A 57,671-nucleotide genomic window follows, 5' to 3' on the forward strand; every position below is an offset into this window, starting at 1 on the left:
GTTTGCGGTTTAATCTGATTGCTGCTCTCTACAATTACGAGCTTTTTCTCCCCAAAATCAAATCTTCCTGAGTGACTTTTGCAAGAGGTCTAATGAAAACTGACCAAAACTTGAATATGTTCTTTCTTTCGGCTCTTTTTGCTGTAGAGCGTTGGCGAAGCCCGCCGTAGGCATGGCCTCCAACGACGTTCTACATAAGGTCACTGCTGTAATTTTACAGCGCGATCGCCTCCGGTAGGCACTTTGTGCCAACGCCTCATAAACCGACAGACCCACCAAACAAACAATTACAGGATTAATCATCATGTCCGACGGAAAAATTAGACAAATTGCTTTCTACGGTAAAGGTGGTATCGGTAAATCTACTACCTCCCAAAATACCCTCGCTTCTATGGCGGAAAAGGGTCAACGCATCTTGATTGTGGGTTGCGACCCCAAGGCTGACTCTACCCGATTGATTCTGCACTGTAAAGCCCAAACCACCGTGTTGCACTTAGCTGCTGAACGGGGCGCTGTGGAAGATATCGAACTCGAAGAAGTGGTAATCACTGGCTTCCGGGATATCAGATGCGTAGAATCTGGTGGGCCAGAACCTGGTGTAGGTTGCGCCGGTCGCGGTATCATCACCGCCATCAACTTCCTCGAAGAAAACGGCGCTTACGCAGACGTAGATTTCGTATCCTACGACGTATTGGGCGACGTTGTGTGCGGTGGTTTCGCCATGCCTATTCGTGAAGGTAAAGCCCAAGAAATCTACATCGTTACCTCCGGTGAAATGATGGCGATGTTTGCAGCTAACAACATTGCTCGTGGTGTTCTCAAGTACGCTCACACTGGTGGCGTGCGCTTGGGTGGGCTGATTTGTAACAGCCGTCAAACTGACCGGGAAGACGAACTGATTAGCACCTTAGCAGCCAGATTGAATACCCACATGATTCACTTCGTCCCGCGTGACAATATCGTGCAACACGCCGAGTTGCGCCGGATGACGGTGAACGAGTATGCGCCTGACAGCAAGCAAGCTAATGAATACCGCACATTAGCAGACAAGATTATCAACAATACAAATCTGACAGTTCCCACACCCATCGAGATGGATGAGCTAGAAGATTTGTTGATTGAGTTCGGCATCCTTGAAAGTGAAGAAAATGCTGCGAAAATGATTAGCCAAGCAGACGCTGCTAAAAAGCAAGAAGATGCTCAAGGCGAAGCACTAGAAGCACTGAAAAAAGGAAACGTCGAAATAGTTTCTGGTAGCTAAAAGAAGTAAGATTCTTGTTCCGACTCAGGTGCTAAATATAGAGTAAATATAAGGTGGGTGAGAATCGCCCACCTCTCACCGAAACAGTGCTGAGTAACGAGTGCTGAGTAAAAAGTAAAATTAACTAGGCTTAGGCATCAAATCAGTTCAGAGTAGCGAGTGCCTCGGCTGAGAGTGGGAAGATTCATAAGTACTACTTCTGACTCATTACTTCTTACTCAGGACTCAGCACTCATCACTCCTGAACAATCCTTGAAAATGGAGGTAATCAAATAGCTGATATTAACTTCTGTGTGTTTGCTCCTCACCGTGCTAACACTAATCAGCCAACGTGTACACGGCAACATTAATACTTTAATAGTCTAGTTCGTGTTTTTGTTTTCTCCTTCTCCAACCTAGTTGATGTTTATGTTTTAGGGGATGGAAAATTCTCTTTTTCATTCCCTTTTATTCCATGCTTTAGATATATTAATAAATGAAAGTCCGAAAAAAGCCTTTGGGAATTCAGTTAACACCTAACAACTTCTACCTATTGTCACCAAACAAATGAATCCCACCCCAGGAAAAATCAACGATTCATTCAGTGAGTCAAATTCCGAAGATGCTCCCCAGCAGCAAATACCAAAGAAAAAAAAGTCCTCCACACAATTACCCCAACCTGGAACTACTCAAGGGAGTTGTGCTTTTGATAGTGCAATGATTACCCTAGTACCAATCACCGATGCTGCTCATGTAGTTCACGGCCCAAGCGGCTGTGCTGCCAGTATTTGGGGAAGTTACAGCAGTCTCTCCTCTGGTTCAATGCTGTACAAGATACGCTTTACTAGCGACATCGATGAGAACGATATCATCTTCGGTGGAGCCAAAAAGCTGTACAAAGGCATTTTAGAATTAGAAAGACGCTACAAACCTGCGGCAGTATTTGTTTACTCGACTTGCATCACCGCCCTGATTGGGGATGACATTGAGGGAGTTTGCAAAAATGCCACCGAGAAAACAGGAATACCCACTATCCCTGTACATTGCCCTGGATTCATTGGCAACCAAAATTTGGGCAACCGTGTCGCTGGTGAAGCAATGCTTGAACATGTTATTGGAACAGCTGAACCAGATACTACTACACCCTATGACATCAACCTAATTGGTGAATACAACATTGCAGGTGCAATATGGAATGTTCTATCGTTATTGGAGAAATTACGTATCAGAGTTTTGGCAAAAATTACAGGCGATGCTGTCTACAAAGAAGTTTGCTATGCCCATCGTGCCAAGCTTAACGTGATCCTCTCCTCTAAAGCACTAATCAATATGGCAAAAGGGATGGAAAAAGAATATGGCATTCCCTATATTGAAGAGTCTATTTATGGTGTAGAGCAAATCAATCAGTGTTTAAGGAATATTGCCGCAAAATTGGGTAATTCTGATTTGCAGGAATCGACAGAAAAACTAATTGCAGAAGAAACTGCTGCAATAGATGAAAAACTCGCTCTTTATATCACCCGATTGCAAGATAAGCGCGTTATCCTTTCTACTGGGAGTTTCAAGAGTTGGTTAATTATCTTTACGGCTAAGAAATTGGGAATGGAAGTTATTGCTATTCTTACCAAGAATAATAGTGAGGAAGATAGAATTAGAGTCAAAAGTTTGCTGGGTCAAGATGGCATAATTCTAGAACAAAATAGTCCTGAAGAAATCCTACAGATAATTAACGAAAATCAAGCTGATATGTTAATTGCTGATAAACGCCATCAAGACACTTCTCTCACAGCTAGGATTCCATTCCTAGACATTAATCAAGAACGGAACCATCCCTATGCAGGCTATATGGGAATTTTAGAGATAGCACGAGAACTGTATGCCGCTTTTTACAACCCTGTGTGGGAGCAATTATGCCAGCCAGCCCCGTGGGAAGGAGATGGGGAAGCAGGGGGAGATGAGGGAGCAGGGGGAGATGAGGGAGAAATTACTTCCTCATCTTCCTCATCCCCCTCATCCCCCTCATCCCCTTTACAGGAGGACATTTGATGGCGATTATTAGCGTTACGAGTACATCAGTTGCAGTTAATCCCCTGAAGCAAAGCCAAACTGTGGGTGCAGTTTTAGCCTTTTTGGGATTGAAGGGAATCATGCCTTTACTACACGGTTCTCAAGGTTGCACTGCTTTGACTAAGGCAGTATTAGTACAGCATTTCCGTCAGGCGATTCCCCTTTCCAGTACAGCAATGACCGAAGTTGCAACCATTTTGGGTGGCGAGGAAAGGGTTGAACAAGCAATCTTGACTTTGGTGCAGAGATCCAAACCAGAAATTATCGGACTTTGTAGCACTGGACTCGTGGAAACCAGAGGTGATGACATGGGGCGTTTTGTTAAAGAGATTCGCCACCGTCACCCAGAACTGGATTATTTACCAATTGTGCTTGTCTCTACACCGGATTTCAAAGGTACATTACAGGATGGCTTTGCTGGTGCAGTTGAGAGTGTACTCAGGGAAATCCCTCAAAAAAGCTCCAAGCAAGACATTTATCCCACACAAATCACTATTTTGGCGAGTTCTGCCTTCACACCTGGGGATGTACAGGAAATCAAAGAGATTGTCACCTCTTTTGGACTTGTACCTATTGTTGTACCTGACCTTTCTGGTTCACTAGATGGTCATATAGAAGATTCTTCTAGTGCCATTACAGCTAATGGCACAAATGCAGCACAGTTGCGCTCAATTGGCAGTTCTGTATTCACTTTGGCACTAGGTGATAGTATGCGGGCTGGGGCGCAAATTTTGGATCAAAAATTCAATATACCCTATGAGGTATTTGGTGAACTGACGGGACTAGCAGCAGTAGATAAATTCCTGCAAGCTTTGGCGGATATCAGTGGTGTCAGCGTATCAGAGAAATACCGCCGTCAACGCCGTCAGTTACAATTTATGATGTTGGAAAATCACTTTTACTTTGGTTGCAAGCGAGTTTCTTTGGCGCTGGAACCAGATTTACTTTGGTCAACAGTTTCTTTTTTGCGATCGCTTGGAGTTGAAATTCACTCAGCAGTGACAACAACACGCTTTCCTCTGCTAGAAAAACTTCCGATTAAGAGCGTCACTATCGGCGATTTGGAAGACTTTGAGCAATTGGCGGTTGGGTCTGATTTACTAATTACCAACTCTCATGGAGTGGCGATCGCTCAACGCTTAAAAATTCCTCTCTATCGTCAAGGGATTCCCATTTTTGATCGCTTAGATCATGGTCAGTCTACCAAAGTTGGCTATCGAGGTACTATGCAACTTTTATTTGATATTGGCAACCTGTTTTTAGAGCAGGAAACAAAAGTTAAGCATTAATACACAGCCAATTCCAACTGCGATCGCAATATTACCAATAATATTGGTAATATGTAGCACAGGATACAATATTGCCGATCAAGTTTAGCTTTGATAATTAGTATCAAGCCGTATACGGCATCTGTGAATATACTAACCAATGTCAGCAAGCTCGTGCCTAGCTCCTGCATTGACTCAAATTAAGTCTTCTTCATGAATCCAGCACAGCTTAAAAAAACAACTGCCAAAGCGAGTCGTATTACAAGAAAACTTCGCCGCCGTTTTGACCTGAGACAATCTGCGATGCCTGCCGGAGAGGTACCCCTACTCAAAAGCCAGCCACGCGTTGGCAAAGCCTCTCTAAGAGTTGCGATGCCTGCGGCGGGCAAAGCCATCGCACCATATGCGCTCACTTGGTTCGAGGTTATTGGCTACACAGTTTTATTAGAGCCAGATATTGCTTTGGGTAAGCATCAGATCGGGCGGAGTAGTTATGGTGATGTGGTTTTGTCTCAGCGCCTCCATGACGCTTTGCAGAAAATTAACCCGAAAAAACCTGATGAGGCGATCGCCGCAGCTATGTATCAGGTTACTTGCATAGAGAGTTCCGACTTGCTGGAAAATAACCGTCGCTTTCACAAATTCTTGACCGATGGTGTACAAGTTGAATACCTGTATAACGAAGAAATAGTTCATGAGAAAGTGTGGCTCATTGATACGTCTAATCTACTGAAAAATGATTGGCTAGCTATTCATCCCTTGACTATAGTTGAGGGGAGTTATACTCACTGTCCTGATGTAGTTGTGTTTATCAATGGTTTACCCTTGGCAGTTATTGTCTCGATTCAGCCAAGTGATGAACAGGCCACTTTCAAAGCAGGTTATCAGCGAATTCAGACCTACATTGAACAGATACCGAAGCTGTTTGACTACAATACATTCCTAGTTATTACTTTTGGAAATCGGGCACGAGTCGGCACATTAACCTCAGACTGGCAGGAGTTTTTACCCTGGCGCACGATTGATGGCGAGGACTTTCCTGCCAAGGGCGCAACTGAATTAGAGGTGCTGATTCAAGGCATTTTTGACAAACGGCGTTTCCTTGAGCAAGTATTGCACTTGATAGTGTTTGAGGAGAATGAAACCAGCATTAGTAAAAAATTGCTTCGCCGACCTTTTTGTACTACACAGTATCCCAAAAAATCTTCGCGCCAAGGCTGGTAAATGCTGAGTTATCAGTGATTAGTAAAAAAACTAATTCACAATTAAAAATTCCCAATTGCTACTTTCAACATGAAAGTTATAACTATGAACACAAGTTGGTATGAACAAGAGCTAGTCAAAGAATTCAAAACGGTTATTGCTCATTCTTTCCCACAAGTCGAGGAATTGCTAAAACACTGTCATGTTAAACTCATCAAGTCTTATTGGGGAAGACCTCGTGTTCACTTTCTGCCATACTTCACAATTTATTGCCCTGACAATCTGATTGCTGCTGTCAAAGCCCAGATACCTGTACTCAGAGAAGTAGCAGAATATGCGGGATTGGTTGAGGTTGTCTGCCTAAATGCTACACATCTGCTGCGAGATCCGATGTCGAAGGTAAAGCAGACAGATCCGCGTTTGTGGTTAGAACTGCAATGGCTTGCAACACAAGAACAAGAACACTTACTATGAAAACCCGACTTTGGGTGCAACTACGAAAATGCTCGTCGCGCCATCTTTGAGCAGATGGCGTGATGAAAACATGCAGAATAATTGTATTTTTTTGACTAATAATTCCCAATCCCTAGTTATTTACTATGAATAAATTCCCCCTTCCCGCAGATGATTTGCCTCCAACTGGAGCACCTATACTTAACGAGTTATTCTACAGGCAACTAGAAGAAGCTACTTGCAGGCGATTTTATCAAGCCTGTGGCCCAATTATGCGAGTTTTATTATCAAATTGTCACTGGTATTTCAAGATAAATACTAGTCCTCTGATGTTACTCATTATCTGCTATGACATAGAAAGTTATCTGCATATAGTCGATGCTATTCCCCAGTTCATCAAAAAGCTGAAGCAGTTTTCCAACAAAGCCAAAATTCACCTTTTTTCACCAGATTATAAAGGAGAACCTTGGGAAATCGAGATTGAAGAAACATCAGATGATGAAGCCTAGTCAAACAGGTAAATGACGAAAATTTGGTATTAATCAAGGCAAGCTCACTATTCCATCAAAATTAAGCGCAGAGGATCTAAACGCACATACCAAGGAAAAGGTTCGTCTTTTATGGTTGCCCATTTTTCCTTGAAGACTTCTGCTTGCAGATGGTAATCCTGATGACTATTACTAAGGGAGCAGCAAGACATTCGCGACGCCGAATAGCCCGTCGTATACATCGCTATATTTGCACATAGCTCCCTTAATAGTGCCTGGAGCAAATACCAACTTTACAGGTAAAAATCAGAAAAGTGTATAGACAACTACAATACTTGCTACCAACTAGGTGGTAAATTTTACGACTGATAAAGAAGTAAAAAGCGATGAACTTAACACCCAGTGAGTTAGAACGCTATCACCGCCAAATGATGCTTCCCAATTTTGGAGAGGCAGCACAGAAGCGCTTAAAATCCGCAACAGTTTTGGTTACAGGTGTAGGGGGATTAGGCGGTACATCAGCGCTTTATTTGGCAGTAGCGGGTGTTGGGCGGTTAATCCTAGTTCGGGGTGGTGACTTACGGCTAGATGATATGAATCGTCAGGTTCTGATGACAAATGATTGGGTAGGTAAGCCAAGAGTATTCAAAGCCAGAGAAACTCTGCAAGCTATTAATCCTGATATTCGGGTGGAAGCAGTTCATGATTACGTTACAAAAGAGAATGTAGACTCTTTAGTGCAATCTGCTGATATAGCTGTTGATTGCGCCCACAATTTCACAGAGCGAAACTTGCTCAATGAGGCTTGCGTGCGCTGGCAAAAACCAATGGTGGAAGCTGCAATGGACGGAATGGAAGCTTACCTGACGACGATTATTCCTGGTGTCACTCCTTGTCTATCATGCTTGTTCCCAGAAAAGCCAGATTGGAATCAGCGTGGGTTCTCGGTTATCGGTGCTGTTTCTGGGACACTAGCTTGTCTTAGTGCATTAGAGGTAATAAAGCTGATTACTAAGTTTAGTCAACCCCTATTGTCACAACTGCTGACAATTGACTTGATGCGAATGGTATTTGCCAAACGAAATTCTTATCATGATCCTTCATGTCTGGTGTGTGGTAGCAGTCCTTGCTCGGAAAATTCGTAAATAGTTGGATAATCGTAGCGATCGCTTTATAAGCGGATCGCCACAACTTATCTATTCATTTCGAGCTATTCTGTAGCAATTATGACATCTGACGCTTTAATCACAGCGATCGCTTGTTTTCCCTCTTGAAGTTGGAGATGCTCTACCGACTCCTTGGTAATAATTGCAGTTACTTCCACCCCAGGCACAATTTCTAATATGACCTCAGAGTTGACTGCTCCTGGGTGAATTTTCTTAATAGTTCCTTTTAAGGAATTACGAGCGCTAACTTCCATATTTTGATCCTCCCTAGTTATAAAATAATTCTGAACTGATTAATACTAACAACTATGAGATTGTTGGATTCTCCTCATTTAGTGAGATATCTTCAGCCTTACAGAAGAACTTAGATATCAGACTGGTATTAGAAGATGAACTCTCGGTTGTAGGCATCTTTAATCAGACGGGTTTTCAGAAATATTTTGGTTTCAAAGGAGAAGCAGGAGCAGATAATATGAGGATATTTCTGACATTACTAACGTAACGACCTCCAGCTTTGTCACCTGGAACTACTAAACGAGCAAATCCTTCATCTCTTAAAGGCACAACTGTACCATCACTACCTTTTTTTGCATATGCAACTAGCACTGTTTTCCCTTCAAAGTTAGGTTGAATTTCACCAATAGCTACGACTGCACCATAGCAATCTGTGGCTTCAACTAGAACATATTGCCTCAGAAAAGAGTTTTTAGGATTTAAACCAGAATTCCCGGGTTTGAGACCACCTCCGGCTTTCGGATTATTAATCAATTCCCATAGAGGGACTCCATAGTATGTTTCTGTTTGTGGACCTGAGCCGGTTTGAAAACTCACAGTGATTTCAGTAACTAATGCTGGATTTTGCTTTTTTAAAGTATCTCGCAAATTTCTCAGGTTTTGCAAATTATATGTGGTTGGATTATTGAGTTCTCCACCCAAGCGAAAACTTTGCGAAAAACCTCCAAGACACTTATTTTTATCCCAGACAGATGGTATTTTTTCTTCTTTTCTCAAGGGAAGACCACTTCTGGAGTCAGCTAAAGTAGGCTGCCATAAAACCAGTATCGATAGTATTAAAGACGCAATGGGTATCGTGCGGGTAAAACGCATAAAACATTTCTCCGTTTACTATTGAATATTGAAAAAATTAGATAGTTTTACTCAAAGCTGTTTGCTCACCAAAAATTAGTTACGCTTAAATGGTGATTGCGCTCAGGTTTAAATTTAATTTTATACATAATTAGTCAGTATTTATTACGTATAGTTTTAATACGCATTTTTATTTTCGATTGAAGCTATCATACCAACTTGGTTGGAAAAAATCAATTCAACTACGTAATTAAACGCTGACTTTATCAAAACTTTAAGTAAAAAGTTTTTTTATCTTGATGAAATTACGCATCTGGTAAGACTTCAGGAGTAACTACGACTGTGGTGCTTTTGCGATGCCTACGGCGAGGGAAGCGATCGCAACCCAAACTCGATTAAGTTGGCGATCGCCTCTATTCTGCTCTAAAATACTTACCTAAACTTAAGCTAAAGCTTAAGAATAGTGATTTCTTCCCCCTTCCACCTCCCCAGATATTGAAAACTGCTCTAAAACTATTCTTACGATCCCCATAAAGTCTTAAAATATTGTTGATTTCTGCCCAACCTCTCGACCTTCAACTTACAAGTATCACCCCAAAATCACTATGGCTATCGGCTACGTCGCGCTTGTACTCCACGCACATCTGCCCTTCGTTCGTCACCCGGAAAGCGACTACGTGCTGGAGGAAGAATGGCTCTATGAAGCCATCACAGAAACCTACATCCCCTTATTGAAAGTATTTGAAGGCTTAAAGCGAGACGGTATCGACTTTAAAATCACGATGAGTATGACACCACCTCTAGTGTCGATGCTTCGTGATCCTCTGCTTCAAGAACGCTATGAAGCACACTTAGCTCAACTAGAAGAACTTATACAACTGGAAGCAGAACATAATGTCAATAACGGGCATCTTCGTTATTTAGCCGAACATTACACTACTGAGTTTAGCGAAGCGCGTCAGCTATGGAAACGCTACAACGGTGACTTGGTGACAGCTTTTAAGAAGTTCCAAGACAGTAACAACCTGGAAATCATCACTTGCGGCGCTACTCACGGCTATTTGCCATTGATGAAAATGTATCCAGAAGCAGTGTGGGCGCAAATCCAGGTAGCCTGCGAACATTACGAGCAAACCTTTGGACAAGCACCCAGAGGCATTTGGTTGCCGGAATGCGCCTACTATGAAGGTTTAGACCGGATGCTAGCGGATGCTGGGTTACGCTACTTCCTCACTGATGGGCATGGCATCCTTTACGCCCGTCCCCGTCCGCGCTTTGGCACTTATGCCCCAATTTATACAGAAAGTGGTGTTGCTGTCTTTGGTCGAGATCATGAATCTTCCCAACAGGTATGGTCTTCTGAGGTGGGCTATCCTGGGGCGGCGGAATATCGAGAATTTTATAAAGATTTGGGCTGGGAAGCAGAATATGAGTACATCAAGCCCTACATCATGCCCAATGGTCAGCGAAAAAATACGGGGATTAAGTATCATAAAATTACTGGACGCGGTTTAGGACTTTCAGATAAGGCGCTTTACGATCCCTATTGGGCTAAAGAAAAGGCAGCAGAACACGCTGCTAACTTTATGTATAACCGAGAGCGGCAATCGGAGAATCTTTATGCTCTAATGGGGCGATCGCCAATTATCGTTTCGCCTTATGACGCAGAGTTATTTGGACATTGGTGGTATGAAGGCCCCTGGTTCATCGATTACCTATTCCGCAAGTCGTGGTATGACCAAGGAACATATCAAATGACCCATTTAGCAGATTATTTGCGAGATCAGCCAACTCAGCAAGTCTGTCGTCCTTCGCAGTCAAGTTGGGGTTTCAAGGGTTTTCACGAGTATTGGTTGAACGAAACGAACGCGTGGGTTTATCCGCATTTGCATAAAGCTGCTGAACGGATGATTGAAATCTCGCACCTGGAACCAGAGGATGAGTTGGGATGGAGAGCATTGAACCAAGCAGCGCGGGAATTATTATTAGCACAATCTTCTGACTGGGCATTTATTATGCGGACGGGAACTATGGTACCCTATGCAGTCAGACGGACGCGATCGCACCTGATGCGATTCAATAAGCTCTACGAAGACGTGAAAATCGGCAAAATTGACAGTGGTTGGCTAGAAAAAGTCGAGTTAATGGATAATATTTTCCCCGAAATCAACTATCGCGTCTACCGTCCGTTGTAGTAGTAGGGTGGGCAATGCCCACCTTCTAGGGGGTATCATTATTTGCCACGCCAAATCAAACCTTTTGAAGTCCCGAATGCAGCTTTTTACAAACATCCTGCCTCAATGCCCAATAGCCCCACAATTTTAAAACATCCTGTTAGGGACTACAACTAATGGATTGAATACCATTAGTTGAAACTAAAACATCTACTTTGTATTCTGCTGGGCATGTTTCAACTGAGTTACCTTTTATAAGTTTGATTTCCTGTGAAAGTCGGCAACTTTTAAACTGTGCTTTATCATCAAAAGATATAGATTTTTCGGCTTGGCACTCAAAATTAGATAACCCGGAACTGGGGCTGGAAACCTGTACATTTATATCTTGGCCAAGAATGCAACTTGCCAACGAACCATTTTCATAATTACTAATTGTCCCAGCTTCACATACAACTGACGCTTGAGCAGGTAGAGAAACAGCAAAATTGATTGAAAATAAACCTAAAGAAGAAGTTAAAACTGCCAAAACTTTAGACGATAATTTCATAAAAAATACTGATTAGTAGAATAAAAGCTGTTAGTTCATTTATATTTGATTGCTCTTAAACACTGATACAGCAAAGATACTGATCTTACTTTAAAGTTTCTGTGAACAGTTTAGCTATCCGCTTATTTCGATTTGACGGCAAAACCGGAGAAGTTTACATTCTATCTGCCGAAGAACTGCAAATTATTGTTTATCGCAATGGCGAATGGGATTTTGTCAATGAACCATAATTATGAGCAAATGAGTTTTACAGAGTTGAGAGCTTACGTCGTGGAAACCGCGAAGACATTGAAGCTCTACGTTTTTTGATGAGCAAACGTGACCCTAATTCTAAAGGCTATCCTATGCCTGTGACAGAAGCTGATATGCAAGCTCAGATGGAAATAATTCGGCGTAAGATTAATGGAGAACTTTGAGATTATTGTCTAATGCAGTAAGCATAATTAGGATGGGTAAATCATACTCACCCGATTATTTTATTAACACTGTCGGATTTAGCTAAAGGCTATCTGGATCAATATTTAATTCTCGAAGTTTAGCAGCTAATCTTTGCGCCTTTTCTTCCGTTTGCTGTCGAGCCTCCTCTGCGGCTTGTCGTGCTGCTGCTTCCTCTTCATGAGTTAGGAGTGTTTGATTCCTAGCTGGATTGTAAAAACGCAGTTTTCCTGCTTCCAGGCGCAACTCTAGCCCCAAAACTTCACTGAGTAGGGATACTGTACCATCTGGCAAGGTATTAGTTGCCACTGGGAAATAATTCCCATCGACCAAGTGTAAACCCTGGAGTTGAGGATTGAGATAATCGCCTGTGGGGTCATATTGGAAATATTCACGCACTCCCAAAAAGGCGTAAATTCCTTTCTTTGCCCCTTGGTCTTTGCTGCGAGTGCTTTTTGAGGTAATCTCTAGAACAAAATCTGGGGTTTGATTATTTTCTTCCCAGGTTTTGTAAGAGCGTCTGTCACGGTTTTCCACTCCAAAGACCACAAATACATCTGGTGCGACAACCGATTCTGGATAACCTTTTTCGTAGTAAATAAATAGATTACCAGCGACGTATATATCTGGGTGATTTTGGAAATAAATTTCCAGCACAGTGGTAGCGTATACGAGATACTTGCGCTGTAAATCACCTTCGGCTATCGGCTTACCGTCCTCATCTGGGTACTCAATCGTGGTAACAGGGATATACTCTACTGAGGCTGTCATGGTCGGATACCTCAACTCAACTATGGCTAGATTCAATAATATCGCTCAAAATCCGATCGCCATGACTGGGAGGCTGAGAAATCACCAAAAATTCTAAATCGCGTAGGCATAGCCCGTCGTAGACATCGCTGGTAATAAGTACTCATCTTTCTTCAAAGTTAAGCATCGTTGCCCATTATTTAATTTCATAGATAATTACCGTAAATTGCCAACCATTACAAGTAAATGCAGCCATTAATCTATAACTACATCAGCCAGCAAATCATCCGTTTCATCGCTCATTTCTTGAGTATAAGGAACAAGTTTAGAAGGGTTCTGCATAGCATCCTTGATCAGAAAGTCAAGAAAAAGGCTTATAATAATTCCTTCATCTTCATTAGCCTCATAAACATTCTCGGTTTCCATAAGTTAATATAAATATTTTTGACTAAGTACATATATTTATTGCCGAAGGGAATTTGGATATAAATTAGGACTTACGCACTTTACATATTGACCATAATATCGATGGTTAGCTTGTTAAGCTAAAAGTCTTACCCTGCCTCGTTCCCAGGCTCTGTCTGGGAATGCGACCATAAGGCTCTGCCTCCCGTCAACAGCCTAGGCAGAGCCTCCCACAAGAGCATCATCCACCGAGGTTCTACGGAATCAACCGATCTGCGCGTAGTTGCTCGAACAGGTCAAAAAACGACTCGTCCGTTTTCTGGTATATGGAGAAGCCGAGTTTGCGGCTCTTCGACATGTCGGTCATGACCTCAATCGGACGCCCAAGATCAAGATCAGTGTGCCATGCAGACGATAAACGGCTCAGATCCGGCTCGGCGAGGCCATGCTGCTTTGCGATCTCGCGCCAGACAGCACCTTCATTCGCCATTTCGGCTTCGAGCGAGTGGGTTGTGCCGTCGAAGCCGATGGGATCGATGCCGAACCAGTCAGCCAGCCGTCCCCACAACCATATCCAGCGGAAGATGTCGCCATTGACGACGTTAAACGCCTCGTTGTGGGCCGCTTCGGTCTTCGCCGCCCAGACTAGGTGCTTCGCCAGCACCCGCGCGTCGGTCATGTCGGAGATGCCCTTCCACTGCGCTTCAGAACCTGGCCAGCGGAACGGACGCCCGGTTTCCTTGCAGATCGCGGCATACACGGCCAGCGTCGTGCCGAGGTTCATCAAATTGCCGACCGCCTTTCCAATGACAGTGTGAGGGCGATGAATGCTCCAGGTGAAACCGTCACGGGCTGCGGCGGCATAGACCTCATCTTCCTGAGCATAATAGAAATTTTCGACATCGAGCCGGGGATGCTCCTCGCGCAATGGAGTTTCTGGCAGCGATCCGCTCCTGGCGTATGCATCGAATGGCCCGAGATAGTGCTTGAGGCCGGTGACAAGGGCCACGTGCTGCACTGAGTCCTTCGGTGACAGAACATCCAGCAGATTGCGAACCATCGTGCCGTTGACCCTGACGTTCTCGGCCTCGGTCGCATTACGCATCCACGTCGTGATGAAGATGTGCGTCGGGGCGATGTCTAACAGCGCAGTTTTCAGGCTAGCTAGATCGAGCAGATCGGCAGCAACAGGGCGTAACCCTTCCACCCCTTTTTTAAGATTTCGGGCCAAGCCATAGGTCGTCCATCCATTCGCGATCAGTTCTCTCGCAAGATTGCTGCCGATGATGCCGCTCGCGCCCACAACTAAGGCTGTCCCATCCATGTCGTGTCTCCAGTAGGGAAATTTTCTATAGCAATCCTAAGCCGCAAATTTCCAGGCTTCGTGTAACTAACGTTAAAAAAGACAGGCAAGATGCCTGTCCTACAAGTAATAATTTAGCAAAGAATTTAGAAATTCATCTCAGCAGCTTGAACTTTCTCAACCTGCTTCTTCTTCAGCACCAGCATAACTTGGGCTAACATCACAAGAGCGATGAACGCAATCATCCATTTGACTCTAGAGGGGTCTTGCAATACGATTTCTGCATCTTTTTGACCGAATCCACCGACAACGTTCGGGTTGTTGGTCAAAGCATCACCAGTTTTAACTGCTTGCCCTTCGGAAACAATTAGTTCTGGCCCTAAAGGAATCGGATCAACGACAACATCACCAGATTCGGGTTGAATGTTGACTAGATATTTGACGTTACCATCTGCATCTTCCTCTTTGGCAATCTTGGTAATTGTGCCAGTAGCGGAAGCGTTGTAAACAGTGTTGTTGCTCTTTTCGCCAGTGGGATAAACTTGTCCGCGTCCCCGATTACCACCTACGTGAACTGAATATTTACCGAAGTGGATATTCTTGTCGGTTGCGGGGTTGGGAGAAAGAACTGGGAAGACGATTTCCTGATACTGTTCACCGGGTAAAGGCCCGACGATGACGATGTTTTCTTTGTCTTCGCTGTAGGGTTGGAAGGAAGTGTCGCCAACTTCTTCTTTAAGTTCCTCGGAAAGACGGTCTTCAGGAGCAATCTTAAAGCCTTCAGGTAGCATCAGTACTGCACCGACGTTCAAGCCAACCTTGGAACCGTCAGCACCAACTTGCTGGGCGCCCAGATCGTAAGGGATTTTCACCACAGCTTTGAATACAGTGTCAGGTAGCACCGATTGGGGAACTTCCACTTCTGTAACCTTGGCTGCTAGGTGGCAGTTGGCACAAACAATCCGCCCGGTTGGTTCGCGGGGGCTTTCGGGATAGGTTTGCTGTGCCCAAAAGGGATAGGCGGCAGCAGATTGGGGAAGAGCTAGATCGCTGGTGAAGTAAAATGTCACAGTAGCGATCGCTATGAGCAATGTTTTGACGATCGCTCTAGCACTGCGAGTTAACCTCGCTGTTAAGAAAACATTTCTCATCTCTAATAAGGACAACGATTGAATTAGTCATTAGTCATTGGTCATTGGGCATTGGGCATTGGGCATTGGGCATTGGTTATTCTCCCAACTTCCTCACTCCCTCACTCCCAACTCTCTCACTCCCTCATCCCTTACTCAGCACTCAGCACTGATTAAGACCACCAAGGTGCATCACCGGTGCGGAAGTCGGTTTCAGTCCAACGGGTCAAAACGATTTTGTCGTCATTTACTTTGGTATGGGCTAAAGCCAGAGACAGAGGTGCTGGTCCCCGAACAACTTTACCAGTTTCGTCATACTGGGAACCGTGACAAGGACACTTAAATTTGTTCTCAGCAATGTTCCAGGGGACGACACAACCTAAGTGGGTACAGATGGCGTTAATGCCATAATCTTTGATCGCCTCTTTGCTCTCTACCACAATATAGGTAGGATCTCCCTTTAGTCCTTGGACTAGGTTGCGATCGCCTTCATTCCGGTTTTCGAGAAATTTACTGACGCTAACATCGTTACCTAGCTCGTCTTTTGCCGTTGCACCGCCACCGGCGCCAGCAGTTACGGGTGGAATAAAGTAGTTGACAACGGGATACAATGCACCCAGAGCCACTCCAGTCACAGTCCCAAAAGTGAGCAGATTCATGAACTGACGACGCCCCATATCAGGCACGTCTGCTGATTCAGAAAATTGAGCCATAATCTACGCGCTCTTTGTGTATTTTGTTAAGCATTTTGACAACAGTACTAGTACTTGAGCAACTCTTGTCTAAGTCGAAATGCTAGCGCTCACAACGATGCCATACTTCTCTGTTCCAAGATATATTTAGCATCTTTTCTGTTAGCATTACATTTCTTTATATCCTTATCATACTGGAGTCACGGAACTTAACATCATAACTAAATGTAAAATCTGATTGAGAAAAGCTATGACAGGACAGGAATTACGTCAGATGTTGCTTGATAAGTGGGGATATTCTTACGATGTCCAGTTGCGGCGGACACAAGGAAAGATATTTTTGCAAGTAATGTGGAAATATCGGGAGCAAGCTTCTTTTCCCTTGAGCGAGGCGGAGTACCAAGAGCATCTTGATAGCATTGCCAATTATCTTCATGGCTTGGGTGGGTCAACACAAGTACAAACTTTTATTGCCCAAACACGCGATCGCCCCCGGCTCGGCAAAGCTGTTAGCATTCCTCTAGATTTGGGCGATCGCGCTTCGGAATGGATATTATGACTGACTATAGCAGTCTGCTTTGATTTCTGTTCGCGCAGCGTGGCGTAGCCATAATTATTTGCGTAGACAGGGAGTAGGGAGTAGGGAGTGGGGAGTAGGGAAGAAGCCTTTTTGGGGTGTACTGATTTTTTTCAAAAATCAAATACGAGTCCTATATTACATTAACATCAATAAATTTCTGAGTAATTACAGTATTTTTTATCCAAAAATCTCATAACCTGCTCTAAAATTCCGTTGCCCATCGCTACATCTCTATCGGGCTGATATTAATACAACTTCTCCATCGTTTAAAACCACTCCCAAGACTAAAACTTCCGAGATGAAATCGGCTACTTGAGGGCGTAGAAGGTTAGTAACAGCTAAGATGAAACTGATTCAAGGCAATTCTCGTTGTCTGAATTTTCAACTTAGCTGGACTTTATCCGAAATTAAGAACTCGGTTTTCTTTATCCGGTAAAAACCCTGGCTTTTTAGCAAATACTTTTTGAACTTCATCGATAATCGATGAAGTTCAAAAAGTAAAACGACCGTCCCACGGAGGTTTTAGCGATCGCGTTTGTGCAACGACTCCGCAGGAGTATCGCTCTTTTGAAAAAAACTTTTCGATTTTTCGATTCACAACTTTTGATTTCCAAAACTGCTTACCTCAGCTATGCAATTACCAAATCCGATCTCACTTTCCTCACTCACCACTATACTGACGGCTTTAGAAGTGTGTAGTGATGAATCAGTATATGCTCCCGGTTATATTCAGCCGCATGGAATATTGCTGATGCTGCAAGAGCCACAGCTAACAATCTTGCAGATTAGTGAAAATGTGGAACAGTTTTTTGGGATTTCAGCAGAAGCATTGCTGGGTCAACCCTTACAACGGTTGTTTTCTCACGCTCAAGTGCAGCGACTTGCTGGCTATCTGGCTGAAGATAATCTGGAGTTTTGCAATCCGTTTGAGCTAAAAACGCGGCGGGTTGCTGAGACTGATTGGCAACGTGAAAGTCACACATTCACAGGTATGATGTACCGGATAGTAGATGGGTTGATTATGGAACTAGAACCTGTGCGATCGCTCAAAAGCATCTCTTCAATCCAGTTCTATCATCGCCTGCAAGCGGCGATCGCCAATTTCCGTAATGCCACTAGCCTGATAAATCTGGCTCAAAGCCTTGCCAGAGAGGTAAAAGCAATGATTGGGTTTGATCGGGTTATGATCTACCGCTTTCAGGCAGACGACAGTGGTGTGGTGATTGCGGAGGAGAAACAGAAGCATTTAGAAAGCTACTTGGGACTGCACTATTTGGCGACAGATATTCCCGCGCCAGCCCGCAAGTTGTTTTGCCGCAAGTGGGTGCGATTCATTCCCGATATCAATTACACCCCTATCCCCCTGATTCCCACCAACCATCCTCTGAGGGATACACCCCTTGATCTGAGTGATTCTCTGTTACGAGGAGTGTCTCACTATCACATTGAATATTTACAGAATATGGGGGTTGCTGGGTCAATGTCGATTTCGTTGATCAACGACAAACGCCTCTGGGGATTAATTACCTGTCATCACTACAGCCCGAAACTAGTGGATTATGAAACTCGCAAAGCCTGTGAATTTTTAGGACAGTTTGCCTCAATTGAACTGGTGCATCAGCAAGAACGAGAATTGGATGTTTACCGAACGCAGGTGAAAGCGATTCAGGATGAACTGCAACAGACGTTATTGCAGGAGTCCAATTTCATTGAGCAAGTGTTGATCCGAAATACTTCTCAATTGCTGGATCTAGTTCATGCCCAAGGAGCCGCGATTTTACTTGACGGTCATCTGACATTAGTTGGTCAAACGCCATCGGCTACCCAGGTGCAGGAGCTTGTTACCTGGTTGGTGCAACGCAAGGGGGAACGAGTGTTTGCTAGCGATTTCCTCTCACATTTATATCCAGAAGCGGAGGCATTCAAAGATCAAGCTAGCGGCATCCTGGCAATTTCAATTTTATTCAACCACGCCAAACAAAAGTCGTACCACATTATCTGGTTTCGACCGGAGCAAATCCAGATGGTGAATTGGGCAGGCAACCCCCACGATACGTTAACAATCAACGAAATTGGAGAGATGCAATTGTCTCCCCGGAAGTCCTTTGCAATGTGGAAGGAAACCGTGCGGGAAACTTCCTTGCCTTGGGAGGTTGCGGAACTGGAAGCCGCTACTGAGATGCGAAATACGCTGATGTTGGCAGTGCTGGAGTTTTCCCAGATCGCCCTAGAACAAGCCGCAGAACAAGCCGCGATCGCCAACCGCGCCAAAAGCCAGTTCCTTGCTAAAATGAGCCACGAACTGCGGACTCCTCTGAATGCCATTTTGGGATTTACTCAGTTGATGAACCGCAGCGAGAAGATTCCATCTGAGTTTCAAGAAGATTTAGGCATCATCAGCCGCAGTGGAAAACACTTGCTAACTCTGATCAACGATGTGCTGGAAATGTCCAAAATTGAAGCGGGTCAGTTAAAGTTAACGGAAAACTCTTTCGATTTGCATCAGCTAATCCACTCGATCAGAGATATGGTTGCCCTCAAAGCTTTAGAGAAAGGAATTGATTTGATCACACAGCAAGATCCCAGCGTTCCTCGCTATGTGTATGGTGACGAATCAAAACTGCTACAAATTCTGCTCAATCTATTAAGCAATGCGATCAAATTTACGACAACAGGCAGTGTCACCCTGCGATTCCAAGCTTTGACCGAGAGAGTGGGCAGCATTAACTCAGTTGATTCAATTTCTAGCGATGATTCCAAACCAATCATCACCCTTCATCTAGAAGTTGAAGACACTGGATGTGGTATCGCTCAGTCCGATATCGAGACTGTGTTTGAAGCTTTCACGCAAACAGAACCAGGTCGCTATGTTCAAGGTACAGGCTTAGGCTTATCGATTAGCCGTCAGTTTGCTCGTTTAATGGGTGGTGATATTACAGCGCGAAGCATCCTGAATCAGAAGTCAACCTTCATTTGTGAGGTTTTACTGACTCTGGTAAGGTCAGGGGATATTATCGCGCCGGAAATGACTCGCACTGTTATCGGTCTGGAACCGGGACAGCCCACTTATCGGATTTTGGTGGTGGAAGACTTGAGAGAAAATCGTCTGTTGCTCGTTAGACTATTGGAATTAGTTGGGTTCGAGGTCTGTGCAGCCGAGAACGGAAACGAGGCGATCGCTCTCTGGTCAGAATGGTATCCCCACCTGATTTTAATGGACATTCAAATGCCTGTGATCGATGGCTACGAAACTACTCGCCAAATTCGAGGGAGGGAAGCAGGTAAAGACGTGGTGATTATTGCGGTGACAGCCTATGCCTTTGAGGAAGACTATACCACCAGCATTCAAGCCGGCTGCGACGACCACATCACCAAACCATTTATAGAAGCTATCCTATTTGATCGGATTGCACACTACTTGGGAGTCAGCTACCGCTACCGCGAAGAAGCTTTACCGGGTGTAGACCAGCAAACCTTAGTTCATAAATCCCTAACCGCCAAAGATTTACAGGTAATGTCACCAGAGTGGATTATTCAGGCAAATCAAGCAGCTCTGGATCTCAACGATGCCAAACTCTATAATCTCATTGCTCAAATCCCCAACCAGGAGCAAGTTCTTGCTAATGTTCTGAAATCTCTGGTGGATAACTTCCAACTCGAAGCGATCGCAACTCTCACCCAAACTCAGTAAAGGGGGAAAGGAGACAATACTGCTCGGTTAAGAATATTCGTAGCGACTGGCGCCTTTATTCTTTCTTGTTAATTTAACTAGTTCCGTGGGTTTAAGTCCCCCGGTTCTATAACCGGTAAGTTTTAGTTTTGTGTTGGGGTAAAATCCCCATTACAAAACTTAATTACGAATTATGAATTACGAATTACGAATTATTTTAAAATCATCCCAATCCTCAATTTCAGGATAGTCAAACTATGAATTCTCCATTTCCCGGAATGAATCCTTATTTAGAAAATCCTGTGTTTTGGTCAGAAGTACATCATCGATTGATTACAGCGATCGCAGATACTATTGAGCAAAATATTCCCCCACACTATCGAGTTGCAATTGAACAACGTACTTATTTAAGTGATGACTCAGATTCTGTATTAGTTGGTATACCTGATGTTTCTGTTTATTCTCAACAAACATCACCGCCGCAATATTCATCAACTGCTACCCAAACAGCGACATCAGAAGGCATCACGGTGATCATACCGTTACCTGAACATATTACAGAAAATTACTTAGAAATCCGAGAAGTTTCTACAGGTTTTGTGGTGACATCTATCGAAGTTTTATCTCCGAAAAATAAACGCCCAGGCGAAGGTAGAAAAGCATATCAACTGAAACGCAAACAAGTTTTAGCTAGTCTTTCTCACTTAATCGAAATTGATTTACTCAGAAGTGGAAAACCGATGTCACTTTTAGGAGAAGTTCCTGTAACAGATTATCAAATTATTGTTAGCAGAAGTGAAACACGCCCTCAAGCTAAATTATACGGCTTTAGCATCAGAGAAACGATTCCTGTATTTCCATTACCGTTACAGTCAGAAGATATAGAACCGATTGTAGATTTGCAAACCTTATTGCATGGTATATACAATCGTGCCAGATATTACTTAGCAATTGACTATAATAAAGAATCACTACCACCCCTAAAACGAGAAGATGCTGTATGGTCTGATACCCTTTTACGCGAACAAGGGTTAAGGAGTTAACAATTCAAAATTCAAAATTCAAAATTCAAAATTCAAAATTGAAGAGAGTTTCAGAGAGGGATTTAAAGCCCGACTGAAACTAAAGCTACGTGTAGACGAACGCGAGTGCGTCTCTAAGATTTGGGGTCTTAAACCCTTTGATTTAGGATAAAGTAGTGAGACAGGTAAGTTTTATAAAGTAGTAATTAGTAATTGATAATTGGTTAATAATTTTTCCCATTCCCCACCTTCCCTCTATGGCTAATTTACTTAAATCCGCTTCGGAAACCAATATCCTAATCGTGGACGATACCCCCGATAATCTACGACTGTTAACCAAAATATTAGAGTCGCAGGGTTATATCATCCGTAAATCCCTCAACGGGAGAATGGCATTACAAGCTGCTTCTCGACATCCGCCCGATCTGATTCTGCTTGACATCAATATGCCCGAAATGAATGGCTATGAGGTTTGTCAACAGTTGAAAGCATCAAAAATAACAGATCAAACTCCGATTATTTTTATTAGTGCCCTTGACCAAATCGATAATAAAGTGCAGGCATTTGAACTAGGTGGACAAGACTATATCACCAAGCCCTTTCAAGAACTTGAAGTGCTAATCCGGGTCAGAAACCAGCTACTTATCAAACAGCAACACCAACAACTTATTGAACAAAATCAACGCCTAGAGCATGAAGTTAACGAACGCCTGAAGGCTGAAGCAGAGGTAAGGGAGTTATCTGTAACTGATGAGTTGACAGGATTATATAATCGACGTGGTTTCTTTTGGCTGGCAAATCAGCAATTCAAAATTGTCCAACGCATACAAATGTTCTGTTGTCTTTTGTTTGTTGATATAGATGGTTTAAAGCAAGTTAATGACTCTCTAGGGCATGATGTAGGAGACAGAATGATCCTTGACACAGCCAAATTATTAAAGCAAACCTTCCGTGATTCTGATATTATTGCCCGTCTAGGAGGAGACGAGTTTCTAATATTAGTTCCTGTCGAGTCGGGGAATACAGACGAATTTTATCCTCGATTGCAAGCAAATATTGATCGCTTTAATCAAGAGCATAATCACTCCTATCAACTATCTATAAGTGTTGGGATCACGCAATGCGCCTTAAATGAAAATATTTCACTAGAACAATTGATAGAACAAGCTGACAAGCTAATGTATCAGGATAAACGCGCTAAACGCCTCGTAGATAAAACAAAGCAAGCAACGCAATTTACTGACATCAGTTGAAGAAGAATTCAGAAGTCAAACAATTTTGGATTTTGGTGAAGCAGTGCGGGAACAGGGGGTTTGCACGCCACTTGCTTTATGCAGGCGTTCCCGTCCACCGCAGTGGCTCCCCATGAGTGACTGCACCAAGCCGTTCGCGCAGCGTCTCCCCTTGGGAGAAGGGATTGCCGATTTTGGATTGAAAGAGACCACAAGGGTACGAGGCATTATGATTTTAAATTTTGGATTTTGGATTTGTTCCGCCCACGAGGGACGGGGCATGAACCGAAATAATTTTTAATTCTTCAATTCTTTAATCTAAAATCTAAAATCTAAAATTGGCACGGTCAATCTCTATGTTATTTACCTGTAAGCTTCACCAGTCCAACACCACCGAAATAAAGCCCTAAAACTGCTCCGGCTAAGAGACTTTGAGTTAGAGGATCAGTAGAAGGTGTCAGAACGGCTCCTAAAACCACTGCTCCCATAATCACGTAACGCCAACCAGAAATCATCCGTTCTGACGAGACAATGTTCAAATTACCGAGCAACAGTTGAATGATCGGAATTTGAAATGCTAAACCAGTGCTGAATAATAGTAGCAGCACAAATTCAAAATATTTATCAATTGACCAAAGTTGTTCGACTACATCTGCTCCGTAGCTGATGAAAAATTTCAACGCTGCGGGGATAAGGAGTAAATAGGCAAATACTAACCCTGCTGCAAATAACACACTCGAACCCAAAACCACAGGCCCTAGTAAACGGCGTTCGCGGCGAGTCAGTCCTGGAACGACAAACTGGATAATCTGGTAAAGAATAAAAGGACTAGAAAGTATGAACCCAGTGTAGGCTGCGACTTTGAGGGAGACAAAGAAATATTCTCCGGGTGCAAGTTGGAGAAATTTTACTCCTTGTGCTGGAACCTCAAGTAACTGGACAATGGGCTTAACGGCAAAGAAACAGCCAATAATGCCCACCACTACGGCAATCAGCGAATAGAAAATCCGTTGTCGCAACTCTTCTAGGTGGTCGAAAAGAGACATTTCGATTTCACCTGGTAACTCATCAAGAGGATCGGTGTCTGAGTTACCATATTCCTCTGGGTCGATGTTGGGAACGTTTACAGTATCTACGTCTTGTGAAGGCGTCACGTTGCTTCGCTCCGAATTCAAAATTCAAAATTCATACATTACAATCCCTTAAATTTATGATACTGTTGGTCAATTTACGAGGGGTTAAACTCTCCATTCCTAAAACTTTGGTTTTGCGTTGCTTTCCCGCCCTGCAATAAATTGCGGGCTAATAGCTAAAGTGCGTTGAAACGCACTAAAATTAAAGAAATTAAGATGGATTGGGGCTGATGGGTTCGACTTCCTATCAATTCGTCAACAGTATCATTTATTTATGGGCTTGTATCATGAGTCTTTGTCGGTCATCGATCATTTCGGTGACTCAGCACTTTTAACTCAGCACTCTTCATTATTTTATCTGGGGAATGCAGCTACCAAGATATGTTTTTGGGTGCTGTGGGTTTTTTATCCTGTTTTTTGGGGTTGCATTTGCATAAGTTAGTAGGAAGCGATCTTGTAAGCAATGCCTAACCTAAAAAAAAGGTGGAACCGATGAAGAAGAATTCAGGAGTCAGTAAATAGACCACGCGGTAGGGGCACAGCATTGCTGTGCCCCTACGACAGATATGGTTCAAATACATGATTTCTGCTGTAATGGGGGATTCACATCCGCCAGCGATCGCATAGCTCTTTCTCTAAGAGAGGCTCCGCCAAAGAGTCCGCGATCGCGCAGCGTTTTAAACCCGTTTATTCACCCACAACTTGTAGAAAATTCATTCTGAATTCTGACTCCTGAATCCTGAATTCTGTTTCGATAATTTAGAAATTACGTCTCTGCGGCTACTAGCGCTGAGTAAACCGACACAACATCAGCATATAATACTCAGTTTTAAAAATCCGGTTCATCAAGGTGGCATCTATCTATACATAGCGCAATCGGAAATTTTTAGCTGAGGTTGGGTATGTACCGGACAATTTTCATTGCCCTGATGTCATTGCCTGTTTATTTATACAATGTTGAGCTAGGCAATAGTTGTAGTAGTGACGTGCTGATTGTTAAAAACCAGTTTCCCATAATGGCTGCTCTAATTGCTTACAACACAAGTACTCAGTCAGACAATTTTCCCTGGCAAATATCGGCTAGAGATGACCAAACGGAAGATTGCCTTCGCGCTGGTACTTGCAAAGATTGATACTAATTCGTAATTACAGCAATCCCATCATCAAAAAATTTAATGGTTACAAAAAATCAACGTACAGTAGTGGTTACAGGAGCTTCAACAGGAATTGGTCAGGCATCTGCTTTGCTTTTAGACCAGTTGGGTTTCTCTGTTTTTGCTGGCGTGCGTCAAGATATTGATGCTCAAACACTTAGACAGAAAGGGTCACAAAGGCTCATTCCAATTTTTTTAGATGTTACTGACGCTGAATCGATCGCAGCTGCAGTTGATAAGGTAACAAATGCAGTCGGTGATGCAGGGATTTTAGGTTTAGTGAATAATGCCGGAATTGCTGTTCCTGGGCCGTTGGAATTATTAGCGATCGCAGAATTTCAACACCAGATGCAGGTTAATGTTACTGGACAATTAGCAGTCACACAAGCATTTCTTGGTCTATTACGCCAGAGTCGGGGTCGAATTATCAATATGGGTTCCATTGCTGGTAGAAGTCCGACGCCGTTCCTGGGAGCTTACAATGCTTCAAAGTTTGCCCTGGAAGCACTCACTGATGTCATGCGGATGGAGTTACGACCTTGGGGAATCTCGGTTTCTATTATTGAACCTGGTTCTATTGCTACTCCAATCTGGGAAAAGTCTCTAAGTCAATCTGAAATAGCACAGGAGGATTTACCAGAATCGGCACAAAATCTTTACGGTCAGGCGATGAATATTGTCCGTAAAAAAATGCAGATTCTCGCATCTAAGGGAATTTCTGCGGATCTTGTCGCTCAGGTTGTTGTCCATGCGCTGACTGCAAAACAACCTAAGACACGCTATCTTGTTGGACAAGATGCCAAACTTGGAGCTGTGCTGAAGCACATTTTACCCGATAAGCTGCATGACCAGATAATTTTATACTCAATGGGGTTGTAGATTACTTTACGCCGTCTGCAATTTTCTTTCAAACCTAACCCCCAACCCCTTCCCTACAAGGGAAGGGGAGCAAGAATCAAAGCCTCTCGGACTGTGGGGGAGAAGAATGGAAGCGGGGTTCTAAGAATAAGTTGCACATCGCGTTACTTCGTTAATCGGTTCACCAGTACAGCACGGCATAAATTTAGCTACCATCTCAAAGACAAGGATCTTAAGCCCCTTGATAAACAAAATCATCATTTTAAATCTTGCTCCCCTTCCCTCGTAGGGAAGGGGTTGGGGGTTAAGTTTGAGAGAAAGTTGCACACTACGTTCATTTTAAGAAAAAAGTCATCATTTTAAGAAAAAAATCATCATTTTAAGAAAAAAGTCATCTTTTTAAGGAAAAAGTCGTCTTTTTAAGAAAAAAGTCATCATTTTAAGAAAAAAATCGTCTTTTTAAGAAAAAAATCGTCATTTTAAGAAAAAAATCGTCTTTTTAAGGAGTAAAGTATGGCGTTAAGGCGTAACCCATCGCTTTCAGGAGTAAATCATCACTTTCAGGAACAAATTATCTCTTTCAGGGCTAAATCTAGCGCTTACGCCTTAACAGAAAATACCAAAGGGCAATCGGTTCCGATAAGGTTTTTTAATGACACGTCCGAGATCGCAAAGCAAAGACGCGATAAATCGCCGTCTCTACAAAGGACTGATTATTGTAAAGACGGCGATTTATCGCGTCTCTTCCCTATGAGTGGTCTATATTTTATGCAATTGAGAACCGCTATATATTCAAGAGCGCTATCAAACTGTACTTAACAGTACCTTTTTTTGTGCTGGATATTTTTAATATTGATAAGAGTAACTTATTTAGTAAAGGAGATTTTTGCTATTTGTACTTATAATAGTATTTTTACTTACTTAAAATCAAATATCAGCCTTCCCTTGTGCTAGATGAAACCTAGATATGAAAAATCATCCCGAATACTGCTAATTTAGTTAGTATTTTGAGTGAGATGTACTTAAATTAAGGAAGAAATTCCCTAAAACCAAATATATTTATTTAGCAGATTTTTTCATCCTTATTCCTGAGTGAACTCGATTAGTTATGCTCCTAGATTTAGAAAGATTTTATCAGGCTTGCAATCCCAGCAGACCTCTAATTATAGGAAATGCCAGCGATCGCAGATACTATATCGATTTTGCTGCGGTGCGGGGTGGCAAAATCATTGAGGCTTTACAGCGCACGATCGCTCGCATCTCACCAGATGCTCCAACTTGTCAGCTATTTACAGGACATCTCGGTTGTGGAAAATCAACGGAGTTATTGCGCCTGAAAGCTGAGTTAGAGGAGCAACAATTTCATGTAGTTTATTTTGAGTCTACCCATGTCTTAGAAATGGCCGACGTGGATGTGACTGATATTTTGTTAGCGATCGCTGGCCAGGTGAGCGAAAGCTTAGAAGCGATGAAAATTAGGCTCAAACCTACCTACTTTACCAAGTTGTTTGGTGAAATTGTCGATTTCTTGCAAACGCCAATTGACATTGGGGTAGAAGCAGAATTATCTGTGGGAATTGCCAAAATTACAGCTAAAACTAAAGAAAGCCCCCAATTGCGGCGGCGGTTAAGAGATTACTTGGAACCGCGAACAGCAAATATTTTACAGTCAATTAATCAAGAATTGCTAGAACGTGCCACCAAGGAACTGAAAGCCAGGGGTAAAAAAGGATTGGTGGTAATTGTTGATAACTTAGATAGAGTAGCAATTCGACCTTTACCATCGGGGCGATCGCTGCCAGAATATTTATTTATTCAGCGTGGTGAACAGTTACGCAAACTGAATTGTCATGTAGTCTACACTATTCCCTTAGCTCTGACTTTCTCCAACGATAGCGCCGAACTTCAACATCGTTTGGGGGGTGGAGTCGCGCCAAAAGTGTTGCCGATGATACCTGTACGTTTGCGCTCTGGAGAGATTTTCCCTCAAGGGCTAGCAATGTTGCGGCAAATGGTACTAGCTAGAGCTTTTCCCGACATTTTACCTAGCGATCGGTTAGGCTTAATTACAGAAGTGTTTGATAGTTTGGATACCTTAGATCGATTGTGCCTGATTAGTGGTGGTCATGTACGCGACTTGCTAGGGTTGCTATTTGACTGTCTGCGAGAACAAGATCCACCTTTTGAGCGGGAGTGTGTCGAGTTGGTAATCCGAAGACAACGGGATTACCGAACCAACGCTATCGACCCTCATGAGTGGGAATTAATCTTTCAGGTAGTGCAACAGCAGAGAGTTAGAGGCGATATAGAATACCATACTTTATTGCGAAGTTTATTTGTATTTGAATACCGCGATCATCAGGGAGCTTGGTTTGCCGTCAACCCAGTTTTAGCAGAGACAGAAAAATTTAAGTCATGGTTGAACGACACCCACAAGCAGATGTAACAGCAGCTAATGAGCGTGCTTTGAGAAATTTGGGGAGAGCAATTGCCCTTTCTAATGGTCAATTCTCCCTGGTTTTGGTGTGCTGCAATTATCGAGTTTTGCAAGAGCGAATGCTGCAACGACTCGAAGAACTCTCTTCAGGAGTACACCAAATTCAAAAGGTAGTTTTGCCGCATAATGCTAGAAGTCTTTACACAAGTATTCATTTACAACTGCTAACCGAAAAGAATCCGCCATCGGCGTTGATGATTTTGGGTTTAGAGTCAGTAGATGGACTTGATGATTTACTTAGGTCTATCAATCATATTCGTGATGAATTTCGCAAACGCCACGCATTCCCGATGATTGTCTGGATGAATGAGGAAGTGTTGCAAAAAGTAGTGCGTTTAGCACCAGATTTTGCTAGTTGGGCGGCGACACCGATTCGGTTTGAAATGACATCTGAATCACTGCTGGAATTTTTGCAACAGGAAACTGACTCTTTATTTGCCACGGTGTTACCAACCGATGCTGCACAACAGCAACCTTCTGAAGTTGCAAAGCATTATTCCACTGTGGAGCAAGTCTGGAAACATAGCTATGAACTCCACTTTGCCATTAAAGAGTTACACAATCGTGGTATTAGCTTAGAGTCAGAATTAGACGCTAGTTTAGAATTTGTTTTTGGTCTAGATGATTATATTAGCGATCGCATTCATCCAGCCTTAAATCATTTTCAGCAAAGCTTGGAAGTTTGGCAAAAGTTGGCAAAAGGAAGAGATGAGGGGGATGAGGTGGCATTCTCGCTCTTTGCATCCCCGCGTTCCCGTGTCCCTGTGTCTTCTTCTTTGGGGGGTGAAGAAGTATTTTCTTTGCCTATGCCTCCTAATCGCCCATCTCCTCTACTTTTACGACAGGGAATTTTACTGTTTTATATTGGGCTGTGTTATTGCCGTTTTGCAGAGCAAAATCAAACCGAAAACCGCCGCCATTGGTACACAGCTAAATCTTATTTTCAGCAATGCTTAAATATTTTAGAAGTGGCTGGGCGTTTAGATATAGTTGCTGGATTCATTAATCAACTCGCTGAAGTTTTGCAATATCTGCAAGAGTGGGAAGAGTTGCAGACAGTTGCTCAAAAGTCTCTGGAGTTACATCAAACTTATGGTACTCAAATTGAATTAGCTTGTGACTACGGTTTTCTGGCGCAAGTGGCTGTGCAGCAGTCGCGGTGGGTACAGGCGAGTATATTAGCACACGTATCACTGCTGAAATTAGGTGAGGCGCAAAAGCACAACGACCCTTACAACTGCTTATTTCCATTACTGCTGGGGCAAATTTACTATTTAGTTTTGGCGAAAGCCCAGCGAAATTTAGGTGAGCTAGAAATAGCTCGTGAATACCTCGACAAGGCGACAAAAGAACTACCCGCAGCTTTAGAAAGCAGCGCTCATCAATATGATGCCCATCGTTATATTCGCTTGTTGCGGAGACTGCGATCGCTCTACTTTGAAGAAGGGCGCTATCTGGAAGCCTATTATATTCGACAGAAACGGCGTTCTGTTGAGCAACAGTACGGTTTTCGGGCTTTTATCGGTGCGGGACGCTTGCAACCGCAAAGACAGGCGACAAATCCAGCATTGATGTCACCTTCTGGGAGTAGTAGCGTTGCTTTAGAAATTGCCGCTTCTGGTCGAGAGCGTGATATTAATAACTTAATTGGCAGAATTAGCCGCGCCGATCAAAAGCTGACGGTGATTCACGGTCAATCAGGGGTGGGTAAGAGTTCTACTGTGACGGCGGGCTTAGTTCCAGCCCTGCAAAATCGAGCCGTTGGCGATCAAATAGCCGTGCCTGTAGTGTTGCAAGTTTACACCGATTGGGCGCGAGAATTAGGGAAATCTTTAAGTGAGGCGATGTCTAGTGACGCATCCCTTGCCGTGTATGCTGATATGAAGCCAGAAGTAGCTATTAAACCGGAAGCTTTAGCTTATTATGCCCAACCGATCACCATCTTGAGAATTTTACAGCAACTAAAGGAAAATGCTGATCAGCATTTGATCACAGTTTTAATTTTTGACCAGTTTGAAGAATTTTTCTTTGGTTATAGCGATCGCAATCAAAAGCAAGAATTTGATAAATTTATTAGTGACTGTCTCAAAATCCCCTTTGTGAAAGTTATCCTTTCCTTACGCGAAGATTATTTACATCGTTTATTAGATTTTAAACATCTTTCGGCACTGGAAGCGATTAATAATAATATTCTCGACAAGCATATTCGTTACCAGTTAAATAATTTTACACCAGAATATGCGAAAGCAATTATCCGAAAATTAACAGAGCGATCGCAGTTTAATTTAGAACCGGCTTTAATTGATGCCTTAATCGAAGATTTATCAACAGAATTTGGTGAAGTCCGCCCGATTGAATTGCAAGTTGTGGGAGCGCAAATTCAAGATGAACGCATTACTACACTAGAAGAATATCAGCCATATAGACCTAATAAACTCATTGAGCGATATATTAAGGAACTGATTAAAGACTGCGGCCCAGAAAATGAACGAGCCGCTTTAATCGTCTTATATTTATTAACAGATGAAAGTAACAACCGACCTTTTAAAACTCGTGCTGAGTTAGCGGTGCAGCTAGCAGAGTTGGAAGATGCGAGTAACTTAGAGTTAGTATTAGAGATTTTAGTTAGCTCCGGTTTAGTGGTATTATTCCCTGATGTACCAGAACGCTATCAACTGATTCACGATTATTTAGTAGAGTTGATTCGCTACCTGCAACAACAAGAATCGAGTTTACAGGTACAACTAAACCAGCTACGGCAAAAAGTAGAACAGAGTCAAGCTGAGATTGAACGACTTAAAAGCGAACTTAGCCAAAAAAAGCAGCGTTCTAAATTGGTAGATTCTCATCCCCAACCGGGATTGGACTTATTAACAGAATTGCGAGAGTTACACAAGCGGGAAGAATTAAGTCAGTTAGAAATTGAACACTTGCGAGCTGAACTTAAAGAAAAAGAGTTAACAGCTAAACTCGCAGAAAGTCAAAAGAAACAAAGGATTAGTGAAGCTCAATTAAATCGTTCGTTGAAAATTGCCCTGACTGCTTGTGTTCTCGCCATATTAGGATTAAGTGTTTCCATAGTCACAGCAGTAGATAGCGAAATTAAAACCCTGAGTGCATCTAGTGAAGCCCTCTTTGCTTCTCAAAAAGGTATTGATGCTTTAAAGGAAGCTTTAAAAGCGGGAAGAAAATTACAACAAACAGTCTGGGTAGATTCCAATACAAGAGAGGAAGTACAGACAGCACTCTTTCAAGCAGTTTCTGGGGTAAGAGAATATAACCGCTTAGAAGGGCATATCTCTGGGGTAAATAGTGTTATATTTAGTGGCGATCGTACTTTAATTGCTTCAGCCAGTGCGGATACTACAATTAAACTCTGGCGTCCCGATGGTAGCTTAGTTAAAACCTTGTCGGGGCATGAAGATGTAGTTAATAGCGTCAGTTTCAGCCCCGATAGTCAAATAATTGCTTCCGCCAGTCAAGACAAGACAGTAAAACTGTGGAATCGGGACGGTCAACTGCTTGCTACTCTATTAGGACATCAAGCTGTAGTTAATAGTGTTAGTTTCAGCCCAGATGGTCAAATTATTGCTTCAGCGAGTTCAGACAAGACAATAAAACTTTGGAGTCGGGATAACAAGCTGCTCAAAACTTTGCAGGGACATGAAGGTGCAGTCTTAAGTGTCGCTTGGTCGCCTGATGGTCAAACTTTTGCTTCCGGGAGTGCTGACAAGACGGTGAAATTGTGGAGTCGGGATGGTAAGCTGCTCAAAACCTTCCAAGGACATGAGGATGCAGTCAAAAGTATAGCTTGGTCGCCTGATGGTCAAGCGATCGCTTCTGCTAGTTTAGACCAGACAATCAAACTTTGGAATCTGGAAGGTAAACTACTGCGAACCTTATCGGGGCATAGTGCTGGAGTTACCAGCGTCAGTTTTAGCCCTGATGGTAACACGCTCGCTTCCGCAAGTACCGACGAGACAATTAAACTTTGGAGTTTTGAAGGTGTGCTGCTGGGAACCTTGAAGGGACATAATAATTGGGTGAATAGCGTCAGTTTCAGCCCAGACGGTCGCACCCTTGCTTCTGCAAGTCGGGATAAAACTATTAAACTCTGGTATTGGGATGATGTGCTGCTGCGAAAGCCCAAAGCTGATAATGATGATTGGGTAACTAGCATCAGTTTTAGTCCAGACGATCGCACCTTAGCAGCAGCGAGTCGAGACAAAACTATAAAACTTTTCAGTCGAGATGGTAAACTAATCCGTATTTTCACGGGGCATCAGGGTCAAGTTTGGGGCGTGAGTTTCAGCCCCGATGGTAAAGCGATCGCCTCGGCTAGTAAAGATAAAACGGTGAAGCTTTGGAGTCTCGACGGTAAAGTACTCAACACCTTGCAGGGTCATAATGGTGCCGTCTTGGGTGTTGCTTGGTCGCCTGATGGTAAAGTAATTGCCTCGGCCAGTAAAGATAAAACAGTAAAACTTTGGAGTCTCGACGGTAAACTACTCAACACCTTGCAGGGACATCAAGACGCGGTGAATTGGGTAAGCTTTAGCCCAGATGGTAAATTGCTAGCCTCAGCCAGTGATGACAAAACAGTGAAAATCTGGAGTGTGGATGGTAAATTACTATATACCTTAACTGGTCATAGTCGCCGAGTAAATGGGGTTGCTTGGTCGCCTGATAGTCAGGCGGTAAGCGGAGCCATACCCAAAGGGCTTATCGCTTCAGTTAGTATTGATAGCACAGTGAAGATTTGGAGTCGAGACGGTGATTTGCTAAATAATCTCGCTGGGGATGGCGATAGTTTCATCAGTGTCAGCTTTAGCCCCGATGGTAAGACTCTAGCAGCCTCCAGTGATGACAAAGTGAGGATTTGGAACCGAGAAGGGACATTGCTGATTGCTTTGAAAGGTTACAAGGATGAATTAACCAGCGTCAGTTTCAGCCATGACGGTAAAACTTTGGCTGCGGGTAGTGCTAACGGTGCGGTGATTTTACAGAATTTGGCGGATATCCAACTGGAAAAATTACTGACACGGGGTTGCGATTTACTACACGATTATTTGCAGACTAATCAGAAGGTAACAAAGAGCGATGGCTCCGCCAACGCCAGAGGCGAACGCGCTTTGTGTTCTGGTAGGTGATAGCCTATTAGATTATCGAACCCGTTAAATAAAATGCAAAACTTCATCCTGTATCTAGCTTCCCTCTCCTTTATAAGGAGAGGGATTGAGGGTGAGGTAAGCCAGGGACATAAATAAGATAACGTTGCTGTCTACCAAGACGGTCATAGATTGTCGTTGCTGCGGGTGAGGGTCATGATTTGTTCAGTGGTGAGGTTTCCAGCAGCGCAACCCCGCATGGTGTCAATCCAGGTTGAAATTTTATCGGCAGGTTGTATTTTCTTGAGATAGAGGCGATCGCCTTCGATTTCAAACGCTAATTCTACGTCGGGAGAAATGTTTAGCACCTCTCGGATTTCAGGAGGGATGGTAATCTGACCGTCAGGTGTAATCCGCATAGTGTGTTTGTTGTTCAAGCGTTCTTATGTCCTCATGTTAATGTTGAAGTGTTTAGCTAATAGCTCCCCTGCATTTCTATTTTCCATATTTCCCACTATTTTAATCATCTTGTGAGACGATTAAAACGCAATGGCTCCGCCAACGCCAGAGGCGATCGCGCTTTGTGTTCTGGTAGGTGATGTCGAAGGGCGAATTACATCTTTTTGAAATTTCATTCAATATTCTTTTCAGGAATTGCCTTTTTGTGCAGCTTGTTTACGTTCCTGTTCTTCGCACCAGGCAGCGATTAACTCTTTAGCAACACTGCTCATATCGGTTTCAGCCTGCACACACAAGGACTTGAAACGGATTTTTAACTCTTTGCCAATAATCAGTTTGACTGTATCTTCGGGTTTTGCCATCTCATTATTCTGACATGGCATGGAGGGAACAGAATCAATATTCCCCCTGTTCCCCTGTTCCCCTGTTCCCCTGTTCCCTTAAGACTGCTATACTCAAAAGCGATCGCTTTCTAAACCCCCATATAGATAGGGTGTTCTGGTAGATGATGCAGAAGAATGATGAAAGGCGATATATATTGAAGAAGAATTCAGAAGTCAGAATTCAGATAATTGGCACAAGCGATGGGCCCACTTTACCCTTTGAGATTTCCCTACAGGATTTATACAACAAAGTGAGGTTTGATCTGGTTGAACCTGAAGCTTGAACCAGTGTAGTCTGTTTGATTTGCTAAAATTCTATCAACTCGATAAACTGAGCAGAAGACAGACAATATTATCAATGTACCTCATAACACCGGGAAGTGCTGTAAAAGCCTTCTGCCCTCTGCCTTCTTCAAGCAGGCCATTTAGTGCTGTAGGCTTTAGCAAATGACTCGGTAATTCCCTTCATTTTAGCTCGGAACGGAATATCTATCAGAATATAAAACAACCATTTTGCAGCTAGAGAAAATTGTCGTTCTTTGATAAATACAAATAGACGATTCGGTGTTTGCAGAACTTGATAATAAGGATGATTATGCCAATTTTTATTCAATTCTACTTTTGTCAGTAGTCGTTTTAGGATCAATATAAACCCAAGAATTAACAAGCCATAGTACTGGAGAATAGATCCATATTTCAACTTTTCATAAAGGTGATTCAAATCTCCACCTAGTCCTCTCCATATTCTGTTTTCAGCAGGCGCCTGGAAATGATCTGCTTTGGCTGTTTTAGCCTTAATAATCTTGAAACCATGCTTTTGTATTCGTCGTGCTAACTCGTGTTCGTCGCAAGCACTGCTTCTAAAATATCGAAGATTTGTATCGAAGCGAAAATGATCAAAGATTTCTCGTCGTAATGACCAGAGGCTACCAGTGCCAAATGTTGTTGTTCCTTTGCCAGAACCACCATGTTCGTAAATACATCCCCAAATAGTCATGACATCTGGGTCTTCTGTGTAGATTTTGATTAATTCGTTAAAGCAATCAGAGAATAGACTTACATCGTCGTCTATCAGGACGATAATCTCACCTTTGGTGTGAGCAACACCGAGATTCCTAGAAAAGCAAGCCCCTTTGTTATGATTATTTCGTAGAATAAGAAGGTTTTTTATATTCTCATTACCAGTCTTGAGAAAGCTTTGTGTATCGTCTGTTGAGGCATCATCAACTATTACTACCTCATAGTTTGGATAGTTGAGTTTAGCGATCGCTGGAAAACTGTATCTACGTAAACTTGAGGCTCTATTATATGTTGCAATTACAATAGATATAAGTGGTTGTTCCATATACTTTAATCTGTATATATTTTCTAATGTATTTCATTGAAATTTCTAAAAATTCAGATTAGAAAATTACTAAAACACTTAATCTATAATAATTTGACTAAATCTATATCTGTTACTGTATAATTACTTAAATTTATAATAAATGAAAAAATAAAATCTAAAATTATTTAGGAAAATACTTAAAAACAGTAATAAGTAATTATCAAACTCCTGTTAATTTTAAATAGCGATCGCCTCTTCCCAACATTATCAAGACTTCGTTGGGTTTAGCTGTCGCTCAACCCAACCTACTACAGAATTTTTAGTTTCTATATACTTCCAATAAATTTCAGTTTTATTTAGTTAATGTGTAGCTAGATTTGAGTAGCTTCGCTATTTCTTTATAATCGAAAATAAAGTGAATACGTATTTGCACGGAATTGTACTCTTAAAGTAAGTATTTATATTTTTTATTATCCTACGTATATTGAGAGCAACACGATTTATTGCTTACCACTAGGCCGTCAGTTTCACTTCTGGCGGCTCCACATTTTCTATTAGCTGCTTCGGGCTTTCGATTTGTTCTAAAATCGAATCAGAAATCGGATACAGAAAAGGTTGATTTTATGCCTTATCCCAACCTCAGCCGCGAAGAAATTGCTCAACATGGGGAAGAACTTTACCAGCAGCGTATCCGTACCCAAGTCGAAACAGCAGATAATATCGGCAAAATCATTGCAATTAATATCACTACAGGTGATTACGAAATCGATGACGATTTCATCGTGGCTTGTCATCGGCTGCAAGCTAAACAGCCAAACGCAATCATTTGGACAGAGCGAATTGGCTATGATGCTGTTTATGCTGTCGGTGGTACGTTGGTCAGGACAGTAAAGTGATACATGGAATTGTTGGGCTTCAAGCAGGTATAAGTATCATTATTTGTCCTCCGGGGCGTGCAGAAGTAGAAATTGAATGTGTTGTCGATACAGGATTTGAAGGGTTTTTAACCTTGCCATCTACGGTAGTCACAGAACTGGATTTGCCTTACGTTGCGCCAATTAAAGCGAACCTTGCGGACAACTCTCGTACAATAACCAACGTTCATCAAGCCACTATTTTATGGAATGGCACAGAACGCGTGATTCCAGTTTTAGCGATGGGTCGTCGTCCCCTCATTGGCACAGCACTTCTGGAAGATTGTCATCTCAGCATCGATTTTTGTGAGGGAGGGACAGTGCTGGTAGATGATATTATGTAATCCAATTAGATCCTAAAAAATAAAATCCCTATGACCTGCTATTAGTCAAGGTCTTAGGGGTTTTGTGATCACGGGACTAGTGCGGCTCGAACGCACGACCTGACGCTTAGGAGGCGTCCGCTCTATCCAACTGAGCTACAGCCCCAAATAGGAAGCATATATAATCATAGCAGGAGTTTTAGCGAGATTGCCAACAATTATCCCAAGAACCCCCGCCTACTTCTAAACCACAAAGAAAACTTTCTGCTTTCAGGATTATTTGAGATTTTCTACCATTTAATTCTCGTAACTCTAAATTTAACTTTCCTTGCATGGTGTCTCGGCAACAGTATCTTAAACCATCCTCTGTAGGCGCACGTAGAGGTGTACCAGGTAAATCGGTGGTTCCTGTCAACTCAATTTCGTAATTTGAATTACGAGCTTTCATTTGCCATCTGCCCCAAGGCTGAATTTCCCAGTCTACTTGTGAATTCCAGGGAACGAACTCATAAAACTTGCCTTGATAGTGCAAGCCAATCATCGCTACAGATTCCATCCACCACAGCACACCGCGCCGTCCACCGCCAGCAGTTAATGCTAAGTCGGGTTCGCCCTCGAAGCAATTACAGTTTATCCAAAACCATTTTTGGGGAAAAGCACCACCCCAATTTTTCTCGCCGTAGGCTGGGGCGTTGGTGAATTCGTAGATTTTGCCATTCCAGTCAATCTTCCCACTGGCTAAACCGTGAGCCATCAAAATTTGCCATCCCGGTTCAAAAATCTGCAAGAATGACAGCCAGCCTGCGGTTGATTGCTGAATGCTATTTTGATTCCCCCAACCGTATACGGGTTGAATTTCATACTCCCAACGGCAATAATTATTGGTGGCGCGATCGCAAATAATTCCCTGATTTAAGGTGGCTGTGGCTTGATATCCCTCTTGAACATGATGCTCAAACTCTGCTGGCAGAAGGTATAGGGGAGAAACTTGCAAATCCGTTTTACCCCAATGACCTAAACCCAAGACATCTCGACTACCCCAAAATTTCTTCACATCAGGAAAAGTACGGCATAAATACCCATCATCGGGGCCGAGGATTTGGGCGGAACCGCCGCTATGGGCTTTACCGCCGATGGGGTCTTCAATGGAGTACATAAAGGCAAATGTTTGCCCAATTTCCGGTAAAGTAACGCGGTAATACCAGCCTTCAAAGAAGCGGCGACTACTATTATCCCAGTGATAACCAGAATGGGGCGTTTGAGTTGAGTGGAGAAGATTTAGGGGAATAGTTAACATAGATTTATATAGTTGCCGATTTTTTCAGTATGCGCGATCGCTTCGATATCAATTATGCTTATGAAATTCTGGGGCTAGAACCTGGTGCATCGCCAGCACAAGTGAAGCGAGCTTACCGTAAACTAGTGAAAATTTGGCATCCCGATCGCTTTCTTGAGCAAAAGCAAAAGCAGGAAGCTGAGGAAAAAATCAAATCAATCAACGCAGCTTACAACAAACTCAAATCTGAAAGTCCATCCGAGCCTCCCACTAGTGAAAATCCATCCTCATCTTCGCCTATAAATCCCCCAAAAATATCTGTCAATCGTTGGGATGCAGAAACTTTCTATACTTTGGGAGTAGAGAATGCTACAAAAGAAAGATATGAGGATGCGATCGCAGATTTTACCCATGCAATTCGTCTCAATCCTCACTATATTGACGCATATAAATATCGTGGGCTAGTTTGCTCTCAACTGGGATACGAATATAGAGCCGCTTCAGATTTAAATAAAGCTGCACAAATCGAACAAGAATTAAGAAGTCCGGGCGCTGCGCGGACATCACGATCACCTAGATATACATCAAAACCTAGACCTTTGGTACAAAGATTTTGTCAGAAGATAAAAAGTTTACTGCGGCTAAATCGGCGTTGAAGATAAGACTACAGCGTGTAGTTTTGCGTAAGTCCTATAGTTAATATTGAAGCAAGAAGGTCAGGACGAGACAGATGCGGGCAATGTCCAGAAGCTAGCTCAATGGCATCGACTCCTAAGCGCTTGCGTGCAGCGTAGCGTGACCATGCAGGAGATATTATTCGGTCATTGGTACAAACAATATATTTACGCTCAACATGCGGCAAAGCTTTTAGAGGATTCGTTTCAAATATATATGCCATAGATTGTTGCGAACGACTTTTCGAGATTGCCCACTGTGCTACATCCGGTTGACAATCATGAAAGAAAAAATCTCTTAATACTGCTTCGTCTGAATAATCTTTTCCTACAGAAGCTGGTTCATACATACCAGGCTCATCGTGGAACTGTTGGAGTTTACTTGGGTCTTTTGGCTGGTAATTGAATGATTTGAGCGTATCAGAATCAAGATGATCAGAAAATTGGTCGAGTGTACTGATTCCCGGATATGGGATCAGCGCCGCCACAAACACTAGTTGACGCACTTTTACCGCTTCTGCAACCAGGGGAATTATAGTACCAGCCATTGAGTGACCGACTAGCACAATATCATCATCAGTTTTTGGCAGCGCTTGAATTACTACATCTGCAAATTGGGACAAAGTAGCAGATGCATTTTCAATTGGCAAATCCATTGCTACGGTTTTGTGACCCTGTGTTTCTAAGTAGGGAATGAGCAAATCCCAACACCAAGTGGCTTGGAAGGCACCATGAACTAGACAAAAAAGACTCATATCAATTGAATAGTGGTAATGGTGGACGAGTTTCCTGACTTCTCTTATTTTTCAACAAATTTTAAACCTTGACCAGATAAGTTAAACCAGCACTCTGACTTTTACTGTTTATGATTACACCATCTTTTAAAAACAGCCGCACCCTTATCGATTGCCTGTTGGCTGCTATATATTCAAACAGCAGTTAAAACAGGCTGAAAAGGTTGCAATAAAATACCCAAAATTTTATCAACTTCTTTAATATAGTACTCAGTCGAATCTATATAAACAGTCGTTTGTTCTAAAAATAAAAACTTCCAGTTAGTTCCAGTAGTAACCGATCCATAAATCCGCCCAACTTCATTACCTTGATTTTGATTGAATAACTGCGCCGCAATCATTGCCGCTACACATTGACCAAGACCGCCAATAATATCTTCTTTTTTCGCCTCAAAAATAAACATTACCGGAGCAGAAATAAATAATTGCTCTTGAGAATTGCTGATAATGTAATCGCAGAAACCTTGCAAGCTTTGAGCCGGATCAACATTAAATTCATTCCCAGAAAATAGGGAAATTTTATTATTTAATAATCGTCTGACCTCTGCTAGTATTGGTGCAATTAAAAACTCTGACCTAGCTTTTTCGGTTGCGATCGCAGTTGCTAAAGGAATGTAATCTATTAAAATCGTTCTGAGGGTTTCTGATGGTATAACAGGTTTTGTATCAGCAAATAGATTACGAGTTTCATCGAGTGTTAAGTCAAAACTATTTTTCACCTTAGCAAGACTAAAATCGCTGTATGCCATCTTTCCACCTTGTGATTATCGAAACAGAATTCAGGAGTCAGAATTCAGAATGAATTCTGTAGAACAATGGGACATTGCAGGCACTTTTGCGTGAGGCTATCATCACTCCAGTTAATTACGAATTACGAATTACGAATTATTTTAATGTATGCCGCAAAATGGATCACGTTCTTTATCAACTTCATTAGGTTGCAACTCTAATTCAGCAAGATAAACGCATCCCTCTTCTTTGAGGCATTCTTGACTTTTTGATGTCCAGTAAGGTACTTCACCTGCGTGCATCCGCAGAATACCTTGATCGTCGAGAGTCACACGATATTGGCAAGGGTAATCTGTGGTTACATCTGGTTTACTGAGTGCGCCAATTCGTATCCATTTTTTACTGTTGGTTTCCACGTCTGTTTGATAAACATAGAAAGTGTGCTGGCCAGTTTGCGGAAAGGGAGGTAAGGGATTACTAATTAACCCGGTTCCTGGTTGCGTCACGCCATCGCGCAAATAGTGAAATTTTTGAAACGTTTTACTACCATCATTTCCTACTTCAAATACAAGATGATAGGCATCTGGTTGATCGACAGTTGCTGACTCAATAACATTGACGGCAATATCACCATCATTCAAGTCTTTATTGAAGCGTTCTACAGCAATATTCCAGTTCAATTTACCATCAGCAAATAACTCTGATGTTTCTGAAACTACCGCTCCCAAATCAATGCCAGGAATGTCAATCAAATAATGGGGATTGCCTTGACAAAGCAATACGCTAAACTCAAGAGTTTGGTCAATTTCAAATTGGACTTTGATTTTTTTGAGAAACTCTGCCTCTTCTATCCCCAGTTTTTTCATCAGGTTTTTGCCGTCAAAGCTTCCCCAAAGTCGTAAATCTCCGTCCTCGTAGTCTTGACGATAGATAATATTAGTTAATTGTATACCTTGCCAGTGAGTACGAACTTTGGCGACAGTTTCCCCAGGTGCGAGTTGATACAGTTCTTGTCCAGCCTTGAATATAGTCAGCAAATCGTTGCTTTGGGTTTTGCGTTTGAAGTTGCAAGGCAAATAATAAAATAGGTTTTTGACATCAATTTCTAGCTGGTTGGCTCCCTTGCGCAGTAAGCTTTTAGACTCTTCTGGATCGAATCTTAATCTTCGCAGTTTCTCGGCATAACAAGCACCGGCGGAGGTCGCTAGCTTGGTAAATTCCAACACAAAGGTAATTCGTTCTGGATTCCAGACAAAATATGGAGACTTACTAAATTCCTGATAGATTTGGCGCTGTACTATATCTAAATTACAAGTTTTACCAGACAGAATTAACCAATCAACTTTTTGAGAATTCCAAGAATCTTTAGTGAGATCATCGGGACGCAAACGACTTTCCATCAATCCTTTGGCAATACCGATCGCTTCTTTAATTCCCGAAGCGGCGGCTCGTTCAAATTGCTGGTTATCTAAGCTGACGCAGATGCTATTTGGATCTTTGACTTGCAATTTAACGGCGCTTTGGGTGAGCAGTTCGGAAATTTGTTGCTCAGAAAGTGTGAAGGTTAATAGAGAATTCTCTGCTGGTGGCTTTTGTCCAAGTTTCAGTTTAGCTGCTTCTGCATGATCCCAGAGAAGATAAAAAGATTGCAGCCGTTGGGGTGCTTGTTGCCAACGGGTGGGCAATACTTTCTCAGCAGTATCTAGGGCATCTTTGTAAGCAACATCGCCTTCGGGATTTTCCTTATCGAGACATTTCAAAAGACTGCCACTTTTGAATTTGCCTTGTTCTAAAAAGCGATCGTTTAACTCAGAGCTAATTAAATCTTCTAGCTTTTCGCTTTCGATATCACCTGTTGTTACTGCTGTCAATAAAAAGTCGGCGATCGCAACTTTTAATAATCTAAAAATTCGCAGTGTAATTAACTCACCGCCTAGCTGTAAATGACCAGATGATCCTAATAGTTTGGGGGTAAGTTTGTAGTAACGTCCTCCTAAACCTCGGTCTTCATAATCGGCAAAAGCTGGGGTTTTATCTTCTAAAGTTAGTTCAATTAAAGCTAAGTCTGTAGTTCCGCCGCCAATATCTAAGACGAGAACATTTTGTGACCATTTATTTCCTGCTTGGCGACAACGGGTTTTGAATGACTCAATGCCAATGTTGAGATTACCACCAAATTCTCGCCATAAAAAGAATATCGCCACAGAAACAGCTTCATCATAAGCAGTTTGCACATCATCGATTCCCAACTGCTCAACTAATTCCTTAACTTCCTTACGAACAACTGGTGGGGCGACAGTTGGGTAAGTGACAACTGCTGTTAAAAAATTCCCTTCTGAAAATCTGCGTCGTGCGCGTTGGCGGTAGTCTTCAGTTAACTCGATTAAATGCGCCCAAGCAGATTGAATCAGTTGATTTGCAGTAATTGTTTCTTCTTCACCATCCAAAATAACTGAAAACGATCGCTCCTGACCAAAATAGCGTTTGGGTGAATGGTGAAACCTGCTGATAATTTCCTTTAAAGAACCGCTTGTACCTTGAGCGATCGCTTTTTTTCTGTTATCTCTAGCTTCTCTACCCATCCGCAGTTTTAAGTCCCCTAACTGCGAAATTTCCGACTCACTAGGAATTTCCGTGTCGCGGCGATCGATATCCAACACAACTGGGATCAGATTTTGCGACTCTAGGGTAGGAACGCGGAACACTTCATGATAGATTTGGTAAAGTTTTTTGCTGACAGCACGGCGGAACCTCTCGCTGTTTCCTAAAGAAAGTTCAATTTGGCGAATTGCTTCTAAAAATCGCTCTTTATTATCACTTTCAAAAACCTCACTTAAGTTTTCTGGTTCTATCTCCAGGTTTTTGCTAATTTCGGCGATAAACTTTTGCCAATCATCAGCGCTGACATCTGGTAAAGCTACAGAAGCGGGAGAACTTAGCCATTGTGATAAGCGATCGCGCAACCGAATTTCTTGTTCTTTGGGTAAAATTTCGGCGATCGGGACTTCAATCGGATCGAAGAGTGTAACTGTCGAATTCGATGTACCAAAATCTAAAGCAAACCATCCGGGAAATCTTTTTTGTTGTTTCTCGCTTGGTTCTTGCTCAGTATAGTTGTTCAATTGGAAAGGGTTCATTATAGTATTAAATGATTCTGTTGATCACTGACTTTTTTATCTAGCGCGATCGCGGCAGTTAAGCTGTTACTTATACAACTCGTATTATCAGGGTGGGCATCTTGCCCACCCCACAACCATGTTGAAAAAATATTAGTGCAAATTAAAGGCGCAACAGCTTACTAAGTTGATGTTGAAGATTCTTGCTCGCTTGCAAGTCTTACTTGTTCGATGGTTAAATTAAGTAATTGGGCAACATCTTCCATCGACATACCACGAGCTAAGAACTGAGATACAAGTTCAAGTTTTAGTTCTTCTCGTCCTTCTTGTTTAGCTTCTTGATAAACCCTAGTTTCTTCTAACTTAACTCCTAACATTGCCTCTACCTCTTCACGACTTAAGTTTGCAAATTTATAAACAGCGATCGTTGTGATTACATCTATTATGTCCTTTTTAGCTAAGACGTTTATCTGTTCTTGTTGCACCCGATCAATTAAACGTTTCGCTTGCACCACCATTTGAGTTTCTGAGGCAATAGTCAACTGCATCAAACTGATACCTACTTTTTGTTCATCAGGACTACCTAACTCATCCAAATAAATCCGTTGTACTTGGGAACTGTTCAGTAACGATCTGTGAATAGTGGTTTTTTCCGGTTCCAAGCTGCGAGACTGTAAAATAATTACTCCGAACCAGTCATCGTAAAGCGACGGATTGCGATACATATACAGCATGGATTCTGAGAAAAGGCGATGATACAGTAACTCATCCTTTTGGAATTGCACCTCAGCAAAAAAGATCATCTGAGATGTTGCATCAGGTGGAGGTAAAAATACCCCATCAATCCGAAATGTTGGTTCTTTAACTTCAACTGATTCAAAACGATAGCTACTAGCTTCGGCTGGTGGCTGTTCTACTAACTCGAAAAACAATCCTGGAACACGCTTGAAAATTGTATAAAAAATCGCATCACGTCTCACAAATAAATCCTCATATCCGTACCCGATCCCCGATCGCTGCTTATCTCAAATCATCTGAGTCAGAAATCGCGGCAATTTCTGAAAGAATCTGCAACCAAGTAGGAATTGCGATCTCAGATGGCAATTCTCCAGCCGCCAAATATCTCAGCAAAGTTTCTTTTTTTGAAAGGTTTTGCAAACTAGGAATAATTTGATCCAAAATGCCTTCTAGTTCCGAATTAATTCGCTGATTAACTTCGCTGACATACTGCACAAGATGGAGGCTAGCGCTAGCAGTAATTTCATCTCGCAGCCGCAGGACAAAAAGTTGGTGGTTGCTCGTTCTGGGTAAACCTTGGCTTTTCTCTGGTGCCCAGTCAAAGATTTGACCAACGTTGTGTTTATCGTCTCGACGCGCTAGAGGAAAGATGATTTCGGGTGCAACGGTTTTGTCTTTACTACTAATTTCGGAGATGATTGCTTCTTTCCATTCGTTAGGATCGCACCCTAGTAATAATTTGTAAAAGAGATCAGCATCTTCAAAACCAAATTTTTCTTCGATTTGTTGCTCCATTTCTGGGTGAAAAAATGGCTGCAATTGTTCGCGTTCTGGAGCTACATAATTTGATAATTGGTTTAACAAATCTACCACTGCTTGATGGATGCGATCGCGGGCAAAATCTTCTACTTCTTTAACGGTTTTTTCAAATACTGGATAAAAATCATCACTCTTAGTTGGAAGGGAACTATTTACACGGTTTCCTCGGTCAAATAATTTCCCGGCTGCACCTTTAGATTCTGCCAGAGCAATCGCTCCATTGTTCGCTTTGTTGAAGAGTAAAGTCCACTGGTTCCAATTGAGGATTCTAAAGGTAAGTTCGTCTTTCACTACATCGCTGACAACAACACCGCGCCGATCTTTGAGTGGTTCTTTTCCTATATCTTTTTGAAAATTCCTGTAGATTTTATCCAAGCTTTCGACCACAAAACGCAATTCCATAAAAGCGGGACTATCGCCTGTGGGGATGCCTTGCTCGTGAATTTCATCTATGATATCTTTCAAGTGATCTTGTTGCTGACTGACCACATCAGCAGCTCTTTTAGTATCTTCATGCAGTTGCTTCAGACCATGAGTAGCTACATGGGTTTGAATCAATTCCCGTAGCTTACCAAGTCCCCCATCTTGAGCAAAGTAACCTAGCTGTCTGCCTAAATAACTGCGGGGATCAGATTCTAGCAGCCCTTCACTTAATAGCTGCCATTTCTCTTGTAGCCGTTTAGACCGATCTAAGTAATCAGGATAGTCTAAATTAGCCAAAAACTCTGGTGAGCCGGCTTTCACTGTACTAGAACGTTTCGCTAATTCAGCCAATCCCAACAGTGGCGATAGTAAAACGATGCGGTCTTTTTGGGTTGTAAACGCTTCTGCACCGTCAATGGTAGTTTGCAGAACTTTGAGTTTTTGGAAAACTGTTTCTTCCTGTAAATGTGGGCTACCTTCAATCAGTTGGTCAAGTTCTCTTTCCCCACCCTCATTGTCTAAGGGTAATTGATCAAAGCGACCCACACCGACGAGAATTAAATCTTTCAGGTCTTGTCCCGGTCGCTGCTGCTGCATCATCGTAAAGATTTTGTTGGCGCGATCGCTCCCCGGAGATTTACCATTTAGCAATACCAAAATTGTCTGTACTTCTGCCAATTCCCGCAGTGACAAAAAGGTATCTCTAGCCCCCGAATTAGCAGCCCCCAATCCGGGAAAATCGATCAGAATAAATTTAGCTGCGCCAGTAAAATCCCAAATTTCCCGTGATATTTTCACATCGATATCTACGCGGCGAATGAGTGGGAAACTGTTTTGCAATAACTTTGTTGGTAGCCTCTGGGGTGGACTCGGTAATCGGATATGCGCTGGAGGTAAATCTTCAAATTTCAGAGTTTGGATTGCCATTGGCTGCTCGACTAGCTGTAGCCCCTCACGGGCGGTAATAGCATCAATCTGATAGCGCCCACCACACATAACTTCCCCATAGGCTTGATAAGCCCGCAGGAATAATACCAACTCCCGGAGTAAATAACGTAGCTCTAAATTGTTACTACTATTCCATGCTTCCTCACACCAGCTAATAATATCTTTACCAGAGTTGAGTTTCGATACTGGTATAGGAGGAAGTCCGGCTGCTGCTGTTCGTTTATTGGCTTCCCCTAGCATGAAGCGTAGACACTCATGTACACCTTCATGAGAAAGATACTTCACCGTAAAATTACTTAATTGAGTCGTGGCAAACTCCTCTTGCGGGATGATATGTATGGCGGTAACATTACCTGTAGTGGGGTTTTCACTGACTGGCAAAGCATCTGCATATCCAATCAGACTGCCTAAAAGTAAAGTTTTCCCACTACTAAATTCCCCCATTACCCCAATTTTCACAGGCGAAGTTGCCAGGTCTACAGTTTTCTGGGCAGCTGACCGCAGACGCAGGAGACAGTCATCAAGACTAGCTGGAACCCAATCTTCTTGTTTAGAAGGGGACTGGGGTACAGAATCTATCTTTCTAAGGATGAATTCGCCGTACTCCTTAAAACGGCCCAGTTTATCTGGTTCCATAGAGTAGTTTCCGCCTAACATGAATTTCTGTGAGCTTTATAACATATAAAATACGATTGCCAGCCATTCTTGCAACGTGTTGATATCACATTTAGCATTTCTCTCATTTAATTTGCGATTTTGCTATAGCAATCCTAAATCATTCGTGAGATTTGTGAATTCTGTTTTTGTTTTCTGGCAGTTCCTCATAATTCAGATTTCTCACAACTCAGATAGGATTGCTATATAAGGCGTTTTGAATGGTCAAGCCAATTTTGAAAAGTTGGGTTTTGTTGGGAACATTGAATAAGAATATATTCGTCATAATTCCGGGTTCAGAATGGATAAAGTGGGGTTTTATACCACCAATAGACTGGAGATTGCTGAGTAGAGATGTGTATATCAAACCCTTTTATACCCCTGATTTTAAGCAAGCTAGATCCATCAGCCGAACTCTAATTCATCCTGAATTCTTATTGATAAAAAATCAATATTTATTTGGTATGAAATTCTTGATTATTGTGAATTTATGATAAAGACTTCAGCGCCTCACAGATAATCAGATATTTTTCGTGAACCTAAATCAGGTTTTTGAGTAATGCAATTACATAGCTAGGATGAATTTATCGGTGATTTGAAGAAAAAACAAAGTCAAACAACTTCTCTGATAGATGCGGAGTTTAAATTTTACCAAAAATGCTGAAGTTAATCTTAATCAGAACTTCAGCATTTTTTCAATTTATTTACAGTAAAAGAGGTATTATTGCACATATAAAAATCATTAGGTTTAAAGGATTATATTTGACTCATTCAATAAATGCTTGTTTCAATCGATTAAAAAACGTTGTAATCGTAGTACTATCTTTGCGTAGGCGTAGCCCAACCCAGGTCTTACCCTGAGCCTGAGCCGTTCGCGGAGCGTCTCGTAGAGAAGGGCATCGCACCTTTGAAAAAAATCCCTGAGTACAAATAAATAAAATAGAAGGCTGGGATGATACAACCCCAAAGTCAAAATAGTATCACCTACACACGCGTTATCCACCTAAGTCATGTAATTGACATAGGTATTCCCCAATGGCCTGGAGATCCCCCAGTAGAATTTGAAACTGTGGCTGAACTAAATAATGATGGCTATTATCTACGACGTTTTTCCTTGGGTGAACATAGCGCTACCCATATCAACGCCCCTAACAGTTTTCATAGTTATGCTATGGGAATTGACCAATACCCAGCCCAATCTTTGGTTGTACCTGCAGTGGTCATAGATATTCGCCCAGCCACAGAGGTTAATCCTGATTATGCCCTGACTATTGCTGATGTTCTGGCTTGGGAAGAAGAATACGGTGAAATTTCTGGTGGCTGCGTAGTTATACTGAATACTGGTTGGCAAAAAAAGTGGTTTGATAAAAGTGCATTCCTCAATCATGATGCTCAAGGAATTGCCCACTTTCCTGGGTTTGGCAGCGATGCGACTCAATTTTTACTGGATGAGCGGCAAATCGCTGGAGTAGGAATTGATACTCATGGCGTAGACCCTGGACAGGATAACAGTTTTGCGATTAACCGCCTAGTGTTGGAAAAACCGCGCATTGTGTTGGAAAATCTCACCAATTTGGATCAACTACCACCTAAAGGTACTACTTTAGCGATCGCACCTCTAAGATTACGTGGTGGTTCTGGTTCTCCTGTGGGGGTCTTGGCGTTCGTGCCTTAATTTTTATATTTCTATCTCACCCAATTTCATCAACTTGAGGATAACCTAGAAAGCAAGCAAACTTATACCAATTCTGTATGAAGATGCGCTAAACCATATTTAAGTACAAGAAAGAAAAACGAACCGCGTTCGCGTAGCGTCTCCCCTTGGGAGAAGGACGCGAAGGACGCGAAGGAAGGAAGAAAGGAAGAAAGAAAGAAGTTAAAAGGGTTTGGCGCAGGCTCACAAAGAAATGGTATTAATACACAAGTTTCAGTGGATCATCAGCCGGGGATTTTCAAGATGACAACTCCGCTATCTTGCCGCAATTATATAGACGGTCAATGGTTGAGTGCTGTAGAGGAAGCAACCCTAGAAAGTCGCAACCCTGCTGACAAAACCGAAGTGGTTGCCACATTTCCCCGTTCTCAAGCCAATGATGTAGATACAGCAGTAGCCGCCGCCCGTAAAGCCTACCGCAGTTGGCGCAAAGTCCCAGCCCCAGCTAGGGCAGAATACATCTTTCGCGTTGGGGAAATATTACTCCAGCATAAAGAAGAACTTGCTCAGTTAATCAGTCGGGAAATGGGTAAACCTCTGACAGAAGCCAGGGGAGATGTCCAAGAAGGTATCGACTGCGCCTTTTATAGTGCTGGCGAAGGGCGGCGACTATTTGGGCAAACCACACCGTCGGAAATGTCCAATAAATTCGCCATGACTGTGCGGATGCCCATAGGAGTTTGTGCCTTAATTACTCCCTGGAATTTCCCAGTGGCAATTCCTTGCTGGAAAGCTATGCCAGCCTTGGTATGTGGCAATACAGTCATCCTCAAACCTGCCGAAGATACCTCCGCCTGTGCAACTAAATTGATTGAAATTTTCCAACAAGCAGGTTTACCAGCAGGAGTAATTAACTTGGTGCATGGTGTGGGAGAAGAGGCGGGGAAAGCTTTAGTTGAGCATCCCAATGTAGATTTAGTATCGTTTACTGGTTCTTCAGAAACGGGTGCCTTTGTCGGCGCTACTTGCGGACGCACTCACAAGCGTGTCTGTCTGGAAATGGGTGGTAAAAATGCCCAAGTGGTGATGGAAGATGCGGATTTAGAACTTGCTCTCGATGGTGCAGTGTGGGGAGCATTTGGGACAACTGGGCAACGGTGTACGGCTACTAGTCGGCTGATTTTGCATCGTGAGATTAAAGAAAAATTTACCACCATGCTTTATGAGCGTACTATTAAGTTACGTTTGGGTGCTGGCACTGACCCGAATACAGATATTGGCCCGATAGTCAATGAAAAGCAACTCCAACAGGTGAGCAACTATTTGAATATCGCTCGTGAGGAAGGAGCAAAGGTTTTAATTGGTGGAGAAATTGCCAGTGAAGGCTTATTGAAAAACGGTTATTTCTTTCAACCAACTATTTTGGATGATGTAACTCCTGATATGCGCGTCGCCCGTGAAGAGATATTTGGGCCAGTGGTGGTATTAATTGAGGTTAGTTCTTTTGAGGAAGCGATCGCAATTCTCAACGATAGCAATTATGGTCTTTCTTCTTCAGTTTACACCCGCGATATCAATCGGGCTTTTACTGCGATGCGTGACATCGAAGCAGGTATCACCTATATTAATGGCCCGACTATTGGCGCAGAGGTACATTTGCCCTTTGGTGGTGTGAAACAAACCGGTAACGGACACCGCGAAGCTGGAACTACTGCTTTGGATGTTTTCACAGAATGGAAAAGTGTCTATGTTGACTTTTCTGGAAGTTTGCAACGCGCTCAGATAGATAACCGCAGTTAATTACAGCAGAATTCAGAATTCAGAATTCAGAATTCAGAAGTAAAACAGGGTTTATACCTAAATTTACTGCTTTTAGATTCGATGACAAGTACCCAAAAACGTTTTTGAATAACAAGAACATCAATGTTTCCTTTAACGGATCGCGGAAGTCCCCATTTTCAAGGTATTCCTAAGATGGGGATTGTGAGCGGGGTATGAGGATTACATCTGGAATTGATTTAAAACATAAGTAAAAACAAATTCTGGATGGATAACGAATCCCCAATTTTTCTGGTAAGCTAATGGGTGTCTTGACCACCAATGCCGTAAGCGAAAGCCAAGCTAATAGGTAAGTGTCGCAAGAGAAAGATTTGGGTCTTGGGAACCAGGACTCCTGCCCTTGGAGGGAATGTCAGACCAAAAAAAACTACAGAGTTTTTGAGGCTATTCCCGATGAATTGGGAAGCTCAGACTTCAGCCGTAGGCAAGTCTGAGTAGTTCACCGATAAAGCTCTCGTCTTCAGCAGAAATCTCAACAGAAGTCTCGGTTTCAATCTCAAAAGGAGGTTGATAAAACCCAGCTAAATCGAGTAAAGGAGACAGCACTACCATCTTTACCGCCTCTTCTGACATCAGACGGTGCTTATTCAAGTTTAAATAGTTGCTTTTGACTCGCCCGATCGCTTGCTTTTCACTATCAGTCAGAGTTGGTAAATCTTCTGTCCATTCTGTAAAAAAGTTGGTGTCTGTGGCAAGTTGCAAACCAAATTTTTCTTCTAATTCGTAAAGACTGATATCTCTAGCTGGGATTATTTGAACCATAAGCTAAAATCCTGAATAGTGTTGCCATGCCAACTTTGCTGCACCCACTATCCCAGCAAAATTGCCTAACTCTGCTGGCAATATTTGTAACCCTACCCGTGATAAAGGCTGCACTCGCTTCTCAATTTCTGCCTTCACTGCTGGTAAGAAAAACTCAAAGCTGCCACTTATACCGCCACCAATCACGATCGCTTGCGGTGTGAGTACATAAATCAAACTCGTCAAACCAATTCCCAAATTCTTACCATATTCTTGCCAAAAAGTCAATGCTGCTGGATCTCCTTGTTGGGCAAGAAAACCCAATTCGGCGGGTTCCTTGAGAGTGCGGCGGCGAATTGCAGTAGCACAGGCGTATTGTTCCAAAGAGCCTTGATTGCCACTATTACAAATTGGGCCATCGGGGTTCAATGAAATTAAACCCAATTCCCCGGCTGCGCCTTGATGTCCAACAAATAGTTTGCCATCGAGGATAATTGCGCCACCAACCCCAGTTCCTAAAGTTAGCAGAATGAGATTTTGAAAGTGGCGACCGGCTCCCAGCCAAGCTTCTCCCAAAAGAGCGCAATTAGCATCGTTAGCGATCGCAGTCGGCTTACCAGTTTTGGTTTCTAACCAGTCTGCTAAAGGCACATCGCGCCATCCAGGTAAGTTAATGGCGATTTTGGCAATGCGTGCTGTTGCATCGGCTGGGCCAGGAGTACCAACACCAATAGCAACAGCTTGATTATCTGGATCAATTTGAGCGATCGCATCTATGATCACCGCCAGCACCGCCGTTGGTGTTGTCGGTTGGGGAGCTGCCACAGTCAAAGATTGCAGACAAATACCATCATCTGTAAAACGCCCCAGCTTAATCGCTGTTCCCCCCACATCAATGCCAATTACTTGATAACTGACCACATTAAAATCCTCACAGCAAGCCGCAAACTTTCGACTTTAACAAGCATCGTAATACAGCTTTGCACAAGTTCGTAGTCAATAAAATAGCCACCTAGCAAACCTCTGCACCTCTGGAGCGTTTAAATTTCATCCCTGAATTCGCCACAATTTTCCGCAAATCTGTACTTATGTCCCTGGCTTACCTCACCCTCAATCCCTCTCCGATATATTGGAGAGGGAAGCTAGATACAGGATCAAGTTTTGTATTTTATTTAATTTACGTTCCTTAGCGTCTTGGCGGGAAAAAATTCTCAATTTTCTATTCTATTGAGTGCGAGTGGTTTTCATCGCCGATTTTAAGAGGCGCGGCTTTCAACTCCGATCTCTCTAAATTAGCAACAGTCGTGGTGCGGGAACTCGATTGCTCGTGCCAAGCTGTAATTGGCGCACCTCGTAAGATGCCAGCAAGGGCAACAGAAAGGATAAATCCGCCAGTAGCGGCAGCAATTAACGTTAGGTTATCTTTCATCCAAATCTCTCTATTGTTATTTGTGATTTGTCATTTGTCCAAAACCAATGACCAATGACCAATGACTAATGACCAATGACCAATGACCAATGACAATTGACTACTTTCGGATTCTATTTTCTCTCCGTAATCGGGGATTGACAAATTCATTTAACCCCTCACCAAGTAGTGATAACCCTACTACCATAAATGTCATCGTTAAACCAGGGAAAAGCGTAGTCCACCAAATGCCAGTAGGTAGAGCTTCTAAAGCTTGTTTTAAATCATGTCCCCATTCTGGCACTTCTTCGGGAAGTCCTAGCCCCAAAAAGCCCAAACCGCCTAACACCAAAATCGCATCAGCAGCGTTGAGCGTAAATAGGACGGGTACGCTTTGAATGACGTTGAAAAACAGATAACGAGAAAGCACAACCCAAGTAGAAGCGCCCATTGCTTGAGCCGCTTCGATGAACACTTCAGTTTTCACGCTCACGGTGTGGTTGCGAACAACGCGATAATATTGGGGGATGTAAGCAATGCTAATCGCGATCGCTGCATTTAATATCCCCCGTCCCACTACAAACGCCAGCGTCACAGACAGCAGTAGCCCCGGTAGAGTGTAGATGCTATCCATAATAAACAGCAACACTTTATCCAATTTACCGCCGAGATAACCACTCAGCATCCCCAAAGGCACACCGATAATCATACTCAGCGATGTTGCCAAAATCACCACCAGCAAAGCAGCTTGAGCGCCGAACAATGTCCGGGAGAACACATCATAACCCAGGCGACTAGTACCATACCAATGTTTAGCTGAGGGTGGCTCGTGAATTGGATTAGAGAGAAAATCTTTCGGGTTTTGCAGCCATCCCCAAGCCTGGAATACGGGAGCGAAGAATGCCAGGAAGATGAAAAATAGGGTAATGGCTAACCCGATGAGCATGAGTTTTTGGGAAAGATTGGAAGTTTTGCCAAACTGTAAAAATGTCGGCAGCCGCCGTTTTGTAATGGCCATAAAGCGATCGCTTGGATCAAGCAAGATACGCTGACCATTTTACAATTGAAATCTCCTAACTAGCTGCAACAACAGCACGGTCATGTATTAACTTGCCATCTTCCATGTAGACGATGCGATCGGCAATATCGAGAATCCGATTGTCATGAGTAACCAAGAGAATGGTACAATCCTGTTCTTTAGCTAGTTTTTGCATCAGGTTAACTACATCTCGGCCAGATTTACTGTCAAGGGCGGCAGTGGGTTCATCCGCTAAGACAATTTTAGGATGACCAACTAAAGCACGAGCGATCGCAACTCTTTGTTTTTGTCCCCCAGATAAATCATCAGGATAATAATTCAGGCGATTCCCTAATCCTACTTCCTCTAACATTTGGGCTGACCGAGTTTTCATTTCTGCCGGCGAAATATTATTATGCACTTCCAAACCCATTCTGACGTTCTGGAGTACTGTCAGGCTACCGTGCAAGTTGTGCGCTTGGAAAATATAACCGTTATTGCGTCGTGCTTGGGTAAGTTTTGCGGTGTTAGCGCCACACAGTTCTTGTCCCAATATCTGCAAACTGCCAGATTGGGCAGAACGCAAGCCGCCTGATAAGGTGAGAAGTGTAGTTTTACCAGAACCAGAAGGCCCAGTCATAATAATAATTTCCCCGGCGTTAATATCCAGGTTGATATCAAAGAGAACTTGCTTACGAAGTTGACCATGACCAAAGTAATGGTCAAGATTTTTAACAGAGATGACGGGAAACATACCAATTTTAGATTTTAGATTTTAGATTTTAGATTTTGGATTTTAGATTGGAATTGGGTAATTATCCCCATGCCCAATGCCCAATGCCCAATGCCCCATGCCCATTTTCAAAACATATCTGCGGGGTCGGCGGACTGTAATTTGCGAGTGGCGATCGCACCAGAAATTATGCACATAATCATAGTCAGCGTTAATACCGTCAACGCTCGTGCTAGGGTCATGTAAACTGGTAAATTGGTAGCATTACGAGTTAAATGATAAAGTCCTAAAGGTGCGATCGCTCCGGGGATAAAGCCCAAGATTGCCAAAATTATCGCCTCTTCAAACACCACACCTAATAAGTAGAGATTGTTATACCCCATTGCTTTGAAAGTGGCGTATTCTTTCATGTGGGAATTCACATCTGTAGAAAGAACTTGATAGACGATAATCACGCCCACCAGAAAGCCCATTCCTACACCCAGGCTAAAAATAAACCCAATCGCCGTATTTTTTTTCCAATAATCTGTTTCAAATTCGATAAATTCTGCTTTAGTCAACACTTTAACATCATGATCTAAATGAGATTCTAAAGCTGCTTTCACCTGTTTTAGGTCATAGCCTGGTTGTAGTTGAACCAAACCTAAACTGACACTGCTGGCTTCTCGCTTCGGAAATAGCCGCAAGAAATTCTGGTCGCTGGTAATCAGATTCCCATCAGCTGCAAAGGAAGCCCCGATTGAAAATAAGCCGCTAATGGTAATCGTCCGGCGGTCAATTTCAGTCGTCACAGATTTCCCTTGTGCAACTTGAGCGATCGCTTCTTTATAATCTCCTCTAGAGGCGCGATCGAACAGGACGGTATCTGGTAGCTTCACCCGATCTATCTGGCTGTTCACATCCGCTAAGTCAAACGGTTGCTTTTCAGGATTGATCCCGATAACTAATACAGATGTCTTTTGCTGTGTTTGGGGATTCTTCCAATCAACAATGTTGATATACATTGCTTCTGCTGACTTCACCCCCTGTACATCCATTGCCTGATACAGTCGCCGCCGCGTAAAGGTGGACGCATTTAACAGGTTACGGGCTTGAGGACTAACTACGAAGATGTCAGCCTGTATACTGTTGTGCAGTTTAGTATTACTTTCAAACAAGGCGGTCTGAAATCCTAGCTGCATAAACATGAGAACATCAGCGAAAGCAATGCCTCCCAATGCCACCAACAGACGGCTTTTTTCATGACTCAGTTGTAGCCATCCCAGAGGGGTTCGCTGCCGCAGTTGTTGAATAAATCCAATCATAGTTGAATAACCGCCTTTACTTGCAAATTGGTAAACTTGGCAGCTTTGGTGCTGGAAGCCTGATCTAGTCGCACATGAACTTCCACTACTCTGCCGTCAATATTACTAGAGGGATCACTGTTGATCAGATTTTGTCGCTGCACCTGCATTCCCAGCCAATCGACAGTTCCCTGTAATTCTCCGGGGAGGGAATCACTAATTATCTTGACCCGTTGCCCCGATCGCACTTTGTTAACATCACTTTGATAAACTTCTGCGATCGCATACATCTGGTCGGTTCGACCTAATTCTACAATCCCGTCATTAGAAACGGTTTCTCCAGCTCGTGTATTAATCTTCATAATTTGCCCTGCTTCGGGAGCGCGGACGTATGCTTGATCCAGTTGCGCTTGCATTTTTTGCACAGTAGCTTGAGCGCTATCTACCTCTGCTTGGGCGTTGGCAACATCTGTAGGACGGACTTCAGCCGTTTGGTTGAGCGTAGCTTTGGCTTCGTTAATCTGCTGTTGCAAACTAGCGAGGGTTTGGTTCCGGTTAGCTTTGGCTTCTTTAATCTGCTGTTCTAAAGTAGCGACAGTTCTGGTTTTGTTGGCTTGGTTTTCGATTACCTCTTGAGTAGAAGTTTCTGCACTCAAGCGTTTTTGATCGGCTTCCTGACTGGAAATTGCCCCTTCTTTGTATAAAGCGTCATAGCGTTGCACATCTACTTGAGCGTTCCGCTTTTGGGCTGCTACACGAGCCACCGTTGCTTGTAAACTCTGTTGTTGTCCTTGCAATTCCGCTTCTAGGCGATCAATTGTGGCTTGTTGAGTTTTGATATTTCCCTCTAGTTCAACTTGCAGACGATATACAGCAGCTTGCTTGGCTCCAATTTCTCCCTGTTTTGCTCCCGCTTTTACCTTGTCAAGGCTGGATTTGGCAACTTGAACTTGTTTTTGGGCTTCAACCAAACTTGCTTGCAAGCGATCGCGGCTGTCCATAATTGCAATTACCTGTCCAGCTTTGACGCGATCGCCTTCTTTCACCAATAATTTCTGAAGCAGACTTCCCTCAGTCGAAGAAGTTGCAGACAATTTTATCACTTCTCCATTTGGTTCTAAACGTCCCAATGCTGTGACTGTTTTTACCACTGGTTGAACAGCTCCTGGCGCTGCTTGCTTTTCATTAGCGGTAGCCTGAAACTTTAGCACCGTATAAACACTAGCTCCACCTATTGCTAAAGATGTAATTATTGCTAGTATCGTAGGCAATCGCAAAAGATTTTGGGAAGACTTTAAATCCTCTAATTTCCAGTTCTGCACCATAGTGTCCACCTTTTCCCATTCGCAACTTATACTAAACTGTTCAGTTCAATATATGCTAAACTAAACGGATTAGTTTAGTCAAGAGGAAAAAGTAAAGTTGGGCATTGGGCATTGGGCATTGGGCATTGGGCATTGGGCATTGGGCATTGGGCATTGGGCATTGGGCATTGGGCATTGGGCATTCTTTCTCCCTCATCTCCCCCATCTCCCTTATCTCCCTCATCTCCCTCATCTCCCTCATCTCCCCCACTCCCCACTCCCGTCTAAGTTAAATGCCAATTAACTGATTAAAATTATTTATAAGAGAGGATAATTAATAAATGGTACGGATTAAAACTGACGAAGTTGATCGAGATAATTCCGTTGATAAAGTAGAGCAAATTCTGCAAGGGGCAATGCAGGAGTTTCTGCAAAATGGCTATGCTGGGACAA

General features: G+C 42.8%; 51 protein-coding genes, 1 tRNA gene and 1 pseudogene (1 of these 53 running past the window's edge). 24 read left to right on the top strand and 29 right to left on the bottom strand.

Annotated elements, in window-relative coordinates; all coding sequences use genetic code 11:
• Positions 1-304 precede the first annotated feature (304 nt).
• The 6 genes from nifH to V7L05_RS30130 all read left to right on the top strand — a co-directional run bounded on the left by nifH (position 305) and on the right by V7L05_RS30130 (position 6,740).
• Entirely contained in the window at positions 305-1,261 is a 957-nt protein-coding gene (gene nifH / locus V7L05_RS30105) for a nitrogenase iron protein (RefSeq protein ID WP_335169693.1), read from the top strand.
• Positions 1,262-1,807: 546 nt separating this feature from the next.
• Positions 1,808-3,286 (top strand): nitrogenase iron-molybdenum cofactor biosynthesis protein NifE, encoded by a 1,479-nt coding sequence (gene nifE / locus V7L05_RS30110; protein ID WP_335169695.1) that lies wholly within the window; start codon positions 1,808-1,810, stop codon positions 3,284-3,286.
• Complete coding sequence (nifN, locus tag V7L05_RS30115; RefSeq protein ID WP_335169697.1) at positions 3,286-4,596, top strand: nitrogenase iron-molybdenum cofactor biosynthesis protein NifN; 1,311 nt, start codon at positions 3,286-3,288, stop codon at positions 4,594-4,596. Before nifE ends, nifN begins: the two co-directional genes overlap by 1 nt.
• 192 nt (positions 4,597-4,788) lie before the next feature.
• On the top strand, positions 4,789-5,799 hold the full coding sequence (locus V7L05_RS30120) for a type I restriction endonuclease (protein ID WP_335169699.1): 1,011 nt from the start codon (positions 4,789-4,791) through the stop codon (positions 5,797-5,799).
• An 84-nt stretch (positions 5,800-5,883) separates the two neighbouring features.
• Positions 5,884-6,252, top strand: coding sequence for a hypothetical protein (locus tag V7L05_RS30125; RefSeq protein WP_335169701.1), 369 nt, complete (start codon positions 5,884-5,886; stop codon positions 6,250-6,252).
• A 125-nt stretch (positions 6,253-6,377) separates the two neighbouring features.
• Positions 6,378-6,740 (top strand): hypothetical protein, encoded by a 363-nt coding sequence (locus tag V7L05_RS30130; RefSeq protein ID WP_335016957.1) that lies wholly within the window; start codon positions 6,378-6,380, stop codon positions 6,738-6,740.
• Positions 6,741-6,787: 47 nt separating this feature from the next.
• Here V7L05_RS30130 and V7L05_RS30135 read toward each other — a convergent pair whose 3' ends face one another.
• On the bottom strand, positions 6,788-6,931 hold the full coding sequence (locus V7L05_RS30135; protein ID WP_335169792.1) for a hypothetical protein: 144 nt from the start codon (positions 6,929-6,931) through the stop codon (positions 6,788-6,790).
• A gap of 174 nt (positions 6,932-7,105) precedes the next feature.
• Here V7L05_RS30135 and V7L05_RS30140 point away from each other — a divergent pair, with 174 nt between their 5' ends.
• Positions 7,106-7,864, top strand: a complete 759-nt coding sequence (locus V7L05_RS30140) for a HesA/MoeB/ThiF family protein (protein WP_335169703.1) — start codon at positions 7,106-7,108, stop codon at positions 7,862-7,864.
• Between the two features lie 65 nt (positions 7,865-7,929).
• Here the strand turns inward: V7L05_RS30140 and V7L05_RS30145 are convergent, their stop codons facing one another.
• Positions 7,930-8,139, bottom strand: a complete 210-nt coding sequence (locus V7L05_RS30145; RefSeq protein WP_094352220.1) for a TOBE domain-containing protein — start codon at positions 8,137-8,139, stop codon at positions 7,930-7,932.
• 175 nt (positions 8,140-8,314) lie between these two features.
• Positions 8,315-8,896, bottom strand: coding sequence for a hypothetical protein (locus V7L05_RS30150; RefSeq protein ID WP_335169704.1), 582 nt, complete (start codon positions 8,894-8,896; stop codon positions 8,315-8,317).
• Positions 8,897-9,576: 680 nt separating this feature from the next.
• On the opposite strand from V7L05_RS30150, the gene V7L05_RS30155 reads away from it, so the two are divergent.
• On the top strand, positions 9,577-11,166 hold the full coding sequence (locus V7L05_RS30155) for a glycoside hydrolase family 57 protein (protein ID WP_335169706.1): 1,590 nt from the start codon (positions 9,577-9,579) through the stop codon (positions 11,164-11,166).
• Between the two features lie 139 nt (positions 11,167-11,305).
• Here V7L05_RS30155 and V7L05_RS30160 read toward each other — a convergent pair whose 3' ends face one another.
• The gene (locus V7L05_RS30160; RefSeq protein ID WP_335169708.1) at positions 11,306-11,692 is read right to left on the bottom strand and encodes a hypothetical protein; all 387 of its coding nucleotides are present in this window, start codon (positions 11,690-11,692) and stop codon (positions 11,306-11,308) included.
• A gap of 101 nt (positions 11,693-11,793) precedes the next feature.
• On the opposite strand from V7L05_RS30160, the gene V7L05_RS30165 reads away from it, so the two are divergent.
• Both V7L05_RS30165 and V7L05_RS34900 read left to right on the top strand, forming a co-directional pair.
• A complete protein-coding gene (locus V7L05_RS30165; RefSeq protein ID WP_335169710.1) occupies positions 11,794-11,922 on the top strand; it encodes a DUF6888 family protein in 129 nt (42 codons plus the stop codon).
• A gap of 78 nt (positions 11,923-12,000) precedes the next feature.
• The gene (locus V7L05_RS34900; RefSeq protein WP_442936998.1) at positions 12,001-12,108 is read left to right on the top strand and encodes a hypothetical protein; all 108 of its coding nucleotides are present in this window, start codon (positions 12,001-12,003) and stop codon (positions 12,106-12,108) included.
• 82 nt (positions 12,109-12,190) lie between these two features.
• On the opposite strand, the gene V7L05_RS30170 is transcribed toward V7L05_RS34900, so the two are convergent.
• The 5 genes from V7L05_RS30170 to petC all read right to left on the bottom strand — a co-directional run bounded on the left by V7L05_RS30170 (position 12,191) and on the right by petC (position 16,428).
• Positions 12,191-12,898, bottom strand: coding sequence for a Uma2 family endonuclease (locus V7L05_RS30170; protein WP_335169712.1), 708 nt, complete (start codon positions 12,896-12,898; stop codon positions 12,191-12,193).
• Positions 12,899-13,132: 234 nt separating this feature from the next.
• Positions 13,133-13,303 carry a hypothetical protein gene (locus V7L05_RS30175; protein ID WP_335169714.1) on the bottom strand — a complete coding sequence of 57 codons (171 nt, stop codon included), beginning with the start codon at positions 13,301-13,303 and terminating at the stop codon, positions 13,133-13,135.
• A gap of 235 nt (positions 13,304-13,538) precedes the next feature.
• Positions 13,539-14,606, bottom strand: a complete 1,068-nt coding sequence (locus V7L05_RS30180) for an SDR family oxidoreductase (protein ID WP_335169716.1) — start codon at positions 14,604-14,606, stop codon at positions 13,539-13,541.
• A gap of 125 nt (positions 14,607-14,731) precedes the next feature.
• A complete protein-coding gene (gene petA, locus V7L05_RS30185; RefSeq protein ID WP_335169718.1) occupies positions 14,732-15,736 on the bottom strand; it encodes a cytochrome f in 1,005 nt (334 codons plus the stop codon).
• A gap of 152 nt (positions 15,737-15,888) precedes the next feature.
• Complete coding sequence (petC, locus tag V7L05_RS30190; protein WP_335169720.1) at positions 15,889-16,428, bottom strand: cytochrome b6-f complex iron-sulfur subunit; 540 nt, start codon at positions 16,426-16,428, stop codon at positions 15,889-15,891.
• A 229-nt stretch (positions 16,429-16,657) separates the two neighbouring features.
• On the opposite strand from petC, the gene V7L05_RS30195 reads away from it, so the two are divergent.
• The gene (locus V7L05_RS30195; protein ID WP_335169722.1) at positions 16,658-16,966 is read left to right on the top strand and encodes a DUF3067 family protein; all 309 of its coding nucleotides are present in this window, start codon (positions 16,658-16,660) and stop codon (positions 16,964-16,966) included.
• Between the two features lie 167 nt (positions 16,967-17,133).
• On the opposite strand, the pseudogene V7L05_RS30200 reads toward V7L05_RS30195, so the two are convergent.
• Positions 17,134-17,332: pseudogene (locus V7L05_RS30200) on the bottom strand (hypothetical protein); the annotation flags it as partial.
• A gap of 286 nt (positions 17,333-17,618) precedes the next feature.
• On the opposite strand from V7L05_RS30200, the gene V7L05_RS30205 reads away from it, so the two are divergent.
• The 3 genes from V7L05_RS30205 to V7L05_RS30215 all read left to right on the top strand — a co-directional run bounded on the left by V7L05_RS30205 (position 17,619) and on the right by V7L05_RS30215 (position 22,932).
• Positions 17,619-20,678 carry a response regulator gene (locus V7L05_RS30205; protein ID WP_335169724.1) on the top strand — a complete coding sequence of 1,020 codons (3,060 nt, stop codon included), beginning with the start codon at positions 17,619-17,621 and terminating at the stop codon, positions 20,676-20,678.
• Positions 20,679-20,914: 236 nt separating this feature from the next.
• Positions 20,915-21,700, top strand: coding sequence for a DUF4058 family protein (locus V7L05_RS30210; protein ID WP_335169726.1), 786 nt, complete (start codon positions 20,915-20,917; stop codon positions 21,698-21,700).
• Positions 21,701-21,936: 236 nt separating this feature from the next.
• Positions 21,937-22,932: a GGDEF domain-containing response regulator gene (locus V7L05_RS30215; protein ID WP_335169728.1), complete on the top strand. Its 996-nt coding sequence runs from the start codon at positions 21,937-21,939 to the stop codon at positions 22,930-22,932.
• Between the two features lie 338 nt (positions 22,933-23,270).
• On the opposite strand, the gene tatC is transcribed toward V7L05_RS30215, so the two are convergent.
• Positions 23,271-24,065: a twin-arginine translocase subunit TatC gene (gene tatC, locus V7L05_RS30220; RefSeq protein ID WP_335169730.1), complete on the bottom strand. Its 795-nt coding sequence runs from the start codon at positions 24,063-24,065 to the stop codon at positions 23,271-23,273.
• Between the two features lie 881 nt (positions 24,066-24,946).
• Here tatC and V7L05_RS30225 point away from each other — a divergent pair.
• The 4 genes from V7L05_RS30225 to V7L05_RS30240 all read left to right on the top strand — a co-directional run bounded on the left by V7L05_RS30225 (position 24,947) and on the right by V7L05_RS30240 (position 33,703).
• Positions 24,947-25,177, top strand: a complete 231-nt coding sequence (locus tag V7L05_RS30225) for a hypothetical protein (RefSeq protein WP_335169732.1) — start codon at positions 24,947-24,949, stop codon at positions 25,175-25,177.
• A 42-nt stretch (positions 25,178-25,219) separates the two neighbouring features.
• Positions 25,220-26,077 carry an SDR family NAD(P)-dependent oxidoreductase gene (locus tag V7L05_RS30230; protein ID WP_335169734.1) on the top strand — a complete coding sequence of 286 codons (858 nt, stop codon included), beginning with the start codon at positions 25,220-25,222 and terminating at the stop codon, positions 26,075-26,077.
• Positions 26,078-27,164: 1,087 nt separating this feature from the next.
• Entirely contained in the window at positions 27,165-28,502 is a 1,338-nt protein-coding gene (locus V7L05_RS30235) for a P-loop NTPase fold protein (protein WP_335169736.1), read from the top strand.
• Positions 28,472-33,703 carry an nSTAND1 domain-containing NTPase gene (locus tag V7L05_RS30240; protein ID WP_335169738.1) on the top strand — a complete coding sequence of 1,744 codons (5,232 nt, stop codon included), beginning with the start codon at positions 28,472-28,474 and terminating at the stop codon, positions 33,701-33,703. The genes V7L05_RS30235 and V7L05_RS30240 overlap by 31 nt, the downstream gene beginning before the upstream one ends.
• Positions 33,704-33,846: 143 nt before the next feature.
• On the opposite strand, the gene V7L05_RS30245 is transcribed toward V7L05_RS30240, so the two are convergent.
• From V7L05_RS30245 to V7L05_RS30255, 3 genes are all read right to left on the bottom strand, one after another.
• A complete protein-coding gene (locus V7L05_RS30245) occupies positions 33,847-34,098 on the bottom strand; it encodes an AbrB/MazE/SpoVT family DNA-binding domain-containing protein (protein WP_335169740.1) in 252 nt (83 codons plus the stop codon).
• 210 nt (positions 34,099-34,308) lie between these two features.
• Positions 34,309-34,482 carry a plasmid partition protein ParG gene (locus V7L05_RS30250; RefSeq protein WP_335169742.1) on the bottom strand — a complete coding sequence of 58 codons (174 nt, stop codon included), beginning with the start codon at positions 34,480-34,482 and terminating at the stop codon, positions 34,309-34,311.
• Positions 34,483-34,915: 433 nt separating this feature from the next.
• Positions 34,916-35,848, bottom strand: a complete 933-nt coding sequence (locus V7L05_RS30255; RefSeq protein ID WP_335169744.1) for a glycosyltransferase family 2 protein — start codon at positions 35,846-35,848, stop codon at positions 34,916-34,918.
• Between the two features lie 605 nt (positions 35,849-36,453).
• Between V7L05_RS30255 and V7L05_RS30260 the strand changes: the two genes are divergently transcribed.
• Together V7L05_RS30260 and V7L05_RS30265 are read left to right on the top strand one after the other, a co-directional pair.
• On the top strand, positions 36,454-36,726 hold the full coding sequence (locus V7L05_RS30260) for a hypothetical protein (RefSeq protein ID WP_335169746.1): 273 nt from the start codon (positions 36,454-36,456) through the stop codon (positions 36,724-36,726).
• On the top strand, positions 36,723-37,088 hold the full coding sequence (locus tag V7L05_RS30265; RefSeq protein WP_335169748.1) for a clan AA aspartic protease: 366 nt from the start codon (positions 36,723-36,725) through the stop codon (positions 37,086-37,088). The genes V7L05_RS30260 and V7L05_RS30265 overlap by 4 nt, the downstream gene beginning before the upstream one ends.
• Positions 37,089-37,159: 71 nt before the next feature.
• On the opposite strand, the gene V7L05_RS30270 is transcribed toward V7L05_RS30265, so the two are convergent.
• A tRNA-Arg gene (locus V7L05_RS30270) sits at positions 37,160-37,233 on the bottom strand.
• Positions 37,234-37,266: 33 nt separating this feature from the next.
• Complete coding sequence (locus V7L05_RS30275; protein WP_335169750.1) at positions 37,267-38,364, bottom strand: tocopherol cyclase family protein; 1,098 nt, start codon at positions 38,362-38,364, stop codon at positions 37,267-37,269.
• A 29-nt stretch (positions 38,365-38,393) separates the two neighbouring features.
• On the opposite strand from V7L05_RS30275, the gene V7L05_RS30280 reads away from it, so the two are divergent.
• Entirely contained in the window at positions 38,394-38,999 is a 606-nt protein-coding gene (locus tag V7L05_RS30280) for a J domain-containing protein (protein WP_335169752.1), read from the top strand.
• Between the two features lie 8 nt (positions 39,000-39,007).
• Here the strand turns inward: V7L05_RS30280 and V7L05_RS30285 are convergent, their stop codons facing one another.
• The 5 genes from V7L05_RS30285 to V7L05_RS30305 form a co-directional block, all read right to left on the bottom strand.
• Positions 39,008-39,772, bottom strand: coding sequence for an alpha/beta fold hydrolase (locus V7L05_RS30285; protein ID WP_335169755.1), 765 nt, complete (start codon positions 39,770-39,772; stop codon positions 39,008-39,010).
• Positions 39,773-39,945: 173 nt separating this feature from the next.
• Entirely contained in the window at positions 39,946-40,560 is a 615-nt protein-coding gene (locus V7L05_RS30290; RefSeq protein ID WP_335169757.1) for a hypothetical protein, read from the bottom strand.
• A 141-nt stretch (positions 40,561-40,701) separates the two neighbouring features.
• Positions 40,702-43,677 (bottom strand): molecular chaperone, encoded by a 2,976-nt coding sequence (locus tag V7L05_RS30295; RefSeq protein WP_335169759.1) that lies wholly within the window; start codon positions 43,675-43,677, stop codon positions 40,702-40,704.
• A 161-nt stretch (positions 43,678-43,838) separates the two neighbouring features.
• Entirely contained in the window at positions 43,839-44,636 is a 798-nt protein-coding gene (locus V7L05_RS30300; RefSeq protein ID WP_335169761.1) for an Rpn family recombination-promoting nuclease/putative transposase, read from the bottom strand.
• A gap of 40 nt (positions 44,637-44,676) precedes the next feature.
• Entirely contained in the window at positions 44,677-47,220 is a 2,544-nt protein-coding gene (locus V7L05_RS30305; RefSeq protein WP_335169763.1) for a proteasome protein, read from the bottom strand.
• 970 nt (positions 47,221-48,190) lie between these two features.
• Here V7L05_RS30305 and V7L05_RS30310 point away from each other — a divergent pair.
• Together V7L05_RS30310 and V7L05_RS30315 are read left to right on the top strand one after the other, a co-directional pair.
• Positions 48,191-48,913: a cyclase family protein gene (locus tag V7L05_RS30310; RefSeq protein ID WP_335169765.1), complete on the top strand. Its 723-nt coding sequence runs from the start codon at positions 48,191-48,193 to the stop codon at positions 48,911-48,913.
• Between the two features lie 282 nt (positions 48,914-49,195).
• Entirely contained in the window at positions 49,196-50,692 is a 1,497-nt protein-coding gene (locus V7L05_RS30315; RefSeq protein ID WP_335169767.1) for an aldehyde dehydrogenase family protein, read from the top strand.
• A 453-nt stretch (positions 50,693-51,145) separates the two neighbouring features.
• Here V7L05_RS30315 and V7L05_RS30320 read toward each other — a convergent pair whose 3' ends face one another.
• The 8 genes from V7L05_RS30320 to V7L05_RS30355 form a co-directional block, all read right to left on the bottom strand.
• The gene (locus tag V7L05_RS30320) at positions 51,146-51,493 is read right to left on the bottom strand and encodes a hypothetical protein (protein WP_335169769.1); all 348 of its coding nucleotides are present in this window, start codon (positions 51,491-51,493) and stop codon (positions 51,146-51,148) included.
• Positions 51,494-51,496: 3 nt separating this feature from the next.
• Positions 51,497-52,393, bottom strand: a complete 897-nt coding sequence (locus V7L05_RS30325; protein WP_335169771.1) for an ROK family protein — start codon at positions 52,391-52,393, stop codon at positions 51,497-51,499.
• Between the two features lie 298 nt (positions 52,394-52,691).
• Complete coding sequence (locus V7L05_RS30330) at positions 52,692-52,901, bottom strand: hypothetical protein (protein ID WP_335169773.1); 210 nt, start codon at positions 52,899-52,901, stop codon at positions 52,692-52,694.
• Between the two features lie 100 nt (positions 52,902-53,001).
• Positions 53,002-53,898 (bottom strand): ABC transporter permease, encoded by an 897-nt coding sequence (locus tag V7L05_RS30335; RefSeq protein WP_334943964.1) that lies wholly within the window; start codon positions 53,896-53,898, stop codon positions 53,002-53,004.
• Positions 53,899-53,953: 55 nt separating this feature from the next.
• On the bottom strand, positions 53,954-54,652 hold the full coding sequence (locus V7L05_RS30340) for a DevA family ABC transporter ATP-binding protein (RefSeq protein WP_335169776.1): 699 nt from the start codon (positions 54,650-54,652) through the stop codon (positions 53,954-53,956).
• A gap of 107 nt (positions 54,653-54,759) precedes the next feature.
• Positions 54,760-55,935: an ABC transporter permease DevC gene (gene devC, locus V7L05_RS30345; RefSeq protein WP_335169778.1), complete on the bottom strand. Its 1,176-nt coding sequence runs from the start codon at positions 55,933-55,935 to the stop codon at positions 54,760-54,762.
• Positions 55,932-57,239: an ABC exporter membrane fusion protein gene (locus tag V7L05_RS30350; protein ID WP_335169780.1), complete on the bottom strand. Its 1,308-nt coding sequence runs from the start codon at positions 57,237-57,239 to the stop codon at positions 55,932-55,934. The genes devC and V7L05_RS30350 overlap by 4 nt, the downstream gene beginning before the upstream one ends.
• A 74-nt stretch (positions 57,240-57,313) precedes the next feature.
• A complete protein-coding gene (locus V7L05_RS30355; protein ID WP_335169782.1) occupies positions 57,314-57,496 on the bottom strand; it encodes a histidine kinase in 183 nt (60 codons plus the stop codon).
• 63 nt (positions 57,497-57,559) lie between these two features.
• On the opposite strand from V7L05_RS30355, the gene V7L05_RS30360 reads away from it, so the two are divergent.
• Positions 57,560-57,671: the start of a TetR/AcrR family transcriptional regulator gene (locus V7L05_RS30360; RefSeq protein WP_335169784.1), read on the top strand. 506 nt of this gene lie beyond the right edge of the window; only the first 112 of its 618 coding nucleotides appear in the window; the start codon lies at positions 57,560-57,562; its stop codon lies off the right edge, out of view.

Source organism: Nostoc sp. (assembly GCF_036917755.1).
Taxonomy (GTDB): Bacteria; Cyanobacteriota; Cyanobacteriia; order Cyanobacteriales; family Nostocaceae; genus Nostoc.

Excerpts from the sequence above, each read along its gene's own strand:
- V7L05_RS30310 (WP_335169765.1), top strand. The coding sequence starts at position 48,191 with ATGATACAACCCCAAAGTCAAAATAGTATCACCTACACACGCGTTATC.
- V7L05_RS30140 (WP_335169703.1), top strand. The coding sequence starts at position 7,106 with ATGAACTTAACACCCAGTGAGTTAGAACGCTATCACCGCCAAATGATG.
- V7L05_RS30235 (WP_335169736.1), top strand. The coding sequence starts at position 27,165 with ATGCTCCTAGATTTAGAAAGATTTTATCAGGCTTGCAATCCCAGCAGA.
- V7L05_RS30255 (WP_335169744.1), bottom strand. The coding sequence starts at position 35,848 with ATGGAACAACCACTTATATCTATTGTAATTGCAACATATAATAGAGCC.
- V7L05_RS30135 (WP_335169792.1), bottom strand. The coding sequence starts at position 6,931 with ATGTCTTGCTGCTCCCTTAGTAATAGTCATCAGGATTACCATCTGCAA.
- V7L05_RS30160 (WP_335169708.1), bottom strand. The coding sequence starts at position 11,692 with ATGAAATTATCGTCTAAAGTTTTGGCAGTTTTAACTTCTTCTTTAGGT.
- V7L05_RS30155 (WP_335169706.1), top strand. The coding sequence starts at position 9,577 with ATGGCTATCGGCTACGTCGCGCTTGTACTCCACGCACATCTGCCCTTC.
- devC (WP_335169778.1), bottom strand. The coding sequence starts at position 55,935 with ATGATTGGATTTATTCAACAACTGCGGCAGCGAACCCCTCTGGGATGG.
- V7L05_RS30180 (WP_335169716.1), bottom strand. The coding sequence starts at position 14,606 with ATGGATGGGACAGCCTTAGTTGTGGGCGCGAGCGGCATCATCGGCAGC.
- petA (WP_335169718.1), bottom strand. The coding sequence starts at position 15,736 with ATGAGAAATGTTTTCTTAACAGCGAGGTTAACTCGCAGTGCTAGAGCG.
- V7L05_RS30340 (WP_335169776.1), bottom strand. The coding sequence starts at position 54,652 with ATGTTTCCCGTCATCTCTGTTAAAAATCTTGACCATTACTTTGGTCAT.
- V7L05_RS30320 (WP_335169769.1), bottom strand. The coding sequence starts at position 51,493 with ATGGTTCAAATAATCCCAGCTAGAGATATCAGTCTTTACGAATTAGAA.
- V7L05_RS30125 (WP_335169701.1), top strand. The coding sequence starts at position 5,884 with ATGAACACAAGTTGGTATGAACAAGAGCTAGTCAAAGAATTCAAAACG.
- V7L05_RS30330 (WP_335169773.1), bottom strand. The coding sequence starts at position 52,901 with ATGAAAGATAACCTAACGTTAATTGCTGCCGCTACTGGCGGATTTATC.
- V7L05_RS30225 (WP_335169732.1), top strand. The coding sequence starts at position 24,947 with ATGTACCGGACAATTTTCATTGCCCTGATGTCATTGCCTGTTTATTTA.
- petC (WP_335169720.1), bottom strand. The coding sequence starts at position 16,428 with ATGGCTCAATTTTCTGAATCAGCAGACGTGCCTGATATGGGGCGTCGT.
- V7L05_RS30305 (WP_335169763.1), bottom strand. The coding sequence starts at position 47,220 with ATGGAACCAGATAAACTGGGCCGTTTTAAGGAGTACGGCGAATTCATC.
- V7L05_RS30240 (WP_335169738.1), top strand. The coding sequence starts at position 28,472 with ATGGTTGAACGACACCCACAAGCAGATGTAACAGCAGCTAATGAGCGT.
- V7L05_RS30285 (WP_335169755.1), bottom strand. The coding sequence starts at position 39,772 with ATGAGTCTTTTTTGTCTAGTTCATGGTGCCTTCCAAGCCACTTGGTGT.
- V7L05_RS30290 (WP_335169757.1), bottom strand. The coding sequence starts at position 40,560 with ATGGCATACAGCGATTTTAGTCTTGCTAAGGTGAAAAATAGTTTTGAC.
- V7L05_RS30205 (WP_335169724.1), top strand. The coding sequence starts at position 17,619 with ATGCAATTACCAAATCCGATCTCACTTTCCTCACTCACCACTATACTG.
- V7L05_RS34900 (WP_442936998.1), top strand. The coding sequence starts at position 12,001 with ATGAGCAAACGTGACCCTAATTCTAAAGGCTATCCTATGCCTGTGACA.
- V7L05_RS30250 (WP_335169742.1), bottom strand. The coding sequence starts at position 34,482 with ATGGCAAAACCCGAAGATACAGTCAAACTGATTATTGGCAAAGAGTTA.
- V7L05_RS30335 (WP_334943964.1), bottom strand. The coding sequence starts at position 53,898 with ATGGCCATTACAAAACGGCGGCTGCCGACATTTTTACAGTTTGGCAAA.
- V7L05_RS30315 (WP_335169767.1), top strand. The coding sequence starts at position 49,196 with ATGACAACTCCGCTATCTTGCCGCAATTATATAGACGGTCAATGGTTG.
- V7L05_RS30120 (WP_335169699.1), top strand. The coding sequence starts at position 4,789 with ATGAATCCAGCACAGCTTAAAAAAACAACTGCCAAAGCGAGTCGTATT.
- V7L05_RS30145 (WP_094352220.1), bottom strand. The coding sequence starts at position 8,139 with ATGGAAGTTAGCGCTCGTAATTCCTTAAAAGGAACTATTAAGAAAATT.
- V7L05_RS30260 (WP_335169746.1), top strand. The coding sequence starts at position 36,454 with ATGCCTTATCCCAACCTCAGCCGCGAAGAAATTGCTCAACATGGGGAA.
- V7L05_RS30280 (WP_335169752.1), top strand. The coding sequence starts at position 38,394 with ATGCGCGATCGCTTCGATATCAATTATGCTTATGAAATTCTGGGGCTA.
- nifE (WP_335169695.1), top strand. The coding sequence starts at position 1,808 with ATGAATCCCACCCCAGGAAAAATCAACGATTCATTCAGTGAGTCAAAT.
- V7L05_RS30275 (WP_335169750.1), bottom strand. The coding sequence starts at position 38,364 with ATGTTAACTATTCCCCTAAATCTTCTCCACTCAACTCAAACGCCCCAT.
- V7L05_RS30350 (WP_335169780.1), bottom strand. The coding sequence starts at position 57,239 with ATGGTGCAGAACTGGAAATTAGAGGATTTAAAGTCTTCCCAAAATCTT.
- V7L05_RS30230 (WP_335169734.1), top strand. The coding sequence starts at position 25,220 with ATGGTTACAAAAAATCAACGTACAGTAGTGGTTACAGGAGCTTCAACA.
- V7L05_RS30175 (WP_335169714.1), bottom strand. The coding sequence starts at position 13,303 with ATGGAAACCGAGAATGTTTATGAGGCTAATGAAGATGAAGGAATTATT.
- V7L05_RS30295 (WP_335169759.1), bottom strand. The coding sequence starts at position 43,677 with ATGAACCCTTTCCAATTGAACAACTATACTGAGCAAGAACCAAGCGAG.
- V7L05_RS30195 (WP_335169722.1), top strand. The coding sequence starts at position 16,658 with ATGACAGGACAGGAATTACGTCAGATGTTGCTTGATAAGTGGGGATAT.
- V7L05_RS30130 (WP_335016957.1), top strand. The coding sequence starts at position 6,378 with ATGAATAAATTCCCCCTTCCCGCAGATGATTTGCCTCCAACTGGAGCA.
- nifN (WP_335169697.1), top strand. The coding sequence starts at position 3,286 with ATGGCGATTATTAGCGTTACGAGTACATCAGTTGCAGTTAATCCCCTG.
- nifH (WP_335169693.1), top strand. The coding sequence starts at position 305 with ATGTCCGACGGAAAAATTAGACAAATTGCTTTCTACGGTAAAGGTGGT.
- V7L05_RS30170 (WP_335169712.1), bottom strand. The coding sequence starts at position 12,898 with ATGACAGCCTCAGTAGAGTATATCCCTGTTACCACGATTGAGTACCCA.
- V7L05_RS30215 (WP_335169728.1), top strand. The coding sequence starts at position 21,937 with ATGGCTAATTTACTTAAATCCGCTTCGGAAACCAATATCCTAATCGTG.
- V7L05_RS30210 (WP_335169726.1), top strand. The coding sequence starts at position 20,915 with ATGAATTCTCCATTTCCCGGAATGAATCCTTATTTAGAAAATCCTGTG.